A 56,247-nucleotide genomic window follows, 5' to 3' on the forward strand; every position below is an offset into this window, starting at 1 on the left:
GGGCTAACTGGGCTTGTACCCGCTGACCACCACGTTGTAGAAGAACTTCGGCGGCACGACCTTGCGCAGGACGTTCTCGTCGAGCCAGGTCAGGCGCTTCCACGAGCCGAACGCGAAACCGGCCCAGCCCCAACCGAGTTTGCCCGGCGGCACCGCGGCCTCGAAGGTACGGACCGGCCAGCCGAGCATCGCCGCGGCGAACTCCTCGGTCGCGGTCTGCACCGACGACGCTCCCGCCGACCGGGCGATGCCCGCCAACTCGTCGGGATCGAAGGTGTGGATGTCGACGACAGCCTCGAGCGCGGCGGCACGCGAGGACTCGTCGAGCTCCTCCTGCGGGCGGCGCCACGACTGCAGCGGACCGAGCTTGGTGAGGTTCGTCGTCAGGTACCAGGTGGCCCGGCTCATCCACCGGGCGTAGAAGTCACCGATCGTCGACGGCTCACCGGCGAAGACGAACCGCCCGCCCGGCTTGAGCACCCGCAACACCTCGCGCAACGCCTGCTCGACGTCCGGAATGTGGTGCAGCACAGCGTGTCCGACGACGAGGTCGAAGGTGTTGTCGTCGTAGGGGATCTTCTCGGCATCGGCGACCCGGCCGTCGACCTCGAGTCCGAGGTTCTCGGCGTTGCGCAGCGCCACCTTCACCATGCCCGGCGACAGGTCGGTGACCGACCCCTTCTCGGCCACCCCGGACTGCATGAGGTTCAGCAGGAAAAAGCCGGTGCCGCAACCGAGTTCCATCGCCCGCCCATAGGGCAGCCCGCTCGCTGCGCTCCCGGCGGCAGCATCACTCGCCCCGCTCGCTGCGCTCCCGGCGGCAGAATCACTCGCCGGCACCGCGTCGAACCGGCCGCGCGCGTAATCGATACAGCGTTCGTCGAAGCTGATCGACCACTTCTCGTCGTAGGTCTCGGCCTCCCAGTCGTGATAGAGCACCTGCGCGAGCTTGGTGTCGGTCAGCGCCGCCGCGACCTCCTCGGCGCTGGCGTGCGGGTTGGGCGCCGGATCGACCGGCGACCCGGCACCCGTCTCGTTGTCCGTCTCCGGCTCGTTCTCGGTGGTCGTCATGTGTCCCTCTCCCTCTGCGCGGCTCACTTACCCGTGAACCGGGCCTTCCCCGGGCCGTTCTCCACGAACGACTCCATTCCGATCTTGCGGTCCTCGGTGGCGAAGAGCGCCGCGAACAGTTGTTCCTCGATCTTCAGCCCGGTCGCCAGGTCCACTCCCAGCCCCTGGTCGACGGCCTTCTTCCCGGCGGCCAGCGCCACCGATGCCGCGTTGGCGAACTGGCCGGCCCACGCCAGGGCCGCGTTGTAGACCTCATCGGGTGCCACGACCTCGTCGACGAGCCCGATCCGCAGCGCCTCGTCGGCGCCGACGAACCGGCCGGTGAAGATCATGTCCTTGGCCTTCGCCGGTCCGACGAGACGGGCCAAACGCTGCGTACCGCCACCACCGGGGATGACACCCAGCAGGACCTCGGGGACGCCGAGCTTCGCGTTGTCGCCGGCGATACGTCGGTCCGCGCCGAGCGCGACCTCCAAACCGCCGCCGAGCGCGTAACCGGTGATCGCGGCGACCGTGGGCTTGGGGATCTCCGAGATCGACCCCAACGCGCTCTGCAGGCGACCGGCGACCTTGGCCATCTCCGGATAGGTCATGTCGTTCATCTCTTTGATGTCGGCACCGGCGGCGAGCACCTTGGGACCGCCGTAGACGACGACGGCCTTGATGTCGTCACGGTCGGTGGCCTGTGCGGCCGCGGCGGCCAGCTCGGACTGGACCTGTCGGTTCAGCGCATTCATCGGTGGCCGGTTGAGCAGGATGGTGCCCACACCGGGATGGTCGTCGGAGGTCTCCAGAGTCACGAACTCAGCCATGGTCGAAGGCTACCGTCTGACGATCAGGCCGTTCGAGCCGTCCCTGCGCCGCGGCGGCGTCGGTGAGATCGGCCATCGTCACCGCACCACGCGCCGCACCGCCGGCGACGAGTTCGGCGGCGAACGCGGTGAGTACACCGGTCGCCCACGACTGCCGGCGCCCACGAGCGGCCCGGCTGCGCCCGGTACGACGATTCTGCGCAACCACCAGCCATTCGTCCGAGCCCACGTGCGGAACGCGGTCGAGGAGAATCCCGAGGGCGGGGACCCGACCGGCGAGTGCGAGCGCGCCCGTCGCACTCCGGCTGCTCAGTGCGAGGTGACTACGCACTCGGACTCCCCGGTCCGCGAGCAGGACATGGTCGGGGAAATCGGCCCGCAGGTAGCGCCGGCGCCGACCGCTGGGCTCCGTGATCCGACGGGACTGCCGAAGATTGACGATCCGGCATCCCTCGGGCGGGTGATGAACCGGGGTACCGAGCAGCCCGGCGGTCCACTCGACAGCCGCCGCACCGTGGTGTTCCCCGGTACCCAACACGACTCCGAGGTCGACGTCATCGCCCGGCTCCGTGTCGAGCTCGGCGATCAGCAGGGTGCTCAGTCCGGGCACGAGACCCGCACCGGTCACGACCGTACCCACCGACGCCTCCGACATGGTGGTCCCGCCGACGTCCTCGCACACCGCCCGGCGCAGCGCGGCCAGATACGCCGAGGTCGCCGAGATCTCGACGACGGCCGGAGCACCGCAACGCGCCAGCGCCGGCGTCTCCACCCCGGACGCATTGATCACCACGTCGTGCACCGCCGACAGGTGCGCCAACGTCCGGAGCCCCTCCGGCGCAGTCAAATCGAGTCGAGTCAGATCGAGCCCGATCAGATCCTTTCCGGCGCCGCGCCCGGCCCGCGTCACCACATGCCCACGTGAACGCAGCTCCTCGACCACCACCCGACCGACCGCACCGCGGGCACCCATCACCAACGCTCGCATCGCACTCTCCTCAGACCGGCCTTCATCGGACCGACGCTCATCACCCGACCGAACAATGTCCAAACATTCGTTTGGAGATTGCAGCGTAACCCGACAACGCTCAGTTTCCAACCAATCGTTTGGACTTTCGGTATGGTTCGTTCGTGGCCTGGGACACCGAGACGACGCGACGCCGACTACTCGACGCCGGCACCCGGCAGTTCGCCGCACACGGCTTCGCCGGGGCACGCCTCGACGCAATCGGACGCGACGCCGGGGTGAACAAGGAGCGGGTCTACCGCTACTTCGGCGACAAGCGCGGCCTGTTCACCGCGGTGCTGACCCGGGAATTGGCGAGCCTTCTCGAGGGGGTCGATCCCGCTGGCGCCGGCCCCGAGGCGATCGGCCGTTTCGCGGGAGCACTGTTCGACCGGTGCGCCGAGCGCCCGCACCTGCCCCGGCTCCTGGCCTACGAGAGCCTCGAACTCGACGCCGCGGTCGGCATCGACGCTCGAAACCCGATGTGCGCGAAGAACATCGCCGGATTCCGAGCGGTAGTGCCCGGCCTGGACCGCACCGGGGCCGAACAACTGCTCTTCAGCGTCATCTCGCTGGTCGTCGGCTGGTGGACGCTGAGCGCCCTGGTGCAGACACTGCCGGTGCGGCCCGACGACGCCGCGAGCAGACGCGCCGCTGTCGTCGCCCACGCCACCGCGATGGCAGACTGCACATCAGGGCGCGACGTCGGCTGACGCATGGCCCGAGAGGAGCGGCGATGGCCCCGTCGGCAGCGAGCGATGCAGGGGAACCGGTGATGCTCACCGTCGGCGAACGGACCATCCGACTGTCGAGCCCCGACCGCATCTATTTCTCCGAGCGCGGCGAGACCAAACTCGATCTCGCGCACTACTACCTCTCCGTCGGCGACGGCATCGTGCGCGCGCTGCTGGAGCGCCCGTGCATGCTGCACCGCTTTCCCAAAGGCGTGGATGGAAAGAAGGTGCACCAGAAGCGGATTCCGGCCGGAGCTCCCGACTGGGTGGAGACGACCGAGCTGTGGTTCCCCCGGTTCGGACGCACCGCCGACGAATTGTGCGTCACCGAACTGGGCAGCGTGATCTGGGCGGTGCAGATGTCGACGGTCGAGTTCCACCCCTGGAACTCCCGTCGCGCCGACCCCGAATCGCCCGACGAGTGGCGAATCGACCTCGACCCGATGCCCGACTGCGACTTCGCACGAATCCGCCGGGTCGCCGGCGTCGTCCACGAGGTCCTCGACGAACTCGGCATCCGCGGGTTCCCGAAGACCTCCGGCGGGCGCGGGCTGCACATCTACGTCCGGATCGTCCCGGAATGGGGGTTCCCCCAGGTTCGCCGTGCGGCACTGGCATTCGCGAAAGAGGTCGAGCGACGCTGTCCCGCGGACGTGACGACCACCTGGTGGCGCAAGGACCGTGACCCGTCGGCGGTGTTCGTCGATTACAACCAGAATGCCCGCGACCACACGATGGCCGCGGCGTACTCGGTGCGCGGCAACCCGCGGGCGACCGTGTCGGCGCCGGTGACCTGGGCCGAGATCGCCGACGTCGAGCCCGACGATTTCACCATCGCCACGATGCCTGCACGATTCGCCGAACTCGGTGACCTGCACGCCGAGATCGACGACGTCGCCCATCGCCTCGATCACCTCCTCGAGTGGGCCGATCGCGACGACGCCGCGGGCGGCACGACCGACGACACCGACATCGTCGACCTCGACGGGTAGAACTCCGCAAAGGGTGACACCACAGAGAGGACACCACAGACCGCTCAGAGTCCCACGCGCACACCGATTCCGGCGATGAGCGCCTCCAGCGCCCAGTCGAAGGTGTCAACCGGCAGTGTCGCCATCTCCTCGCTGAGCGCATATTGCAGGGGCTGCTCGTCGGGGTCGAGGCGGGCGCGTCGGGCCTCGGCGGTGATGCGATTCTCCCCCGGCACCGGATGCCGGTGCTGCTCTTCGATCACATACCCGGTGACCAACGCGTTGAGCGCGACCAGTGCTCGCTGCGCATCCAGCGGTGTCATGCCTGCGGCGGCCAGCACCCGGACCGGTTCTTCGAGTCGGCGCAGGGCATCGTCGTCGAGCAGCGTGGTTCCCGAGACCAACTTGGCCCCGTCACGGTAGGACAGCAGCGTCGTACGGATGCGATGTCCACTGGTCCGCAACAATTCTCGCCAGTCGGCGGCGGCCTCGTCGGGGATCGGCTCGTCGAGCAGTCGCCGCAGGATGCGCGTGGCCATCTCGTCGGTCAGCTCGGTCATGTCGCGGACGTGGTAGTAGAGCGCACCGGCGCGCACGCCCAATCGGCCGGCCAGCGCCCGTGCCGTGATCCCGTCGAGGCCGGTCTCCGCGAGCTGCTCGAAGGCGGCGTCGACGATCGCATCCCGGCTCAGCGGCGTCCGTGCCACAGATCCCCCTTGACTCTTGAACAATGTTCAATCATCCTAACAGAGGTAAGTTTTGAACAATGTTCAAAGGAGTAATTCATGAAAGCAGCTCTCGTCACCGACCTCACCCGCCCACCGATGTATGCCGACCTCGACGCTCCCGTCGCCACCGACGGGTACGTCGAGGTGCAGATGCTCGCCGCCGGGGTGCATCAGATCGTGCGCTCCATCGCAGGCGGAGCGCACTACTCCTCGGGAGACGAACTCCCCTTCGTCGTCGGCGTCGACGGGGTGGCCGTACTCGACGGGCATCGCGTCTACACCGGCGGATGCCCCGACCCATACGGCACCATCGCCGAACGCACAGTGGTGCCCGCGGGATTCGCGGTGCCGATCCCCGATGCGCTATCGAGCGAGACCGCCGCCGCCGTGGTCAACCCCGCAATGTCGTCATGGATGCCGCTGGTGAAATCCGGTGTCCCTCAAGGAGGCACCGTCGCAGTTCTCGGAGCGACCGGCACCGCCGGTACTCTCGCCGTCCGGATCGCCCTGCACCTGGGCGCCGGTCGCGTCGTCGCGGTCGGCCGCAACGCCGCGGTGCTGGCCCGTCTCGCCGAAGACCCGCGGGTGCAGACGGTGTCGCTACTCGACGACGATCCCCGAGGGCGACTGGCGGCGGCGTTTGCCGAGGGGATCGACGTGATCCTCGATTACCTCTGGGGTCCGGTCGCCGAGATGACCCTGGAAGCCCTACGGGCGCACAGCCTCACCGGACGCCACTCCAGCGTGGACTACGTCCAGATCGGCGCACTGGCCGGCCGGTCGATCACCCTCGACGCCGCCATCCTGCGCGCGCGTCCGATCTCGATCTGGGGCTCGGGTGGTGGATCGATCGACCCGCGTCTGTTATTCGCCGAACTCCCCGCCCTGCTCGATCTCGCCGCCGCCGGTGGGCTCCCGATCGATGTCCGCACCGCGGCGCTCGCCGACGTCGAGCAGGCGTGGAACTCCCCCGAGCCCGGCCGGCTGGTCGTGACGATCGGGACTAGAGGGTGATGTCGGGTGGCAGCTGATCGCCGAGACCGGCGAAATAGTCGTCGGAACGGGTGAAAGCCAAGCCCGACAAGCCCTTTCCAGCGCTCACCACCGGTTCTATCGGCTCGATGGCGCGCTCGGCGTCGAGGAGATCGGCCACGGTCGCGTATCGGGCCACCTCCGTCAACTGCGCCCACGTCGGGGGCAGCAGGAAATGCTTGCCCGCCGACCACGCGTCGATCGCGTCCTGCGCACTCGCCCACCGGGTGACGTCGGCCTCGGTGGTCGAACCGTCCGGTTCCTGGCCGGGCGGGACGGCCGCCAGAAAGAAACGGGTGTCGTAGCGGCGCTTCTCGTTGACCGGGGTGATCCAGTGCGCCAGCGGCCGCAGCAGGTCGGCGCGCAACGTGAGGCCGTGGGCGCGGAGGAAACCGGCGAACGACAGGGATTTGTCGACGAGGGCGGCGCGGTCGTCACGCAACGTCGCGGGGTCGGGGAACTCCTCGCCCGACGAGGCGAGCAGCACGCCGCATTCCTCGAAGGTCTCGCGTACCGCGGCGCAGACCAGAGCCTGCGCGAGTTCGGTTGTGGTGGAGAACTGTTCGGCCCACCACTGCGGCGTGGGTCCGGTCCAGGCGAGGTCGGCGTCGCTGTCGCGGGGGTCGACCCCGCCGCCTGGGAACACCGTCATACCACCGGCGAACGCCATCTGCTTGACGCGGCGCTGCAGGAACACCTCGATCCCGCCACCGCTGTTGTCGCCACCGTCGCTGTTCTTGCCGCCATCGCGCACGAGCACCACGGTCGCCGCGTCACGTAACGGCGCGGCCTGCGGTGCCGACGTCTCTGCCATCGAAGACCTCCAACCCGTCCCGGCCGAGATGTGTGCCGGGACACCCGTCGACACTATCGCCGGGCCGCGGCACAACCGCATCCAGGGGCGGCCGATCCCGATCGACCGCAGCGACTCGTCAGCCGGCGGAACGTCGGTGTCCGCCGGCGCGGCGGGACCGGCGGGCGAAGAACCGGCCGTCGACTTTCGACAAGGTGATCTGCTGGCGGAACGCGGTCGACAGGTTCTTGCTCGTCAACACCTTGTTCAGCAGTCCCTGCTCCACCACGGCCCCCTCCGACAGGAGCATGGCGTGGGTGAATCCGGCGGGGATCTCCTCGACGTGGTGGGTGATGAGCACGATCGCCGGCGAGTCGGGGTCGGCGGCCAGCGCGGAGAGCCGTTCGACGAGCTCTTCACGCCCGCCGAGGTCGAGTCCGGCAGCCGGTTCGTCGAGCAACAGCAGTTCGGGGTCGGTCATCAACGCCCGGGCGATGAGGACCCTCTTGCGTTCACCCTCCGACAGGGTGCCGAAGGCCCGATCTGCGAGGTGTTCGGCACCCATCGACTCCAGCGATTCGAGCGCCTGTGCCCGATCGACGTCGTCGTAGGTCTCCCGCCACCGGCCGATGACCGAATAGCCGGCGGAGATGACGACGTCGCTGACCACCTCGTCGTCGGGGATGCGGTCGGCCAGCGCCGCACTGGCCACGCCGATCCGCGTGGACAGTTCGCGGACCTCGACCTTGCCGAGTTGCTCGGCCAGCACGAAGGCGATACCGGAACTCGGGTGCAGTTCGGCGGCGGCCATGCGCAGCAGGGTGGTCTTGCCGGCGCCGTTGGGACCGAGGACGACCCAGCGCTCATCGAGTTCGACCTGCCAGGTGACCGGACCGACCAGGGACGTGCCGCCGCGAACGACCGCGACGTCACGGAAATCGATCAACAGGTCGGGGTCGGAGGTGGGCTCGTCGGGCACGGGATCGCTGGCGGTCACGGACTCCATCGTGCCCTACTCACCGCGCCCGTGGGCACCATCATCGCGATGCGTGTCCGCCTGGCGCCGGGGTCCGCCGAGGACCTGCCGGGCCGGGCGCGCCGTCACCGGCCGATGTGTGCGCGAGACGACCAAAGTCGGGATCGGGCAAGGGAATAGCCGTCCGCCCGACGACCTTGATCAAGGTATGAGTGTGCCTCTTTCGATCCTCGACCTCGCCCAGGTGGGCACCGGAGAAACCGTGGGCCAATCGTTGGCCGCCTCGACCGACATGGCCATCCGCGCCGAGAAGTGGGGTTACGAACGGATCTGGTACGCCGAACACCACAACATGTCGTCGATCGCATCGTCGGCGCCTGCAGTGCTGATCTCGCATATCGCGGCCCGCACCTCCACGATCCGGCTCGGCTCCGGCGGGGTGATGCTGCCCAATCACGCGCCGTTGACGATCGCCGAGCAGTTCGGCACCCTCGGCGAGCTCTACCCCGGTCGCATCGATCTCGGGCTGGGCCGCGCCCCCGGTGGTGACCAGAACACGTTCGCGGCCCTGCGCCGCGACATGGCCGCCGCCGATCGCTTCCCGAACGACGTTCTCGAACTGCAGGGCTATCTCACCGGGCACTCGCGCGTGCCCGGGGTGAGTGCGACGCCGGGCAACGGTACCGACGTGCCGCTCTACATCCTCGGTTCGTCGCTCTTCGGTGCGCAGCTCGCCGCGGCGCTCGGCCTGCCCTACGGTTTCGCCTCGCATTTCGCGCCCGGCGCCCTCACCCAGGCGGTGCAGATCTATCGGGAGCAGTTCCGGCCGTCGGAGCAGCTCGCCGAGCCGTATGTGATCGCCGGGGCCTGCGTCATCGCCGACGAGGATCCGCAGCGCGCCCGCGACCAGCTCCACCAGGCCAAGCGGCATCGGGTGACCGCGCTCTTCGGCCGGGGCGGACGGAAGTTCACCGACGAGGAAGCCGATGCAATCCTGTCGATGCCGCAGGGACGTCAGATCGACGAGATGCTCACGTATTCCGGCGTCGGCACCCCGGACGAGGTGCGGGAATATCTCGACTGGTTCGCCGGACATGCCGACGCCGACGAGGTGATCGTCGCGTCGATCGCCCCCGACCGGCAGGTGTGGCTGCAGACGCTGGAGCACCTGGCGCCGGCGCGGGTCCCGGCGAGCTGAGCGCCGTCAGGCCAGCCGGAAGTCGGCGAAGTCGAATCCGGGTACGACGACGCAACTGACCAGCGCTGCTTCGTTTCCCACTGCACGCGCCCGCTGCCAGTGCCCCGGCGGCACGAGTGCCTGCGGTCGGTGGCCGGCACCGATGTCGGGTCCGACCACGATCGTCTCGGTGTGCTCGATGCCGGTGGGCCCGACGCCGAGGGGCACAGCACCGTCACCGCCGAGGTCGAGTTCCACCGGTGCACCGCGGTGGAACAGCCACATCTCCGCGCCGCGCACGGTGTGCCAGGCCGATTCTTCACCGGGTAACAGCACGAAATAGATCGCAGTGCCCGCGGCGCGGTCACCGTCGTATCCGGGCAGCGACGCGGCGGGCAGTGAGAGTTCGCTGCGCCACGTCTCGGCGTACCAGCCGCCCTCCGGGTGAGGCGCCAGATTCAGCGGTAGCGCCCACTCCGGTAATGCCGCTTGATCTTTCGTCATTCGATTACCTCCGCGATCACGGTCACCGAGCCCGGTGCGATCTCGGTGAAGCCCGCATCCCGAACGGCCACCGCCTCACCGGCACGTTCTGCGGCGAGCAGCCGTGTCCCGGTGGAGTCGTCGGCGGCGCACACCATCAGCGGACACCCGGCCTCGCGCCAGTCGCGGGCGGTGGCCTCATCGAGGAGCTTCACCGCGAGCATGGCGCCGTGACCCACCTGGGCCGCCGACTTGCCGACCGTCATCTCCAGTCGTGGGTCGAGCCACAGGCATACCCCGCGGCCGCCGGGCGCCGGTGGCAGTTCACCATCGACCTCGGTGCCACCGATCTGCAACCGGGAGATCCGCTTGTCGACGTCGCCGACCCGGCCGGGCACCAGGGCGCGGGCCTGCGCGCCGCCTTCGGTGGCGGTGAGGCCCCAGACCTCTTGCACGGCAACCCACTGCGCACCGCGGGCGCGTCGCGCGATCTTGCGGATACGCGCGTCACACCAGGCGTCCATCGGCGCCGACCACGGACCGTCGCCGCCGGATCGGTCGTCGAGGCACAGCAGCGCCACCGCACGGGCGGCGGCCACCAGCAGCTCGGTGCGGTCGGGGGGATCGGCCTTCTCGATGCGCAGCACCATCTGCATGGCGAGCACGTCGGCGGGATCCGGCGGGTCGTCGTGACCGCCGACATAAGCCGTCAGCCGACGGTGATCGTCCTCGAACGGATCGGGTACGACAGAGCCCGGGTCGGTCGATGTGTCGGTCATTCCAGCGGAACCCGGCGCAGCACCCCGTCGGCGGCGTCGGCGGCCTCGATCTCGTCGCGGGTGACGCCGAGAATGAACAGCACCGCGTCGAGGAACGGGTGGCTGAGCGCGGCGTCGGCGACCTCACGGAGTGCGGGCTTGGCGTTGAACGCGATACCGAGACCGGCCACCGACAGCATGTCGATGTCGTTGGCGCCGTCGCCCACGGCGATGGTCTGTTCCATCGGCACCCCGACCTGATCGGCGAACGACCGCAGCGCCCTGGCCTTGCCCGGCCGGTCGACGATCTCCCCGACGACCCGGCCGGTGAGGGTTCCTTCGACGACCTCGAGGGTGTTGGCCCGCACGAAATCGAGTTCCAGCTCATGTGCGAGGCCGTCGATGACCTGCCGGAACCCGCCGGACACCACACCGCAGTGATAGCCCAGGCGGTGCAGCGTGCGAATCGTGGTGCGCGCTCCCGGCGTCAGCTCCAGCGACGAGGCGACGTCGTCGAGAACGCTCGCGTCGAGACCGGCGAGCGCGGCGACCCGTTGATGCAGGGACTGCGCGAAATCCAGTTCACCGCGCATCGCCGCCTCGGTCACCGCCGCGACCTCGGCCTCCCGACCGGCATGGGCGGCGAGCATCTCGATGACTTCGCCCTGGATGAGCGTCGAGTCCACATCGAAGACGATGAGTCGCTTGGCGCGTCGCGCGAGCCCCCCGCGTTCGACCGCGATGTCGATGCCGTAGCGGGTGGCCACCCGCGCAAGGCCCTTGCGCAGTGCGGCGTCGGCCGCGACGTCGTCGCGTCCACCGACGCTGACCATCAATTCCAGTCCGGTGAGCGGATAGTCGGCCACCCCGCGGATCGAGTCGATGTTGCCGCCCTGCCCGGCGAGTTCGGCTGCCACCGCGGAGAACGCGCGCGCGGTCACCGGGCTGCCGAGCAGCACCACGGCGTGTGTCGAGGGCTGATGGCCACCGGACTGTCCACCGACCTCGACGTGGACATCCATCCCGACCGAGCTCATCGCCTGCTCGACGACGTCCTGCACCTGCTCGGGGTCTGTGTCGCACGCGACGAGCACCCCGAGTGTCAGGCGATCATGGATGACGACCTGCTCGACGTCGAGCAGGGAAACCTGTTGTCCGGCAAGCGCACCCATGAGCACCGAGGTGACACCGGGCTTGTCGGGGCCGGTGACGGTGATCAGGAGGGTCGCCTTCACGACCGCACCCGGAGCGGTGTGAACCGATCCGGGTGCGGAAGTGGTGTGTGAATCCGGGGAGTCGCCCACCGCGCTGCGCCGCGTCAGTCGGCGGAGGACTCGTGGTCGCCGACGGTGAGCGGGTCGCGCCGGGCATGCTCGGCGCTTTCGCTGTCATGCCCGTGACCCGGGCCGACGTGCGCCTCGGCACGCATCCGGTCGATCATGTGCGGATAGTGCAGCTCGAAGGCCGGACGCTCCGAGCGGATGCGGGGCAGCTCGGTGAAGTTGTGGCGCGGCGGCGGGCAGCTCGTCGCCCACTCGAGCGAGTTGCCGAAGCCCCACGGATCGTCGACGGTCACGACCTCGCCGTAGCGGTAGCTCTTGAAGACGTTCCACAGGAACGGCAGCGTCGAGAGGCCGAGGATGAACGCACCGGCCGTGGAGATCTCGTTGAGGGTGGTGAAGCCGTCCGAGGGCAGGTAGTCGGCGTAGCGACGCGGCATGCCCTCGTTACCCAGCCAGTGCTGCACCAGGAACGTGGTGTGGAAGCCGATGAAGGTCAGCCAGAAGTGCCACTTGCCCAGGCGCTCGTCGAGCATGCGTCCGGTCATCTTGGGGAACCAGAAGTAGATGCCGGCGTAGGTCGCGAACACGATGGTGCCGAAGAGCACGTAGTGGAAGTGCGCGACGACGAAGTAGCTGTCGGAGAGGTGGAAGTCCAGCGGCGGGCTGGCGAGCAGCACACCGGTCAGACCACCGAAGAGGAAGGTCACGATGAAGCCGACGGAGAACAGCATCGGCGTCTCGAACGTCATGTGGCCCTTCCACATGGTGCCTATCCAGTTGAAGAACTTCACACCGGTCGGTACCGCGATCAGGAAGGTCATGAAGGAGAAGAACGGCAGCAGGACCGCGCCGGTGACGTACATGTGGTGGGCCCACACCGCGACGGACAGCGCGGCGATCGCCAGCGTCGCGTACACCAGGCCCGAGTAGCCGAACAGCGGCTTGCGGGAGAAGACCGGGAAGATCTCCGACACGATGCCGAAGAACGGCAGCGCGATGACGTACACCTCGGGGTGACCGAAGAACCAGAACAGGTGCTGCCAGAGGATCACACCACCGTTGGCCGGGTCGTAGAGGTGGGCACCGAACTGACGGTCGACCTCCAGGCCGAGCAGGGCCGCGGTCAGCAGCGGGAAGATCAGCAGGATCAGGATGGTGGTGACCAGGATGTTCCAGGTGAAGATCGGCATCCGGAACATCGTCATGCCGGGCGCGCGCAGACACACGACGGTGGTCACCATGTTGACGCCACCGAGGATGGTGCCCAGACCGGAGACGCCGAGGCCCATGATCCACAGGTCGGCGCCGACACCGGGCGAGTGGATCGCGTCGGTGAGCGGTGTGTAGGCGGTCCAGCCGAAGTCGGCCGCACCGCCCGGGGTGATGAAGCCACCGATGGCGATCGTCGAACCGAACACGAACAGCCAGAAGCCGAAGGCGTTGAGTCGCGGGAAGGCGACGTCGGGGGCACCGATCTGCAGCGGCAACACGAAGTTGGCGAACCCGATGACGATCGGGGTCGCATACATCAGCAGCATCACCGTGCCGTGCATGGTGAACAGCTGGTTGAACTGCTCGGTCGACAGGAACTGCATGCCCGGATGCGCCAACTCCGCACGCATCAGCAGGGCCATCAGGCCGCCGATGAGGAAGAAGGCGAAGCAGGCGACGATGTACATCATGCCGATCAACTTGTGATCGGTCGTGGTGATCAGCTTGTAGATGAACGAACCCTTGGGCTGATGGCGCTCCGGGTACGGACGTACTGGTGCCACTTGCGTGGTGGGCTGGTCTACCGCGGTCACAGATCCTCCTCTTGCCCGACCGGTCGGGATGCGATTTCCGCCGGTCGGCACATGAACAAACCGAGCGCTGGTTACCGATCCTAAACCCTTGCACCCACCCCGGCCGAGTGGGTCCTACGATCCGTCGTACTTGATTTTTCGGGAGCACCATCGGCGCAGGTCAGCTGCGACGCCGGAGCCGACGCGCCGGGCTCGCCGGACCGTCCTGCGACGCCATGCGGGACGGCGGCGACGAGCTCGGGTGGGCGAGGTTGTGGCCCTGCTAGGTTGGGCGGGTGCAGGGTGGCGGTGAGGACCGGGTCGTATGCGGATCCGGCGACGGTGTTCGGAGTCGGTCGAGCAGGCGCGGCGTGGTCGCCTCGGCACTGCTGGTGTGCGTCGCAACCGTGGTGCTCGGTGCCTGTTCCGACGATCAGCCGCTGCTGACCACCCCCGACGGCAAGACCATCTCCACCTCCACGACCCGCATCGCCGAGGTCAACGTCGTCTCCGCCGACCGTGACTACTCGCGCACCTGCCTGGCACCGACCACCGCCTCCGACCCGCGCACCGACCCCGCGCGCATCGTCGTCACCGACCCGGCGCTGCTCGATGATCTCTGTGCCCTCGGCATCGGCCCCAAGGTGACCGCCGTGACCGCGGCCCCCGGCACGATCCCCGCGTATCTCGGACCGCAGCTGACCTCGGTTCCGGCAATCGGCACCACCCCCGATCCGTCGGCGGTCCGCACCGCGGCCCCCGACATCGTGCTCACCACCCCGTCGACCGCCGGATCGGCGCAGGCCTTCGCCGGTACCAAGACCGCGGCCATCCCCGACGGCACCTGGCAGGAACGCTTCCAGGCGGTGGCCGACGCCCTCGGCCGCTCCGCCGACGGCACCCGCCTGCTGCAGGAATTCACCGACGAGGCCACCAAGACCGGTAAACGGATGGATGCCGCCCACAACCAGGTGTCGCTCGTCCGGTTCACCAAGGACTCCGAGATCATTGCCGGCACGGGCACTTTCGCCGGCCAGATCCTGACGATGATCGGCGTGCAGCGTCCCGCCCCGCAGCGCGGCGCCGACAGCTTCACCGTCACCGACAAGAACTTCACCGACGCCGACGCCGACCTCATCTACGTCTCCTTCGACGGCGACGGTGGCCTCGATCACGGCAAACAGGTCCTGCTCAGCGATCGCTGGCTCGACATGGGCGCGCCCACCTGGAAACGCGTCCTTTCGGTCAACGACGAGATCTGGTACAGCGGAACAGGTTTGGCGGCGGCATGGCTCGTGCTCAACGACGTGAAGGAATCGTTGAATGGCAATTCCTGAAGAAGCAACTCCTGACCTGGTCACCCTCGCCCGCACCCTGGCCGATCTGCACGTGCCCGGCAGCCCGGTCGTGCTGCCCACGGTCTGGGACGCGTGGTCGGCGGCCCTGGCCGCCGACGCCGGGTTCGCGGCGCTGACCGTCGGCTCCCATCCGGTCGCCGACTCGATCGGTCGCACCGACCACGAGGGCATGACTTTCGACGAACTACTGACCCGGGTCCGCCAGATCACCGACGCGGTGGACCTCCCGGTGTCAGTGGACGTCGAGTCGGGGTACGGCCGGTCGCCGGCGGAACTGATCGACGGACTACTCGACGCCGGAGCGGTGGGTCTGAACATCGAGGACACCGTGCACGCCGAGGGTGGACGTTTGCGCGCCGCAGGGGAGCACGCCGATCTCGTGGGCGCGCTGCGCGCCGCCGCCGACTCCGCGGGTGTCCCGGTCGTCATCAACGCACGCACCGACCTGTTCCTACGTGCCGACGGCGCCGAGACCGACCGCGTGGCTCGCGCGATCGAACGTCTCACGCTCTGTGCGCAGGCCGGGGCGAGCAGCCTCTACCCCGTCGGCCGACACACCGACGCGGTGCAGCGCGAGCTCACCTCGTCGTTGCCGTTGCCGGTCAACGCGATCGCCGTGCCCGCCGAGGATTCGCTCACGCACCTGGCCGAGCTCGGCGTCGGACGGATCAGCTTCGGTCCGTTCTGGCAGGCCGATCTGGCCGCACGATCGAAGGACCTGCTGGCCCGCTGGCAGTGAGCGGCCGGAGGGGATCGGCGCGAACACATGCGCCGACGCCGATGTGTTCGGCCCGTCGTGATCGCAACCCTCGCGCACCGGGCGTGATCGCGCGCACCGTGGACACATGACTGTCACCGACGAGTACCTCGCCAACAACGCCGAGTACGCCAAGACCTTCTCCGGTCCCCTGCCCCTGCCGCCGAGCCGCCACGTCGCGATCGTCGCCTGCATGGACGCCCGCCTCGACGTCTACCGGGCGCTGGGCATCAACGAGGGTGAGGCGCATGTCATCCGCAACGCCGGTGGCGTCGTCACCGACGACGAGATCCGGTCGTTGGCCATCAGCCAGCGACTGCTGGGCACCACCGAGATCATCCTGATCCACCACACCGACTGCGGCATGCTCACGTTCACCGACGACGACTTCAAGCGCGACATCCAGAACGAGATCGGTCAGAAACCGGAGTGGGCGGCCGAATCCTTCCCCGACGTCGAGGAGGATGTGCGGCAATCGTTGACGCGCATCCGCAACAGCCCGTTCGTCACCAAGACCAGTTCGCTGCGCGGATTCGTCTTCGACGTGGCCACCGGCACGCTGAACGAGGTCACCGACTGACGACTCCGGCCTCGTCGCCGAACCCCGCAGTACTCAGGGCCAGCCCGGCGCCGACGGAATCGACCCGTCGGCGACCGCGGCGGCCAATTGTGCGTGATCGCGTTCGGTCTGGTCGGCGTAGGCGTGCGCGAAACGCACCACCGATTCCTCGACCTTGTCGGAGGTGCCGAGGTAGTCGGCGATCGCGCGGGCGTCTCCGCTGCGCGCATGGGCCCGCGCGAGTACGTGGCCGCACGCGGCGGCGAACTGCGTGAGCGCGCGCGACACGGTCGGACCGTCCGGGATGACCTTGCCGTCGCGGAACTGTCGGACGTAGAACTCCCAGTCGCCGATCGTCGTCCAGCCCAGGAACATGTCCGAGGCGCTCTGGATCAGGCGCTGACCGTTGACGACCCGCTGACCGTGATGGTCGTAGGCGCTGGGCGCGACCACCTTCTCGTACACCGACGGCGCGGCCTGTTTGATCTGGAAGAACAGCGGATCGCCGGTCTCGTGCTCCTCGGCGAGGTTCAGGAACACCCGCATCCCGACGCTGCCCACCCCGACGACCTGCTGCACGGCGTCGACGAGGTCGAAGCGGCGCAGCAGTGCCGCGACGTTCTCCGGCACCGACGCGTAGTACGCGACGATCACGTCGTTGAGGACGTCGGTGTAGTCGGCCAACGCGTGCACCCGATAGGGCGGCTCCTCCTTGATCATCCGGCGCCCGTCGACGAGGTGGGTGAGTTTCTTCGAGGCTCCCCGGCTGGTCCTCTTCTGCGCCCGCTTCTCGATCACGCTGTCCAGGCGTGCCCCGTTGGCCGGGGTGGCGATGTAGCCGGTGAGTTCGTCGACCGAGAACTTCTCGGCCCACACATCGAGGATCGGCCACCCCGAGTAGGTGCGCATCCAGGTGCGGTAGCCGCGGAATCCGGCGCGAACGGCCTCGGTGGCGGCCGCGTCGGCGACCTTGTTGTCCCGTGCCAGCACCACCAGACTTGCCAGGAATCGCAGCACATCCCATTCGAACGGACCGGGCAGGGTCTCGTCGAAGTCGCGCAGATCGAAGGCCAGCGTCCGCTCCGGGGTGTTCCACAGCCCGAAGTTCAGGACGTGCGCGTCGCCGCAGAGCTGGACGGTGATGCCGGTGTCCGGCCGGGAACCGAGGTCGGCGGCCATCACCGCTGCGGCGCCGCGATAGTAGGTCCACGGTGACGCCGCCATCCGCCCGTGGCGGATGGGGACGAGCCGCTGATCGCGCGTCTCGTTCTGCGCGAGGATGGTCTGCAGCGCATCGTGCCCGCGCGCCGACGGGTCCCAGTCACCGAGGGTTCGTCGGGGCACGATCTTGCGTGCGGCCTTGCCCACCGAATGTTCCTGACCGGAATAGACGGTGGGGCCGGAGGCGAGCGCCTCACCGTGGGTCTGCGGGGCGTCGTGGGTGCTGGTCATCCCTGAAGTCTCTCGCAGGTCGGCACCGCCGGCAGCCGTTTCGCGGTCGTGTCGGGGCCGCGAACTACCCTGAAGGCCATGGCATCGACCCTCGCGACGCGCTCCGGCGAGCCGTCGGCTCCGGGCGGGTCGGTGGCGGGATTGCATGCGCTGTGGCGCCCGGGTGTGGGGTTGGCGGTCTGGGAGGACGCCACCCGCACGGGTGAGCTCCCCGATCCTCTGCGATCACTGTTGGCGGGCAAGCGTTTCCGCCGCCAGATCGACATCATCGACGACGCCGGCCGCCGCGACTTCGTCGCCACGATGACCCTGGGCACGGCTTCTGCCGTCTCGTTCCTCGATGCCACCCGATCGCTTCCCGTCGCCGGCGACATCGCCTGGTATCGGCATCTCGTCGACGGGGTCCGGCGCTTCGTCGGGGCCGGCGCGGTCGCCCCCACCCTGGCCGACATCGCCGGCGAGACGGTGTTCCGCTGGGCGCCGTTGCCGACCTCGGCGTGGCGTGCCTGGAGTGCGGTGATCACCGGCGGCGCGCCGGGCGCACTCGCCGACAACGGCGGCGCCGCCGCCCTGATGGACTTCGCGGCCGAGGTGGTCGATCACGAATGCCGTTGCCGGATCGATGCTTCCGCGTCACGACTGGGCGCGGCCAATCCCACCACGCCGCTGATCGCCGCGCTCGTGGGCGACGGCGCGGTACCGCCGGCCGCCACCCGCCCGGCGGCGACGTCGGCGTGGGCGGGCTGGGGCACGAGCGCCGCAGCCGACGAGGCCAGCCTGATCTTCCGGCTGCACGAACCCGACGACCCGGACTCGCCGATCGACGACCTCGGCCCCGACGACGACATCGACCGTGTGCGCACCGACCCCGACCGGTTGCGATGGCGCCTTGCGGTGTGCCGACGCTCGATCGACGGTCATGTGGCGCCGGTGTTGCCGGGTCGGCTCGACGCCACCGCCCTCGACGAGGTGACCACCGAGCTGGCCGCCGCGGTCCGGGCATTTCCCGAACTGCACCAAGCGGATCCGGACCGGACGAGTCTGGACTACCTCCTTTCCACCGAGCTCGCCGAACGGCTGTTCATCACCGGCGCCGCCGCGCTGGCCGATGCCGGGTTCCCGGTGTTGTTGCCGCGCACCATCGCCGAGGTTCGGCCGAGTCTGACCATGCGGGCCCGCCCGGTGGTGGGCGGTGGTGCGCCGGCACGCATGGTCGGGTTGCGGGAGATCCGGGAGTTCGAGTGGCGCCTCGCACTCGGCGACGGGCCGGATGCGATCACCCTCGGCGAAGCCGATCTGGACGAGTTATCCAGGCAGAAGAGCGATCTCGTCCGTATCCGCGGCGTGTGGGTGCGCGCCGAGGGCGCCCGGTTGAGCCGGGCGGCCGCCTATGTGAAATCCCAGCGCGCGCTGGCCGGTTCGGGCGACGCACCCGACATGGGCGAGTTGCTCGGGTTGGTCGCCGGCGACACCGACTCCCTGCCGGTACCGGTGAGCGCAGTGCGCGGATTGGACTGGCTCGACGAGATCGCTGAGACCGGAGCCCTGCGCCCACAACCGATCCCGCCGCCCGAACTGTTGGCGGCCTCGCTGCGCCCGTATCAGCAGCGCGGCCTGGAGTGGTTGGCGCATCTGGCACGGCGCGGGATCGGTGGTGTCCTCGCCGACGACATGGGGCTGGGCAAGACGGTGCAGGTGATCGCGCTGCTCGCCCACGAAGCGCATACGGCAGACACCGCCACCCGCTCGCCGACGCTGATCGTGTGCCCGATGTCGGTGGTGGGCAACTGGTCTGCCGAACTCGCGCGGTTCGCGCCGAGCATGCCGGTGGCGGTCCATCACGGTCCCGATCGCGCGAAGGGCGCCGCGTTCGCGGCGGTCCACGGCAGCGCCGAGGTGGTGCTGACGACCTTCGCGATCGCCACCCGTGACCGCGAGTTGCTGGCGACGCACCCCTGGCGGCATCTCGTCGTCGATGAGGCCCAGCATGTCAAGAACGTGAGAACCGCAGCGGCCAAAGCACTCCGGTCGATTCCTGCCGATCACCGGATCGCCCTGACCGGCACCCCCGTCGAGAATCGGCTGGAGGATCTGCGCGCGGTGATCGACCTGGTCAATCCCGGTCTGCTGGGGTCGGCGTCGACCTTCCGTAGTCGCTTCGCCGAGCCGATCGAACGCGACCGTGATCCCGACGCGCTCGCCCGCCTCGCCGCGTTGACCCGCCCGTTCATCCTTCGGCGCGAGAAGACCGACCCGTCGATCATCACCGACCTTCCGGAGAAGACCGAGATCACCGTGCGCGCCAATCTCACCGTCGAGCAGGCCGCGCTGTACCGCGCGGTCATCGACGATCTGATGGCGGCCCTGCGGGACAAACAGCAGCGCGCGTTGCGCCGGCGAACGGTGTTGGCGGCGTTGACGCGCCTCAAGCAGATCTGCAATCATCCCGCGCACTATCTGGCCGACGGCACACCGCTGGTCCGGCGGGGCGTCCACCGGTCGGGGAAACTCGAACTGCTCGACGACATCGCGACGACGCTGGTCGCCGAGGGCGATCAGGCCCTGGTGTTCACCCAGTTCGCCGCGTTCGGCGAATTGCTCTCGGCGTGGCTCACCGAGTTGCTGGGCACCGAGATCCCGCTGCTGCACGGTGGCCTGGCACGCGGCGACCGTGACCGGCTCGTCGACCGATTCCAGCACGGCGACACCGGGATTCGTCCGCCGATCCTGATCGCCACCCTCAAGGCCGGCGGCACCGGCCTGAACCTGACGGCCGCCAATCACGTGGTGCACGTTGACCGTTGGTGGAATCCGGCCGTCGAGGACCAGGCGACCGATCGAGCGTACCGGATCGGGCAGCGGCAACGCGTGCACGTGCGACGCTTCGTGTGCGTCGGCACGCTCGAGGAACGCGTCGACGACCTCATCGCGAAGAAGCGGGAGCTGTCACGGCTGACGGTGTCGGCGGGCGAGGCCTGGATGGGCGACCTCGGCAACGACGAACTCTTCGAACTGTTCCGGTTGCGCGAGGACGCGGTGAGCGAATGAGCGGCGCCCAGATGAGTGCACGCCGATGAGTGCACGTCGCGGTACGGTCCCGGTGCGCGGGTATGCGCTGACTCCGTGGTCGCGTGCGTTGGTCGATGTGACCGAAGGCCGATTCGCCGGCGACGGCACCGATGCGGCAGTAGACAGCCGCAAGATCACCAAGGCGCGCAGGTACTTCCGCGATCGGCACGTGCATCGGTTGACGATCGGCGCGGGTCGGGTCACCTCGTCGGTCGAGGGCAGTCAGCTCGAGCCGTTCGAGGTGACGATCGAGATCCGCACCGTCGACACCGCGACGGTGGCGACGCTGCTGCGCGCCGCCGACGGTGTGACCGAGGTGATGTCGCTCGCGCGTGGTGAGCAGCCGCGTACCGTTGGTGAACTGGTGTTGCCCACCGAGAGCGCCGATATCGTCGGGGTGTGCACGTGCCCCGACGACTCCGGACGCTGCATCCACGTCCTGTCGACGATGTACGAGGTGGCCGTCGAGATCGACCGGAGCCCCACCACTCTGCTGTCGGTGATGGGGACGTCGCTGCCGGAGTTGCTCGACGCGATCGAGGAACTCGGACCCGCCCGAGACTCCTCCCCGCAGGGTGACGGAGATCGGAACGGCGACGAGAATGATTCCGCGCCACCGCGAATCGATTTCTACGGCACCGGCGCGACCGCTCCCCCACTCCCATCGCCGCCGCGGATGAATCCCCTGACCGACCTCGACGGCACCGCGCTGCGCACGGCATTGCGGGCCTCCGGGGTCGCCCCCGGCGACATCGCCGAAGCCGTCGACGAGTTGGGCGATCTCTACGACCGGATCGTCGAACCCTGAGGTCGGTCTCACACCAATCCCGCGAGCTTGTAGGCGACGAGCGACCCGGACACCGCAACGTTCAAGCTCGCCCCGCGTCCCACCATCGGTATCTCGACGACGTCGTCGAGCACGTCGAGGACGGACTCGGGGATACCCGTGCGTTCGTGCCCGAGTACCACCACGGTACGTCGCCGAGCGATCGGTAGGTCGGCCAGACGCGTTGCGCCCTCGGCCAATTCGACGCCGATGAGGTGAGCGCCGGCATCGCGCTCACGCTCGAGCCACCGGACCGGGTTGCCGGTGCGATGGATACATGAGCGACCCGGAACGGTGTTGCCTCGTCGCAGGGCCGGACCCACCCAGTCGTGCGGTGGCACCGCCATACAGGCGCCCACCGCATCACAGGTGCGCAGCAGGGTGCCCAGGTTGGCTCCGTGCTGGGCCCACAGCGGCGCCAGAATGAGGTGGCCCCAACAGGAATGGGAGCGGGCTCGTCGGGAACGTCGGAGTTCGTCCGCCCTGCGGACGCGAACGCCGGCCATCAGCTCAGGTGAGGCGCAGCGCCCCTTTCGGTGATCGACATGGCGACCATGCTAGCCGACCGCGGGCGCCGAGTACGAAGGGACGCTCACTTGACGGCGCGTTGGTCGGCGATCTGCACATGCGGTGCGAGTTGTCGCAGCAGCGGCAGGAGATGCTCGACGGGCGGCTGATAGCTCGCCTCGTAGGTGGGTCGGAGCCGCAGCTCTCGTCCCTTCTGGTCCACCATATTCGTGACGACCACGAGCTTCGGTGTCCGCGACGTACTCTTTCCCATTCCGGAGCTGCCGCTGGTCGTGTGCAGATCGATGACCGCGATGACACCGCTGACCGCTGTCCACGGCACGAACTTGTCGTCGGCGCCGACTCCGTTTCGGTCGAAGTACATCTTCTCCTTACCGCGCCGCGTGGTCACGGCGACCCGTCCGGTCGCAGCCAACTGCCGGGCAAGCTCCTGCTGTGCGGTGGGGTCAACGACGTAATCGCTGACGTTCAGCGTGGTCCAGAATTCGACGTGCGGCGCCAAAGCCCTTACTGCACTGCGGAACTCGTCGAAGTTCTCCGAGTTGAAGTGATGCAGCGTCGTTCCGTACTGCAGGGGTCGCCCGTTCTTGTTCGCCGCGCGCGAGGTGACGACAAGCGACGTCTCCCGTCGCCGTGCCGCGTGCGTCTGATGCGGATCGATCTTTCCGTAGCTGGTTCCGCCGCTGACGAAATCCAGGGCACGGATCTGATCCCAGGGCAGCTGAAAGGCCGGCGCCCAGATCCCGTCCGGCCCTGCGGTGACCTGAGGTCTGCCGATCACCGATCGTGCTCCCCACAGGGTCAGCAGAACCAGACCGCTCCAGCCCACACCAAAGATGCCGAAGAAGATCACGCCGGCCGCAGCATGCGCGGCCGCACAGATCGCGACGGCCACGAATGCCGCCACGCCGATCCCCCACATACCCAAAACGCGGTCCAGCTCTTCGGTGCGGCGCCCACGACGCTCACCGACGCAGGTGCGACCGAGCCCTTGCGGTCATCGATCTTGCGGTAGTCGATCTTGTCGTCACTCATGACAATCCCCCCGGATCATTCGCCTTCGTCGCCCCCGCTGCACCCGGTCGGGCGCGTGCTCCTACCTCAGAAGTCCCAGTCCTCGTCCTCGGTGTTGACCGCCTTGCCGATGACGTACGAGCTACCGGAGCCGGAGAAGAAGTCATGGTTCTCGTCGGCGTTGGGTGAAAGCGCCGACAGGATCGCCGGGTTCACGTCGGTCTCGTCCTTCGGGAACATCGCCTCGTAGCCGAGGTTCATCAACGCCTTGTTCGCGTTGTAGCGCAAGAACTTCTTGACGTCCTCGGTCAGGCCGACCTCGTCGTAGAGCGCCTCGGTGTAATCGGACTCGTTGTCATAGAGCTCGAAGAGCAACTCGAAGGTGTAGTCCTTGAGTTCCTGACGACGCTCGGCGGTCTGCACCTCCAGACCCCGCTGGTACTTGTAGCCGATGTAGTAGCCGTGCACCGCCTCGTCGCGGATGATCAGGCGGATGAGGTCGGCGGTGTTGGTGAGCTTGGCGCGCGAGGACCAGTACATCGGCAGGTAGAAGCCGGAGTAGAAGAGGAATGACTCGAGCAGGGTCGAGGCCACCTTGCGCTTGAGCGGGTCCTCGCCACGGTAGTAATCCATGACGATCTGGGCCTTGCGCTGCAGGTGCTCGTTTTCCTCCGACCAGCGGAACGCCTCGTCGATCTCCTTGGTCGAGCACAGCGTGGAGAAGATCGAGCTGTAGCTCTTGGCGTGCACCGACTCCATGAACGCGATGTTGGTGAGCACCGCCTCTTCGTGCGGGGTGGACGCATCCGGGATGAGCGAGACCGCGCCGACGGTGCCCTGAATGGTGTCGAGCAGCGTCAGACCGGTGAACACCCGCATCGTCAGCTGCTTCTCGTACTCGGTGAGCGTGTTCCACGACGGGATGTCGTTGGACACCGGCACCTTCTCCGGCAACCAGAAGTTGCCGGTGAGGCGATCCCACACCTCGGCGTCCTTCTCGTCGGGGACGCGGTTCCAGTTGATCGCAGAGACGCGGCTCACCAGCTTGATGGGTGCGCCGTCGGCCGGGCTGTGGGTGCCTGCGGTCATGATGATCATCTCCTCATGGATGCGGATGCGGGTTCTACGGTAGCGGTGGCGGTCAGGTGACGTGGATGAGGTCGAGCAGTTCGGCGGCGACGCCGGCGTCCCCAACCGTGTCGACGGCCGACAGTGGTCGGCGATGCCAGAGCGTGAGCAACAAGTCGAAAGCCGAACCACGCAGCGCCACATCGGCTTTCATGTGCTCTCGCGACCACGTCAGCCCGTCCGCGGACAGCTCGACCAGCCATTCGCCGACCGGCTCGTCATGGGTGTGGAGATGCAGTGTCGCTCTATGCAGGTGCTGCGGGACGCCGCCGGACCGGGACAGGAATCGGGGAGCGAAGACATCGAGCCACTCCTCGATCCCGTCGGCGGAGAACTCGGCGTCGACCACCTGCTGCGTGCCCGGTCGAATCGCGGACTCCAGATCCCATCGGTGAACGGTGAGTTCGTGCGCCTGCCTACGCGCCCACCACCCGACGGTGCGCTCGCCGACGAAGGTCGGTGCCGCCGTGTCGGGATCCCGGGTACCGAGAGCCTCGACGAGCCCGCGGAGCCCGGCTCGATACCAGTCGGTCAGCTCGTCGGCCGGAGGAGCCGGGAAGTCGGCGTAGGACCGCACCGAATCGTCGCCGACGATCCGTGCGGTCGCCCACCGGTGCACGGCGCCGACATGGCAGATCAGGTCGGCGGCCGTCCACTCGGGACAACTCGGTACCGGCACACCGAGATCGGCGGTGCTGGTGGCGGCGATCATCGCACCGTGGGTGGTGATCGCCGCCATCCATTGCTCGAAGCCCATCGCAGGAGTCGGACTCATCGTCGCCCGAGGCTCACAACATGCAGCTGACGCAGTTTTCCACTTCGGTCCCCTCGAGGGCCATCTGGCGCAACCGGATGTAGTAGAGGGTCTTGATTCCCTTGCGCCACGCGTAGATCTGCGCCTTGTTGACGTCGCGGGTGGTCGCGGTGTCCTTGAAGAACAGCGTCAGGCTCAACCCCTGGTCGACGTGCTGGGTCGCCGCGGCGTAGGTGTCGATGATCTTCTCGTAGCCGATCTCGTAGGCGTCCTGGTAGTACTCGAGGTTGTCGTTGGACATGTAGGGCGCCGGGTAGTAGACGCGACCGATCTTGCCTTCCTTGCGGATCTCGATCTTGGCCGCCACCGGGTGGATCGAACTCGTCGAGTGATTGATGTAGCTGATCGAGCCGGTCGGCGGGACCGCCTGCAGGTTCTGGTTGTAGATGCCATCACGCTGCACCGCGGCCTTGAGTTCACGCCAGTCCTCGCGGGTCGGGATGGTGATCTCGGCCTGCGCGAACAACTCCGCCACCCGATCGGTCTTCGGCAGCCACTCCTGATCGGTGTACTTGTCGAAGAACTCACCGCTGGCGTACTTCGAGCGCTCGAACCCGGCGAACGCCTTACCCCGTTCGCGCGCAATGGCATTCGATGCGCGCAGCGCATGATAGAGGACGGTGTAGAAGTAGATGTTGGTGAAGTCGATGCCCTCGTCGCTGCCGTAGAAGATGCGCTCACGGGCAAGGTAGCCGTGCAGGTTCATCTGCCCGAGACCGATCGCGTGGGACTCGTTGTTGCCGTGCTCGATCGACGGCACCGAGGTGATCGAGGTCTGGTCGCTGACGGCGGTCAACCCACGGATCGCGGTCTCGATGGTCTGCCCGATGTCGGGCGAGTCCATGGTCTTGGCGATGTTGAGCGACCCGAGGTTGCACGAGATGTCCTTGCCCACCTGCGCATAGGAGAGGTCATCGTTGAACGTCGAGGGCGTCGAGACCTGCAGGATCTCCGAGCACAGGTTGGAGTGGGTGATCTTGCCGTCGATCGGATTGGCCCGGTTCACCGTGTCCTCGAACATGATGTAGGGGTAACCCGACTCGAACTGCAGCTCGGCGAGGGTCTGGAAGAACTCGCGCGCCTTGATCTTGGTCTTGCGAATCCGCTTGTCCTCGACCATTTCGTGGTACTTGTCGGTCACGTTGACGTCGGCGAACGGCACCCCGTAGACACGCTCGACGTCGTACGGGCTGAACAGGTACATGTCGTCGTTGTTCTTGGCGAGCTGGAAGGTGATGTCGGGGATCACCACGCCGAGGCTCAGCGTCTTGATGCGGATCTTCTCATCCGCGTTCTCCCGCTTGGTGTCGAGGAAGCGGTAGATGTCGGGGTGGTGGGCGTGCAGATACACCGCACCGGCCCCCTGACGGGCACCGAGCTGATTGGCGTAGGAGAACGAATCCTCGAGCAGCTTCATGATCGGAATGACACCCGAGGACTGGTTCTCGATCTTCTTGATCGGCGCACCGTGCTCACGGATGTTGGACAGCAGCAACGCCACCCCACCGCCGCGCTTGGACAGCTGCAGAGCCGAATTGATCGACCGCCCAATGGATTCCATGTTGTCTTCGATACGAAGAAGGAAGCAACTGACCGGCTCGCCGCGCTGCTTCTTACCGGAGTTGAGGAAGGTCGGCGTGGCCGGCTGGAAGCGACCCTCCATGATCTCGTCGACGAGATTACGGGCCAGCGCGGTGTCACCGTCGGCCAGCGTCAGCGCGACCATGCAGACGCGATCCTCGAACCGCTCGAGATAACGCTTGCCGTCAAAGGTCTTGAGGGTGTAGCTCGTGTAGTACTTGAACGCTCCGAGGAAGGTCGGGAAGCGGAACTTCTTGCCGTAGGCGTGCCCGAAGAGGAGTTTGACGAACTCCCGGTCGTACCGGGCGAGGACCTCGGGCTCGTAGTAGTTCTCCTCGACGAGATAATCGAGCTTCTCGTCGAGGTCGTGGAAGAAGACGGTGTTCTGGTTGACGTGCTGCAGGAAGTACTGGTGCGCGGCCTCGCGGTCCTTCTCGAACTGGATCCTGCCGTCGCGGTCGTACAGGTTGAGCATCGCGTTGAGGGCGTGGTAGTCGAGCTCTCCCGGGTCGTGACCCGCCGGCGAGGCGTGCACACCCGACTTGCTGGCCGAGGTGGTGGTGTCGGTGGTCACGTCGGAGACGGATGCGGTGGGCGACACGAGAACTCCTGTGCTTTCGGGGTGTGCGGACGGGCGTGAAGGACTGATCAGGATGGGGGTCGGCGTGTGCGGCTTCGACGATGAAACGACTACCGCGTCACTGTAGTGAGAGGGTCGGACAAGTCCGGGCGCTCGAAGGCAGGAGTCGCCGCGAACTCGACGAGACCCTCCCGAACCCGCGAGACGTCGTGGTCGGTGCCCATCAGCTCGAACCGATACAGGTAGGGCACGTGACACTTGCGCGAGATGATGTCCCCGGCGAGGCAGAACTCCTCACCGAAGTTCGTGTTACCCGCGGCGATCACCGCGCGAATCCACGATCGGTTGTCGGGGTTGTTGAGGAACTTGATGACCTGCTTGGGAACGAATCCTCCGCCGATCGCGGTCGATGACCTGCCGCCGCCGTAGGTCGGGCAGATGAGCACGAACGGTTCGTCGACTCGGAACGATTCGATGCTGAGCCGATCGGCGACGGGAATCCGTACCGACCGCAGTCCCAGCTTGCAGACGAAACGGTGGGTGTTCTCCGACACGGAGGAAAAGTAGACGACCAATGGCGCGGTGCCCGTCATCTGTCTCACCCCTACCGAGTCTGATGAACGTTGTATTCGGTCAACGGCTATCCGATCAAGGGCCGTATCTGGTTGAACACCGCGATCACATGCGGAATTTCGTGGTCCGGTTGCCTGCCCCGGTGGATCGCACGGGGCAGGCAACCGCGCACGTGGCTGCACGTCGACCCGCCGGCGGTTCGATCCCGACTTCCCCTCCGGATCGAACGAGCGCGGCGGGCTCAGGCAGCGTTGGCGGCGAGCGCCTTGATGCGGTCGGGACGGAATCCCGACCAGTGGTCATCGCCGACCACGACCACCGGCGCCTGCAGGTAACCCAGGGCCATCACGTAGTCACGGGCCTCGTCGTCGGTGCTGATGTCGACGACCTCATAGGACAGCCCATGCTTGTCGAGCGCCTTGTAGGTGGCATTGCACTGCACACAGGCCGGCTTGGTGTAGACGGTGATGGCCATTGATGAACGCTCCTCGGGTCACGTGATGATCGGCAGATGCTCGTCGGATGGGTGGCGGTCGGTTCGGTTTTCCAGCGTGAAGAACGTGACGCAGGTCACCGCATCTGGCCTTCACCCGCGGCCGCTGACGCCTCTGTGCATCTCGGCCCTGCTGGTGTTGAGAACACTACACCTAGTGCCTGACATTTCAGAGCACCCCAAGAAGTTGTGAATCACATTCATGAAACTCGCAGGTCGCGACGCATGCAGAATCGCGAATCCCGGCGTGTTGCGGTGCCGCCGGGCGTGTCGCGTTTGCGCGCCCCCACGACCACCTGCTCACGGCTCGCAGGTCACCGCGAACCGTGGCGTGGTGGTCAGACGCGGGCGGGCACCTGATCGGCCAGCACGCGCACGGCAGCACCCACACCATCGACGACGTCGGCGGGCAGCGCACCGTCGTCGAGTCCGGCCGTCTGGATTCCGAAGTCCACTTCTTCCACGACGCGCCCACCGGCGATACCGACCGACTTGCGGGTGTCCTCACGCGACCAGGTGCCCGCGTAGCGGCCCAGCGCAGCTCCGATGACGCCGACCGGCTTGTCCTTCAGCGCACCATTGCCGTAGGGCCGCGACAGCCAGTCGATGGCGTTCTTCAGTACGGCCGGAGTGGAGCCGTTGTATTCGGGCGTGGCCAGCAGAACCGCATCGGCCGCACCCACCTGCGCGCGTAGCCGCGCCACCGCGGGATCGACATCGCCGGCCACCGGTCCGTTCGCGGAATCGAGGTCCTCGTTGTAGAACGGCAGTTGCTCGAGGCCGTCGACCAGGGTCACCGACACGCCTTCCGGCGCATTGTCGACAGCGGCCAAGGCCAACCGACGATTGATCGAGTCCTTGCGCAGACTCCCCACCAGCGCCACCACATGAACGGTCGAATCGGACACGACATCTCCTCCTGCACTCGAGTATCAGTTGATAGAATCAACCGGACCACGGTCCGAATATTTCTGCATGACGTCGAGAGTTAGGTACATCACGTGTCCGAGTCAGAGCACAACGCGCTGTCTCTGCGCCTGTCCGGCACCGGCGAACCCGAACGCGCCGACGCCGCGCGCAATCGCCGCCTACTGCTCGCCGCAGCGCAGACGCTCATCGACACCCGCGGTGCCGCGGCGGTGACGATGGATGCCGTCGCGGCAGCCGCAGGCGTCGGCAAGGGAACGGTGTTCCGTCGCTTCGGCAGCCGGACCGGGTTGATGCACGCCCTGCTCGACCACTCCGAATCCGAGCTCCAGCAGGCCTACCTCTCCGGTCCCGAACCCCTCGGCCCCGGGGCACCACCCCTCGACCGCCTGCTCGCCTACGGGCGGGCGCGGCTGAAGATGACCGTGGATCATCTCGACATCCTCCTCGAGGCCGGCGCCGACAGCGGCGAGTTCATGAAGCATCCGGTCTGGCGCGCTTCCACCCAGCACGTGCAGATCCTGCTGCGCCAGTTGGGTTTCGGCGACGACGTCCACACCGTGGCCATCGCGGTGCAGGCACCGCTGGCTGCATCGTCGGTGCAACACCTCACCGACACCGTGGGACTCGACGTCGCCACCATCACCGATCAATGGGAACGCATGGTGCGGACCCTCGCGGCGGGCTGCGCCGCCCGCTGACCACACCGGCGACGGCCACGGTTTCTCCCCCGGAGACCATCGACGGGCAGCATCCTCGACGCGCGCGAGCGCCCCGATCCCCTTAGCCTGTAGTGGTTCTGCGGGAAGGAAGTGTTGTGAAGGCTGTCATCATCGGGGCCGGTATGGGTGGACTGAGTGCGGCGATCGCGCTCAAACAACTCGGCATCGAGGTCGAGGTGTACGAGCAGGTCACCGAGAACAAGCCGGTCGGAGCGGCGATCTCGGTGTGGTCCAACGGTGTCAAATGCCTCAATCATCTCGGACTCGAGCGGGAGGTCGCCGAGCTCGGCGGCATCGTCGAGACGATGAGCTATGTCGAGGCGAAGACCGGCGACACCATGTGCCGCTTCTCGATGCAGCCGCTCATCGACGAGGTGGGCCAGCGGCCCTACCCGGTGGCGCGCGCCGAGCTGCAACTGATGCTGATGAAGGCCTACGGGATCGACGACATACACTTCGGCAAAAAGATGATCTCGGTGAGCGACGGATCAGACAGTGGCGACGGATCAGACAGTGCCACAGTCGAGTTCGCTGACGGCACCACTGTCACCGCGGATCTGGTCATCGGCGCCGACGGCGCCAAATCGCTGACCCGCGAATACGTGCTGGGCGGACCCGTCACCCGCCGCTATGCGGGATACGTGAACTTCAACGGACTCGTGGAGATCGACGAGGCGATCGGGCCCGCCACCGAGTGGACCACCTACGTCGGCGACGGTCGCCGGGTGTCGGTGATGCCGGTGGCCGGTGGCCGGTTCTATTTCTTCTTCGACGTCCCGATGCCCGAGGGTGCGCCGTACGAACGGGGAAGTGCCAGAAAGGTTCTCGCCGCCGAGTTCGCCGACTGGGCGCCCGGCGTACAGACGCTGATCGCCGCCCTCGACCCGGCGACGACCAATCGCGTCGAGATCCTCGACCTCGACCCCTTCCACACCTGGGTCAAGGGCCGGGTCGCGGTGCTCGGCGACGCCGCACACAACACCACCCCCGACATCGGACAGGGCGGTTGCTCGGCGATGGAGGACGCCGTCGCACTGCAGTACGCGTTCCGCGACCATCCCGACGACGTACCCGCAGCGCTCGCCGCCTACCAGGCGGCGCGCACCGAGCGCGCAGGCGAACTCGTGCTGCGGGCACGCAAACGCTGCGACGTCACCCATGCCAAGGACCCGGAGAAGACCGCGCAGTGGTATCGCGAACTGCGAGAAGAGGACGGCACCAACATCATCCGTGGGATCGTCGGCAACATCATGGGCGGTCCGGTGACCCCGGTCTGACGAGTGGGGTGTGCCACGATCCCGATCGGCCCGGTCGGACACCCTGCTCGGGCGGCGCGCCCTAACCGGCCGGCACGGCGACCGGCGCGCCGGCGGGGTCGGCAGCGATGGCATCATGCGCGACGAGCGCATCGTGGCGCGACAGCGTCGGTCCCGGGGTGAGCAGTGAGACCACCGACCACGGTGCGAGCGCAGGAGCGTCACCGAGACCCAGGATCCGGCCGGTGGCCAGATCCGCGACGCCGAATCGAATGCCCGAATCATTCAGGTAGAACAGCGATTCGGACCGGGTGCTGTCCGGCTCGTTGCCGGTGACGCGGAGGTACTCACCCGACCCCGGGCGAAGGAAGACCTCGTCGATGCCGGGGCCGCTGCCATCGGCACTGGTCAACGTGACCGGTCGCTGCGACGACTCGATCGGTAATCCGCGGCCGAGGAGCATCGTCGTGGTTGCACGCGGGTCGTCGGCACCTCGGGCCCACGTCGTACACAGCGTCGGGGCCGCCGGCACGTCCACCAGATGCGGTGGACGAGACGGAAACTCGCCGACCGGCAACGCGGTGGCGGTGTGCGGCACCGCATTGACGACGGCCGGTGCCACCGTCATCACCTCCGCGGCACCACCGTCTTCGGCGAGCCGCAACATCTCGGCGGTGGCCGCTCCGACGGGCTGCACCGCGTCGGCGAGCACCGCGTAATAGTGTGCGGCACCGTCGATCCCGACCGTGCGCACCACCGACCCGATCCGTACACCCGGCGCCGAGATCACCGGCGCCGCCGTGCCGGCAGCGAGGTCGGGGACCCGCAGCGGCGCCACCTCCGGCACCGAGTTGAGCAACCCGGTACTGACCGTGCGCGCCGTGGCCCCCTCGAGTCCGAAGGCCCGCATGACCGCCGGGTCCGCGGTGTCGACCTCGGCGCGCACGGGCACCGGCCGGTCCCCACGCCGGACCGTATACAGCAGGAAGGTCGAACGGCCGTCGGAGGCCAGTACCGCGTCTTCTGGTGCGGCCGTGCGGAATCGGTCACCGAGCGCCGGCCTCTCCCCGATCACCGCCAGCCGCACCGCATGCGGCCCATCCGGCCGGCCCGCGAGTTGTCGGTCGTCGATCCGGTCGCACACGCTCCACGTCGAGGTCCCGGGGTGTGCCGATCCGGGTAACCCGGCAGGCGCTCCCGGGATACCCAGCAGCGCACCGCGCGGATAGTCCGCCAACTTGCGGTCGCTGACCGACGTCGGAGCGGCGGCGTCGCCGACGATCAGGCGCGCCGAGGCGAGATTGAGAACGGGATGCAAGGTCTCGTCGATCACGACGAAGAGGCCGCCGCTGTTCTTGCTCACCAGGATCGCCGACTTGCCCACACTGCCCTGTGGTTTCACCAGACCCCAGATCCCGAAGCCGGCCAACGCCAGCAGCGCCAGCACCGTTCCGAGTACCAGAGCGCGCATCTGCGAGCGCATCGGATCGTGCAGCATCCGGGCGTCGCGGCGGACCAGAGCGTGCTCGAGTCTGCTCAGCAGAAACCGGTAGCCGTTGACCTGAGCCTTCGTGGTGAGTTGCCGCGCCATGCGATTCCCTCCCTTCGCACACGACGGTGTTGATACCCGATTGGACGCACCCCATGTCCATTCGGTTCCCCCTGTGGACTACCGAGTCACCGATCCGTCTTCGCGGCGATTTGCGCGATTTGGGTAGTACCCTAACCGATACACGCGGATCGGCTCGGCCCGATGCGCAGAGGTCGTTTGCGCACACCTCGTCCGGGGCGACGGGTCGTGCACCGATACGTCGGGGGAGACAGGTCGAACAGGGGGCACAGGTGGCATCGAACAGGCCGGGACGGACGGGTTCCGGACAGAATGGGGTGGGCGCGCAGCCGCGAGCGCATCGGCGGGCCGCAGGTCCATCCCCGGTGCGGTGCGTGGTGCTCGTCGAGGTGCTGCTGGCCCTGGGTCTGATGATCTGGGCCGTGAGGGGCGCCCACCTGGGCGGGCCGGCACTGGCGATCGCCGCGGTGGCGGCACTCATGATGATCCCGTGGCGCGAGCACACCTCGCCCCTGCAGCGCATCGGTCGCCGATGCGCCTTCGCCTGGGCGCGTCTGCGTCGGCGCACCGACGACGTCGCCCCCGCACCGTTCGACATTCCGACCCGAACGGTCGTGGGATCACGCGTCGCCGACGTCGACGAGGCGCCGATCGGCGCCCGCTGGGCCGGCGACACCCTGATCACCGCGCTGCGGGTCCACCCCGGCACACCCGTGCTGACCCGGCTCGGCGCGCCGGCCGGCGTCGGTTCGGGGACCGCCGAAGCGCATGTCCCCCTTGACGTTCTCGCCGAGTGCATCGATCCGTTCGACATCCCACTCGCCTCGATCGACGTGGTGAGCCACGGGACCCGACTCCGCGGTCGGGGCCCTGCGGCGTCGACCTATCTGCGGACCCTGGGGCGCCTGTCGGCCACCGCCCACCGGAACGTGTTCGTGATCCTGCGACTCGATCCCCGGGACTGTCCCGACGCCGTCGCCCGGCGTGGCGGTGGCGCCGAAGGTGCACTCCGGGCGGCGACGATCACCACCAAGCGGGTCGCCCGCCGGCTGACCGAACGGGGGCTGGCCGTCACCGCGCTCTCGGCGGCCGAGATGACCGCGGTCACCGACCATCTCACCGCCGGCCACGAGCTCGACGAGCTGACCGAGGAGTGGGACGGGTTGCGCGGCTCCCGACTGACCACGCGGTCGCTCGCCGTCGATCCGGACGAACTCCCGCGGGTGGCTGCCGACATCTGGTCGCAGCCGAGCGCCGCGACGACGCTGACGATGCGTCTCGGACGAGGCACCGATGGTCGTCTGCGGGTCGCCGCACTGGTCCGTCTCGACGGTCGCCCGGCCGACGATGGGCCGAACGGCAGCGGCCCGAACAGCGGTGACCCGGCCGGCACCATGCGGTTGCTCGGCCGCCAGTTCGATGCGTTCACCACCTCACTCCCGGTGGCATCGCCCTCGCGGCTCGCACGCGCGCTACCCGCGGCCGAAGGCGCACGTGCCGCACGACTCGTCGAGCACCTCGCGCTCCCCGCCGGCGGCTGCGGACAACTCCTCGGCGCCGATCGGAGCGGTCACGCGGTCGCGTTGCCGCTCGTCGGTCCGGGCGTCGAGGTGGTCGTCCTCTCGGGCTCGTTTGCGATGATCGCCCAAACCGTCCTGCGCACGGTTGCGATCGGGGCTCCGGTGGTGCTCCACACGGCCTCCGCGCAGCGCTGGCACCACCTCGTCGCCGCCGTCGCCGATCCCCCGATGCTGCATGTCGCACTCGCCGACAACGCGCCCCGCGGGGTCCGGGTGGATCTCTACGACGGGATCGACCCGCCGGCCGGTCCCCCACCGCCGGGCGTCACGCGTTTCGTCGTCGACGACGGCACGCGCCGTCCCGGATCGGCCGCGACGATCTCACTCATCCAGAATCCGCGTGTGCCCCAACAGATTTCGGTGGTCACCGCGACCGCCCGGACGACGGTGACCATGGTCGCGTTACCCGAGGAGTGGGCGATGATCGGAGAGGCCGCGCGCAACGAGCCGGTGCCCGCCGGACGCGGATAACCCCGATCACCCGTGGATCGGCACCAGCGCGCGGAAGAACACCGCACGCGCCGACGCCGCGCGGACCACCACGTCGGGATCGGCGTCGGTCAGCCAGGCCGCCCGGCCCGCGGTCACCGCCAGCGGTGCACCCCCGGCCGGACGGACCTCGATGGTGCCGGACAGCACCGCGAGGATCTGCGGGCCCGGCATGTCGAAACTGATCGATGACGGCTGCGTCATCCCGGTGCCGTCGAGTTCCACACGGGACAGCCGGAATTCGGGTGCCGGGGTGAGATAGATGCGTTCGGCGCCGACGGTGCGGATCGCCGGGATCAGGTCGGGCACGTCGACCGGCGTGAAATCGAGGACCCGCAACAGTTCGGGCACGTCGATGTGTTTGGACGTCAACCCGCCGCGCAACACGTTGTCGGAGTTGGCCATGATCTCCACCCCGGTGCCGTCGAGGTAGGCGTGCAGGTTGCCGGCCGGCAGGTACAGACCCTCACCGGGTTGCAGTCGCACCCGGTTGAGCAGGAGCGAACCCAGCACCCCGGGATCGTTGGGATACATCTCGCCGAGTTCGAGCAGGGTCCGCAGTTCGTCGCCGAACCCGCTCTCACCCGATTCGAGCACGCGCACCGCAGCGGAGAGCACAGCGGGCGTCACCCGTTGGATCGTGGCCTCCGGCAGGGTGAGCCAGGTGGTGAACAACGCGCGCAGACCGTGTGAATCCGGTTGGCCCACCAGCATTCCCAGGAACGGATCGAGTTCGCTGACCTGCAGCTCGCGCAGCAACTCGACGGTGACCGCCGGGTCGCGGAAACCCGCGAGAGCATCGAACTCGGTGAGCGCGACCACCAACTCCGGTTTGTGCCACGGATCGCGGTAATTGCGGTCACGCGCGTCGAGGGCGAGCCCTTGGGCGTTCTCCCGCGCGAAACCCTCACCGGCCTGGTCGGACGAGGGATGCGCCTGCAGCGACAGCGGTTCGTCGGCGGCGAGGACCTTGAGCAAGAACGGCAGCCGACCGGAGAACCGCTCGACGGTCGGCGCACCGAGGGCGGCGGTCCGATCGGACTCGATCACCGAGAGCAGATCGGCGCCGATCGTCGTCCCGTCGTCCTCGACGACGCACGCCGGACCGGCGCTGTGAGCGCCGAACCACAACTCGGCCTCGGGGTGCGGTGACGGTACCGGTTTGCCACGCAGCGAGGCGATCGCGGTACGCGACCCCCACGCATACGGGCGGACGACTCCCTCGATGACCTTCATCCTTGCTCGGCTCCGATCAGTCGCAGGTACACCGCTGCCATTTCGATACGCAACATCAACACCAACAGGGACGTGAGATCGCCGGGGGCGTCGGCCGGTTCGGCGGGGTCACCACCGACCACGGGCGGGACCTGCGCATCGGCGTCGGCTCCGACGAGGACCTCCGTCGACGCCAGGGCGCCGATGCGACGACGCGTGTCCCACTCGCGGGCGGCGGTGGTGGCCACCATCACCCGCGGTGGGCCATCGCCGCGCGGCCCGTCGATCTGCGGGTCGTAGAACAGGGAGTCGGCGGCCGACCCGGCCTCGGCGACCGACCAGATGTCTCGCGAGACACGTGAAATGTCGGCGAGATCGGCTGTCGCGCACCGACTTCCAGAAACCGCGAAGAGCACCGCGGCGGCTCGATCGGCCACCGCGAGTGTCGCGGGTGAGTCACCGGTCCACATCACCGGCCCCTCGCCGAGCCGAGCGGCGAGGATCTTGGCCTGGTTGTGGAAGGTCTCGCGCGCGGGATGATCGGCGGCAGCCTCGGAGTCGAGCGCGTCGGCGAGGTCGGACACCGTGGGTGCGGATCCGGTGAACCGGACCTGGGTGAGCGCGGTGAACACCGCGAGCAACACTGCCACGAAGCCGGGGAAGCGAAACCGGGGATCGACGTCCACCCGAGGCGAAAAGTCGATCCCATTGCCCCCCAATGCATCCCGTAACGGACCTTCGATGGGTGCACTGATCACGACCTCGGCGCGACGGCGCAACGACCGCGCTGCGGCGTCGGCGAGAGTCATGTCACCGCCATCGATACCGGCGAGAACGACGACGTCGAGCGGACCGATCCAACCGGGCAACGCCGAGGTACACACGATGGGGACGTCGACCCGCGTGGCGAGCATCGCACACACCATCGCGGTGGCGCCGGCGGCCGGACCACCCGGGGCGCACACGATGACCACACTGCGGGGACGCAACTCCGAGAGCGGCTCGGCGACACCCTCACGCACGGCCTCGGCGACCGAGCGCACCTGCGCCCCGGCGAGTGCGGCCGCGTGCAGGAGTCCCTCGGTGTCGGCCGCGATCAGGTCGTCGACGTCGTCGAGATCGGGGGCACCGGTTCGCATGACCCCTACAGTAGTCAGCCGTTCGGCACGGCGCCCACACAGCGCGCGACCCGATGACGGGCGGCCGTCGGCGGTTCGGTGCGCCGGAGTGCACGAGCCATCGGTGGGCACTCGAGGCGAGCGGTCAGTCGACGGGGTCGGGCAGGACCCGGAGGTGGCCGCGCCGGCCCGGGCGCGGTTTGGTGGCACCACCACGCGGCCCGGGATCGGCGGGATGTGCGTCGCGGGTGGGCGCGCGGTGGCGCCCCGGACGCATGTCGTCGAACGCATCGATCGGATCGGGATGGGACATGTCCGCGGCAACCCGCCCGGCACGTCCTCCGGAGCTGGCCTCGCGCACGGCCTCGGCAAGGGCGGTCAGCTCGTAGTCCTCGGCCAACGGCGCCGAGAAACCCCGTTCACTGCGCAGCATCTCCCAGCCGCGGGGCACGGTGATCCGGCGCGCATGCTCGTCGCACAGATCCCAGGAATGCGGTTCGGCCGAGCTGGCGAGGGGTCCGATCACGGCCGTCGACTCCGCATAGACAAAGGTCAGGGTAGCCACCGCGGAACGGGTGCAGCCGGGCCTGCAGCACTGGCGGGGAAGCTTCACGTCATTGAGGTTAGCCCGGCCCGGATCGATCCGGTGATCCCGACACGCGTGAACCGTCGACACCGACACCGCGGACGGGCAACCGACACGAGACAGGCACCGGCACGAGACATTCGGCAGGCGCCCTCCTACACTCGCGCCATGCGATTCGATGGTTTTCGGCCACCGCGCGCCGGTCGCACCGGGCCGGCGCGTACCCCTCGGCGTCGTGAGCGCCGCGGGCGTGGATTGCGGACACCGTTGTTGCCGCCGAGCGTGCCCGCCTGGCGCAGCAAATCCGACGAATTCGACGCGGTGGCCATCGAGGCCTTCGCCGAGATCGATGCGCGGTGGCACGACGAGCTCGCCGGACTCGACATCGCCGTCGACGAGATCCCCCGCATGTTGCCGCGGGATCCGGAGACGATCCAATGGCCCGACGAGGTGACCGCCGACGGCGCGATCCCGCTCGCGCGGCTCATCCCGGCCGGTGTCGACGTCCACGGGCAGCCGACCCGCGCGAAGATCATCTTGTTCCGCAGACCACTGGAGAGCCGCGCGCGTCGCGACACCGAACTGATCGAACTGATCCACGAGGTGCTGGTGCAGCAGGTCGCCACCCACCTCGGCGTCGACGAGGACACGATCGACCGGGGACTCGACTGACCCGGCACGGCGGGACGGCGTCGCTGCGTCAAGATCTCACCGTGGCCGGTTTCGGTGGCCGACGCCGATGGTGATCACCGCACGGTGATCACCATGACCGGCGCTCGCCGGGCGCGGCTCAGATGATGCCGCGCTTGAGGCGGCGGCGCTCGCGCTCGGAGAGGCCGCCCCAGATCCCGAACCGCTCGTCATTGGCGAGCGCGTACTCGAGGCACTCCGCCTTGACCTCACATCCGGAGCAGATGCGTTTGGCCTCGCGGGTCGATCCACCCTTCTCCGGGAAGAACGCCTCGGGATCGGTTTGGGCGCACAGCGCCCGGTCCTGCCACTGCTCCTCCACCGCGTCGAACAGATCGTCGAACTCGTTGGGCACCAACGACAAATGCCGTCGCGGGGCGTCGGACTCGGCGTCGAAGACCCCGACCTGCGGTGCGGTCAGGAACGTTTCGTTCACCGGTCCGAGACTGCGATACAACGCGTCGTCCGAGCCGGTGATGTGTGAAGGATCTTGTGGTTCAAGGGGATTGCCGATCGGGTTGTCGAATGCCATCGTCGGCCCCTCCTGCCTGGGAAGTCGTTGTACTGCTGCTGTCTCGCGCCACGGCGTCACTGCCGCGTCACCCCGTCCACCTGTTCGTCGTTCGATCTTCACCAGTGCCCGGCGTTCCGAGTCGCACTCACACCACGCGAGCACCACATCGACCCGAAGCGACATCCGGTCGAACATTCTATCGAAAACACTTAGCTCTCAGTGATTCTCGATCTCGAACCGAAAATGACACTGATGTGATTACACACGCTGGCGGCCACTCAGGTCAAGCCGAGCGAGAAATCTTCTTAATACCACTGGCCGAGGAAAACCGGAGTCGCGACACGTGGGGAAGATGATTCGTCAGGAATCTCACATCGCCTGCGCGGCCGGACGTCCGGGTTGCGACCTCAGCCGCACCCGGACACCGACCCGTACGGTCTACCGGAAGCGCGGGCGCGGCGCCACCCGGGTCGGTGTCGGTCGCGCGCGTCGGTCGTCGGTTCTGGTTCACCCGCTTGTCGTGGGGTCACCAGAGTCGGGCCGCTGCCGTCGGGTCACTACAGTGGAGCGCTGTGAAGGTGACCGTTCTCGTCGGTGGCGTCGGTGGCGCTCGATTCCTGCAGGGTGTCCGCGAATTGTTCGGGCCGACGCCGTTTCCCGCGCCCGCCGAGGACTCGGCGGGCGACGAGTCGGCAACTCCCCCTGGCCCCCATGAGATCACTGCGATCGTCAACGTCGGTGACGATGCGTGGATGCACGGGGTACGGATCTGCCCCGACCTCGACACCTGCATGTACACCCTCGGCGGTGGCATCGACACCGAGCGCGGGTGGGGGCGCAGGGGTGAAACCTGGCACGCCAAGGAGGAACTCGCCGCCTACGGCGCCGATCCGGACTGGTTCGGGCTCGGCGATCGCGACCTCGCCACCCATCTCATCCGCACCCAGATGCTCGACGCGGGCTACCGGCTCTCCGACGTCACCGCCGCACTGTGCAAACGCTGGCAGCCCGGTGTGCGGCTGTTACCGGCCACCGACGACCGCCACGAGACCCACGTCGTGGTGTCCGCTCCGGGCGGCGAGGACGGCGCCCAGGTGGCGATCCACTTCCAGGAGTGGTGGGTTCGGCACCGGGCCAAGATCCCGACATTCGGTTTCGCCCAGGTCGGTTCGGACGACACGCACGCCGCTGCAGGGGTGATCGAGGCGATCGCCGACGCCGACGTCGTCCTGCTGGCCCCCAGCAACCCGGTGGTGAGCATCGGCGCGGTGATCAGCGTGCCGGGCGTACGCAGCGCGTTGCGCACCACCGGGGCACGCGTCGTCGGCGTGAGTCCCGTCATCGACAACCGGCCCCTGCGCGGCATGGCCGACGAGTGTCTGTCGGTGATCGGGGTCGAGACCACCGCCGAGGCGATCGCGGCACACTACGGCGCGCGCAGCGGCAACGGGCTCCTCGACGGGTGGCTCATCGCCGACGGCGACGAGGCCGCGGTCGAGGGCATCTCCATCGGCGCCGCTCCCCTGCTGATGACCGACCCGATCGCCACCGCGCACATGGTGCGCGCGGCGTGTGCTCTGGTCGGCGTCGACACCCCGGAGATCGCCGGACCGGACTCCACCGGAGCTGATCGATGACCACGGGCGACGGCGCATCTCCGATCACCGATCACCGCGCCCCTGGCATCATCGAGGTGCGCCCGGTGATCGGGTTGCCGGAATTCGACACGACCACCGACCTCACCAGCGAGATCCTCACGGCCGCACCGTGGTTGGCGTCCGGCGACGTGCTGGTGGTGACCAGCAAGGTCTTCTCCAAGACCGAGGGCCGCATGGTGCCCGCCCCCACCGACCCCGACGAACGCGACGCCCTGCGCCGACGCCTCGTCGTGCAGGAATCGGTGCGGGTACTCGCGCGCCGCAACCGCACACTGATCACCGAGAACCGACTCGGCCTCGTGCAGGCCGCCTCCGGCATCGACGGGTCGAATGTTCCGGTCGACGCGCTCGCGCTGTTGCCGGAGAACCCTGACCGCAGCGCCGCCGAACTCCGCGCGTCCCTCGCCGCGGCCGCGGGCATCGATGTGGCGGTGATCGTCACCGACACGATGGGCCGCGCGTGGCGGACCGGCCAGATCGACGTGGCGATCGGAGCGGCGGGGATCGCGGTCACCCATCCCTACGAGGGTGGCGTCGACAGCCACGGAAACCCGTTGGTGGTCACCGACATCGCCGTCGCCGACGAGATCGCGGCCGCGGCCGATCTGGTGAAGGGCAAACTCGCGGGCGTACCGGTGGCCGTGGTGCGTGGATTGCAGCCCACCGACGACGGGTCACGGGCGGCCGATCTGATCCGGCCCACCGACGAGGACCTGTTCCACCTCGGTACCGCCGAGGCGATCGAGCAGGGCCGCCGGGAGGCACTGCTGACGCGGCGGTCCGTGCGCGCCTTCGCCGACACCCCGGTCGACCCGGAATCGATCACCGCGGCATGCGCAGACGCGCTCACCGCACCCGCTCCGCACCACACCCACCCGGTGCGATTCGTGTGGGTCCGCGACGCCGCGCGCCGAACGCGACTGCTCGATGCGATGGGCGAGGCCTGGCGCGCCGATCTCGGCGCCGACGAGAAGACCGCCGAGTCGATCGAGAAGCGCGTCGCGCGCGGGCGCATCCTCTACGACGCCCCGGAACTGGTGATCCCGTTTCTGGTCCCCGACGGCGCCCACACCTATCCCGACGAGCGTCGCAACGCCGCCGAGCACACCATGTTCACCGTCGCCGCAGGTGGCGCCGTCACCGCCTTGCTCGTCGCCCTCTCGGTACGCGGACTCGGCTCCTGCTGGGTCGGTTCGACCATCTTCGCCGCGCCCGTGGTGACCTCCCACCTCGAGGTCCCCGCGGACTGGGAACCGTTGGGCGCCATCGCCATCGGCCACCCGGCACAGGAGTCCGGGCTGCGCGGGAGCGCGCCCACCGACGACTGGCTGATCGTCCGGTGAGCGCCGAATCCCTGCACGATTCGGCGGTGGCGACGCTCGAGGACTGGACGGCGCCCTCGCCGGAACAGGACTCACTGCGGCACACCTATCTCGCCTTCCTCGACGCCGCCGCGCAGGCCTGCCTACGCGCTTACCCGCCCGGTCACCTGACCGCGTCGGCGATCGTCTTCGACGCCGGCGCCGACCACGTACTGCTGACCCTGCATCCGCGGGTGGGCAAATGGATTCAACTCGGTGGGCACTGCGAACCCGACGACGCGACCATCGCCGACGCCGCGCTGCGTGAGGCGCGCGAGGAATCCGGCATCGACGGTCTGGAGTTGGCCGGGCTCGCGCAACTGCACACCCATCAGATCACCTGTTCGCTCGGCGTGCCGACGCGACACCTCGACGTGCGGTTCGTCGCGGTGGCCCCACCGACGTCGGACGGCGGCCTGCCGCCGATCACGATCAGCGACGAGTCACTCGATCTGCGGTGGTGGCCGGTCGAGGCGTTGCCCGCCGACACCGAGGGCACCGATATCGTCACCCTCGTCGCCCTCGGACGCAGCATCCTCGCACCCTGAGCGAGACACCGGAACGCTGAGCAGACCGGCGCCCCGGAGCGCTCAGACGCGGATGTTCTTGCCGACGGTCACCACACCACCGGCACTGACCGCGAAGCGCTGACGATCGGCCTCGAGGTCGGTACCGAGTTGTTCACCCTCGCCGACGACGACGTTCTTGTCGAGGATGGCGCGTCGGACCACCGCACCCTTGCCGACCCGCACGCCGGGCATCAGCACACTGCCCTCCACGACGGCACCGTCCTCGATCATCACGTTCGCCGAGAGCACCGAGGTGCTCACCGATCCGGCCGACACGATGCATCCGGCGCCGACCACCGAATCCTGGGCGTGACCGCCCTGCACGAACTTCGCGGGCGGCAGATGCAGTGTCTCACCGCGAATCGGCCAGCGACGGTTGTACAGGTTGAACACCGGGTGCACCGACACGAGGTCCATGTGTGCGTCGTAGAACGCGTCGAGCGTCCCGACATCACGCCAGTACCCCCGGTCGCGTTCGGTGGCACCGGGCACCTCGTTGTCGGCGAAGTCGTAGACGAACGCCCGCTGCTGGTTCACGAAGGCCGGGATGATGTCGCCGCCCATGTCGTGATCGGAATCGGAGTCGGCCGCGTCGGCGCGGATCGCCTCCACGAGCGCCTCGGTGGTGAACACGTAGTTGCCCATCGAGGCGAAGGTGACGTCGGGGTCGTCGGGAGTGCCCGGCGGATCGGCGGGTTTCTCCAGGAACCGGGTGATCAGCCCCGACTCGTCGGCATCGATGCACCCGAACGCACTGGCCTCCGCGCGCGGCACCCGGATACCCGCGACGGTGACGTCGGCGCCGGAGTCGATATGCGCCTCGACCATCTGCGACGGGTCCATCCGATACACGTGGTCGGCACCGAAAACGACGATGTACTCCGGTTGTTCGTCCTCGATGAGGTTCATCGACTGGAAGATCGCATCGGCACTGCCGGTGTACCACCGCGGACCCAGACGCTGCTGCGCGGGCACCGGGGTGATGTACTCCCCGTGGAATCCCGATGACCACCAGGTCTGCGAGATGTGGCGGTCGAGTGAATGCGACTTGTATTGCGTCAGAACGCAGATGCGTTCGTAACCGGCGTTGACCAGATTGGACAGGACGAAGTCGATCAGCCGGTAGGCGCCACCGAATGGGACCGCCGGTTTCGCGCGGTCCATCGTCAGCGGGTACAGGCGTTTACCCTCACCGCCCGCAAGGACGATACCGAGCACGTGCGGCTGTGATCTCACACTCACAACTTAACCGCCAATCTGTGCACGGGCCAGACGAACACACACCTCGATCCATTGATGTTCGCGATGTTCTCGCCTCGACGACATCCGGCTACCGCCGAGTTTGCCCCGCTTTCGTGGCGAACTGCGCGCGCGGGCACTAGCGTCGTCGTCATGAGGGTGGCGATGATGACACGGGAGTATCCACCCGAGGTCTACGGTGGTGCCGGAGTCCACGTGACCGAACTGGTGCGACACCTGCGCGCACTGATCGAGGTCGACGTGCACTGCATGGGACAACCGCGGGACACCGCGACGGTCTACGCGCCCGACCCGGGGCTCGACGGCGCCAATGCGGCGATCACAACGCTGTCTGCCGATCTGCGGATGGCGGTGGGTGCCGCCGGTGCCGACCTGGTGCACTCGCACACCTGGTACACCGGTCTCGCCGGGCATCTGGCGGCCGAGTTGCACGGTGTGCCACATGTATTGACCGCACACTCACTGGAACCGATGCGGCCGTGGAAGGCCGAACAACTCGGTGGCGGCTATCGGGTGTCGAGCTGGGTGGAACGCAACGCCGTCGAGTACGCCGACGCGGTGATCGCGGTCAGCTCCGGGATGGCCAACGACGTATGCGAGACCTATCCGCGCCTCGATCCCGATCGAGTCCACGTGGTACGCAATGGGATCGACACGTCGCAGTGGTTCGCGGTGGACGACCCGTTCGGTCCGGACTCGACGTTGACCACACTCGGCGTCGACCCCGAACGGCCGATCGCGGCTTTCGTCGGCCGGATCACGAGACAGAAGGGCGTCGCCCATCTCGTCGCGGCCGCCCACCATTTCGATCCCGACGTGCAGCTCATCCTGTGCGCAGGAGCACCGGACACCCCGGAGATCGGTGCGGAGGTCGAGTCTGCGGTCGCCTCGCTGTCGGCCGCGCGCCACGGCGTGCATTGGGTCCGGGAAATGCTTCCACTCCCGCGCATCCGGGAAATTCTCACCGCGGCAACGGTATTCGTCTGCCCGTCGGTGTACGAGCCACTGGGCATCGTGAACCTCGAGGCCATGGCCTGCGGAACGGCAGTGGTGGCCTCGGCAGTCGGCGGCATTCCCGAGGTGGTCCGCGACGCCGTCACCGGCGTCCTCGTCCCCTATGACCCCGCCGATCCGGTTGCGTTCGAGCGCGGGCTCGCCGACGGCGTCAATGCGGTGGTGCGTGATCCGGCGACCGCCGAATCGATGGGCAAGGCCGGACGCGAGCGGGCCGCCGCGGAGTTCTCCTGGGATGCGATCGCCGAGCAGACCCTCGGGGTGTATCAGGCAGTCACACGCTGAAATCCGGCCCCGACGGATGGGGCCGGTCACCGCGAATGCGGCACACCGTGACGGTGACCGCGACGGTGATCTGCAGGCTGCCACCGTGAGCGCCGGCCACGGCGTCGGCCACCTCGTCGATGTGCGCACGGTTGTGGTGAAATGCCGAGGGCCCCATGGCGACGAGGTCGGCGATCGTCGGCGCGGTCACCGTGCGTGTCTCCTGCACCACCCGCCGGTCGACGATGTCGAAAGCCGGTGACAACGCGGCATCGATCCGATCGTCCTTGTCCGGTCCCACCGTCAGCATGCCCAGCGGACCCACGAGTTCGGTCAGGTGATCGGGACGGGGGGCCACGATGACCAGATGACCATCCGCGCGTAGGACACGCGCGGTCTCGGCGATGTTGCGCGGGGCGAACACCGACAGCGCCACCGCTGCCGAACCCGACCGCATCGGGATCTGCCGCCACACGTCGGCGACCACACTCGCGGTGGTCGGCTCGCCACGCGCCGCCGCCCGGGCGCACGCCTTGGACAGGTCGATGACCACCCCACGCGCGTTCGGGGCCCGGCGCAGGCACGCACGGAGGTACACACCCGGGCCGCCCCCGAGATCGACGATCAGGGGCGACGGCTCGTCGGCGGGGCACAGATCGGCAGGGCACAGGTCGGCGACCGCGGTGGCGGTGGCCTCGACGACCGGCGACAGGACGCCTGCGTCGTGCACACGGAGTCGAGCGGCAACCATCTCCGGGGTGTCGGCACGGAGCGCACCGGAGCGCCCGTCGAGGAGCGCGACGTAGCCATGGCGGGCGATGTCGAAGGAATGGCGCCGACCGCACCGCAGCGCGGCGTGGTCGGCGGTGAGATCCAGGGCATCCGTGCAGATCGGACACCTCAGGTCGGGAAGTAGCTCGGTCAGCGCCGAGCGGGCCTGCGACCCGGTCAGCCGGTGACCCCGCGGAGTTCTTCGCCGAGAGCCGCGGCCTCGTCCGGGGTCAGCTCGACCACCAGACGTCCACCACCCTCGATCGGAATGCGCACGACGATCCCACGTCCCTCCTTGGCCGCTTCCAGTGGCCCATCTCCAGTTCGTGGCTTCATCGCCGCCATTCTCAAACTCCCTTCAGAGTCTCGCGTCGCCGAGGGCTCCCGGCCGTCGCCGGACGATCGTTCCGACATGACGGCGCAGCCCGGATCGCGGCCATGCGGCCGGTGACGGTGGTTGCCGCCAGAGCAATGATACGTGGCGCGCCGACCTGCAGATGCCCACGCGCCCGCATGTCAGTCACGCGTTTCGGTCACGGACCCGGCAGTGGGGTCGGCAGAAGCCGCCCCGGCGCCCTCCGGGAGGGACTCGAAGGCGGCCCCCTGTGGGTCCTCGACACCCGCGGACGCCGTGCCCGCCTCGTGACGACCGATGCCGGCGGCGACCGGGTGCACCGACGCGGCGTCGCGGTCCTGCAGCTGCTGGATCAGCGCGCGGAGATCGTCGATCTCGTCGGCGAGCCGGGCCAGCGCCCAGTCGACCTCGCTCTGCTTGTACCCGCGGACGGTGAGCGCGAACCGCAGTGCGCGCACGTCGTATCCGTTGATCCCGTTCCGCGGAAGACGGGTCAGCGTCGAGGTCGCGTCGACCGGTGGAAGGTCCTCACCGCGACCGAACACGAACCAGACCACGGCGAAGACGACGGCCACCACGACCGCCATGATCAGCAGGTACAGCAAGAGGGTCTGCATGATCCCATGGTGTCAGAGAGGTGACCGGCCGCGCCGCCGTGGCCTGGTGCCACGTCGCGATCACCACGGCCCGAGGCGAGCGCCCGCCGGGCGAGGCGAGCGGCCTACGAGGCGATCTCCTCGTCGTCGGCGGCGATGTCGACCGCGCGCAGGGTCTTCATCGGCGGACGGTCCTCGAGATAGACGTCGGTGGTGTGCGGGGTGAACGTGCCGTCGGGCTCCGCGGTGAACTGCGTCAACCCGACGCCCGAATCCTCGATGCCGCACCGGCGCATCAGGGTGCCCACGATTTGGCGGCTCATCACGCCGAGCTCGATGAGCGGGCGGTTGCGGTGGGTGCGCACCCCGAGATTCACCTGGCCGATGCCCTCGAGGCCGTACCGGTCGTAGGTGTCGATCAGCAGGCCGATCTCAACGCCGTATCCGGGCGCGAACGGCACCGAGGCGAGCATCTCGCGGGTGCCCGCGTACTCCCCGCCGAGGGGCTGGAGCACCGCGGTGAGTTCGGGTTTCTGCGAGGCGAGCAGTGGCCGTGCGACGAGTTCGGTGACGCGGCCGCCGCCGTTCGCGTCCTGCGTGCCCCCGGTGCGCAGGGGGCGGCGGTAGTAGCCCTTGACCAGCTGGATGTCGGGGTTCACCAGCAGGGGTCCGAGCATCTTCGGCACGAACATCGGATCGGGGTCGATCAGGTCGGAGTCGACGAAGGCGATGATGTCACCGGTCGCGACGGCGATCGAGCGCCACAGCACCTCGCCCTTGCCCTTGACGGGCTCGAGTTCGGGGACCGCGTCCTCGCGGCTGATCACCTCGGCGCCGGCGGCCCGCGCCCGTTCGACGGTTGCGTCGGTGGACCCGGAGTCCAGCACGATCAGCTCGTCGACGAGTGTTCCGAGCAGCGGCCGGATGGTGGCGATGACGTCGGCGACGGTTTCTTCCTCGTTCAGGGCGGGCAGGACCACCGATACCGTGCGTCCGTCCTTGGCGGCGACGAGGTCGTCGATCGTCCAGTCCGGTTGTTCCCAGGTGTGGGTGGTCGACCACGAACCCCGGTCGGCGGTGTCTGCGGGCGCCGGCCACATGGCGGCCTTGTCCCGACCGGTGGATGCCGTCGGTGTCCGACCGGCGACGTGTGGGCGGTTCTGGGTTCGACGTACCTTCTTGGTCATGCGAGTCCCCTGACTGTTCTGGCTGGAGGCCGTGTGCCCGCTATCGCGGCGACCATGTCGACCACGCGGCGGGTGGCGGCGACCTCGTGGACGCGGAAGATCCGGGCGCCGTGTTCAGCGCTCAGAGCGGTCGCCGCGAGTGTGCCCTCCACCCGGTGTTCGAGGTCCACTCCCAGAGTCTCCCCCACAAAATCCTTGTTGCTCAGCGCCATCAGCACCGGCCAACCTGTCTTAACAAGATCTTTTACGTGACGTAACAAGGTCAGCCCGTGGTGGGTGTTCTTGCCGAAATCATGCGTCGGATCGATCACGATCGAGTCACGGGCAACACCCGCGGCCTCGGCCCGACGGGCCGCCGACGTCACCGCTTCGAGCACATCGGCCACGACGTCGGTGACCGCATCGCCGTAGGCGACCCGATGCGGTCGGGTCCGCACCACCGCGCCGCCGGTGTGCGAACACACGATCCCGGCCCGGTGGGCGGCGGCCACCTCGACCAGTCCCGGGTCGGCTCCGGCCCAGGTGTCGTTGATGAGGTCGGCGCCCACCGCACACGCCTGATCGGCGACCTCGCTGCGCCAGGTGTCGACGCTGATGAGCAGATCGGGGTAGCGATCACGAATCCAGGCGATGAACGGCACCACCCGCGCGATCTCCCCCGCGGCGTCGACCTCCTCGCCCGGGCCGGCCTTGACACCGCCGATGTCGACGATGTCGGCGCCCTCGGCCACGACGCGGTCGACCCGTTCCTTGGCCGCGTCGTCGGTGAAACTGGCCCCGCGGTCGTAGAAGGAATCGGGTGTGCGGTTCACGATCGCCATCACCAGCGCCCGATCGGCGGCGACCGGACGGCCGCACAGGGTCTCGCCCCCGTACTTCACACGTCGCGCGTCCATGGCGACCAGACTACGAAAGCACTCAGTTCTTGGGTGCCTTGGCCGCAGCGACGTCGTCGGGATAGGAGTCGTAGTACTCGACGTATCCGTCGGAGCGTCCGGCGAGCACGTAGAGCGGGTCGTCGCCGACCTTCTCGTAACCCTCGTCGCGCAGCTCGACCTTGCGGTTCTTGAACGTGGAGGTGGCCTCGAGCTGACCGACGATCCGGATGAACAGCGGCATCGCATACGACGGCAGGGCCTCGTAGAGGTGCGACGCCATCTCCTTGCCGTCGAAGCTCGCACCCTCGCGCAGCGTCACCGCCGCCATTCCGGCCTTGCCGTCGGTGCCCGGGACCTCGACGCCGAAGACCACCGACTGCGCGATCGACGGGTGGCCGTCGAGCCCGGCCTCGACCTCGGTGGTCGCGACGTTCTCGCCCTTCCAGCGGAACGTGTCGCCGAGTCGGTCGACGAAGGCGATATGGCTGAAGCCCTGGTCACGAACGAGATCACCGGAGTTGAACCAGGCGTCGCCGTCCTTGAAGGCATCGCGGACGATCTTCTTCTCGGTTTCCTCCGGATCGGTGTAGCCGTCGATCGGGACGCGGTCGTTGATGCCGGAGATGAGCAGGCCCGTTCCGCCGCGCTTCACCTTGGTCAGCCGACCGTCGGCGTTGCGTTTGGGCTTGCCGTCCTCGTCGTACTCGACGATCGCGTACGGCAACGGACAGAACCCGGCGGTGCGGCTGGCGCTGAAGGCGTTGACGAACACCAGGTTCAACTCACTGGCCCCGTAGAACTCGACGATCCGGTCGATGCCGAACCGCTCGCGGAACTCGTCCCAGATGTCGGGGCGCATGCCGTTGCCGACCACGAGACGCACGCTGTGGGCGCGGTCGGTCGGCTTCTCCGGCTGCGCCAGCAGATAACGGCACAACTCACCGATGTAGCAGAACGCCGTGGCGCGATTGAGGATGACGTCGTCCCAGAATTTCGACGCCGAGAAGTGTTTGCCGATGGCGATACAGGCGCCCGAGGCGAGCACCGAGGACAATGACACCGACAGTGCGTTGTTGTGATAGAGCGGCAATGGCACATACATGGTGTCGCTGGCGCGCAGGCGCACCGCGAGGCCGCCGATACCCGAGAGACTGGCCAGCCACCGGTTGTGGCTCATCACGCTGGCCTTGGGCAGGCCGGTGGTCCCGGAGGTGAAGATGTAGAACGCCTCGGTGGATGCCGGCAGGGTCGCGGTGACCTGCGGGTCGGCCTCCGACCGTCCCTGCGCCGCGGCATCGAGTGCGGCGAAGTCGAGAACGTGCTCGGGCAGTGCGCTCTCGGGAATCGACTCGAAGGCCTCCGCGCAATCCGGGTCATGGACGAACACCCGGGCCCCGAGGAGCTTCATGCTGTGCTCGAGGACGTTGCCGCGCTGGTTGTAGTTGATCATCCCGGCGATCGCGCCGAGCTTGACCGTCGCGAGCATCACGAACAGATCTGTTGGGCAGTTCTTCGACAGGATCGCCACCACGTCGCCGGTCTGCACACCCTTCTCGGCGAGCACCGCGGCGTAGCGGTTCACCGTCCGGTTGGCCTCACCGTAGGTGGTCGACTTACCGCCGAACCGCACGAACGGCCGGTCCGGGTGGTTGGCGGCGTGCTGCTGGAAGATCAGGCCGATGGTGCGCTTGGCGTCAGCGGGCCGCCTGATCAACCCGGGTGCGTGCTTGATCATCTGGGGCGCCTGCGGCGCCATCTTGAGCACGCCTTTGAACAGATCTGTGATTCCGACGGTGTCCTGGGACGACATCGACTTACTCGCTCTCCGGTTGGACGACGATGGCGCGCGCTGTCCGCCGCGAACACACGACGCCAGCTCGTGTGCACACCTTACCGGGCAGTAGCATGACGCAGCGCACCCTCTACCGAATCGGTGACGACGAGCCGGTCCAGCGAACTCTGTGCGACGAATCCCGGCGCCACCAGACCCTGTAACCACGACAACAGCGGCGTGTAGAAACCCACCGGGTCGAGCAGCACCACGGGTTTGGTGTGCATGCCGAGGAATCCACCGGTCCACGTCTCGAACAACTCCTCGAGCGTGCCGATACCACCGGGCAACGTGATGAAACCGTCGGCCCGATCGTCCATCAGCTTCTTGCGTTCCCGCATGGTGTCGGTGATGACGAGTTCATCGGCGTCGAGGTCGGCGACCTCACGCTGCATCAGGGTCCGCGGGATGATCCCGACCGTCGTACCGCCGGCCGCGCGCGTGGCGTCGGCGACCGCACCCATCATCGACACATTGCCGCCGCCGGAGACCAGCGTGTGTCCGCCCGCCCCGATCGCGGTGCCGAGTTCGGCCGCGAGATCCAGATACTCCTGCCCCACATTGCGTCCCGACGCGCAGTACACGCAGATCGCGCTCATCAGTCCCCCACTCTCTCGCTGTCTGTCCGCGGACCTCATGGTCGGCGAATGGAGTGTTCGTGTCGCCCGGCCGGTGCGTTCCGTGCGTGGCCGGGGCCGTGCCGGTCGGGGCAGCCGGTCAGTCGGCCTCGCCACGCGCGGCGAGGCGCTGCGCCGCCGCCCGGATGACCTCGACCGCCTCGTCGGGTTCATCGACGACGGTCACCAGATCGAGATCCTCGGGCGAGACCATCCCCTTGGCGACGAGGACCTCGCGCATCCAGGCGAGCAGCCCGGCCCAGTGCTCGCGGCCGACGAGCACGATCGGGAACCGGACCACCTTCTTGGTCTGCACCAGGGTCAGCGCCTCGAAGAGCTCGTCGAGCGTGCCGAGACCGCCGGGCAGACAGACGAAGGCCTGGGCGTACTTCACGAACATCGTCTTGCGGACGAAAAAGTAGCGGAAGTTCATGCCCAGGTCGACCCAGGGGTTCAGATGCTGCTCGAACGGCAGCTCGATGTTGAGTCCGATCGACGTCGCCGACGACTCGTGGGCTCCCTTGTTCGCGGCCTCCATGACGCCCGGCCCACCGCCGGTGATCACGGCGTAGCCGGCCGCGCCGAGGGCTCGGCCCACGCGCACCGCGAGCTCGTAGTCGGGTGAGCCGGGTCGTAGTCGCGCGGACCCGAATACCGTGACCGCCTCGGCGACGTCGGAGAGGGCATCGAAACCCGCCACGAATTCCGACTGGATACGCAACACGCGCCACGAGTCGCGCATGGTGCGCTCGGCCCGGCGCTCGGCGTCGCGCGGATCGACCCACTCGAGCAGCCGACGGTCGGTGGTGCGCTCGTCGCCGTCGGTGCGGCGCACGCGCATGGGGCCGATGTAGCGGGTGCCCTGCTGATCCTCGATGTCGACGTCGGTGACCGGATCACGCTCGGCGGGCTCGCTGCCAGAAGTCGTCTCGCTACCAGAAGTCGTCTCGCTGCCAGAAGTCGTCATGGGCGTAACGCTAGCGCGCCCGGCCGATGTCCCCGCCGCACCGACGGGAACCCGGTGCGCGTCAGTTCAGCTCAGGTAGGTCCGCAACAACTCGGTGACCTCGCGGATCTGGGCGACCGGGACGCGTTCGTCGACCCGGTGGGCCAGGCTCGGGTCCCCCGGTCCGAGGTTCACCGCGGGAATACCCAGAGCCGAGAATCGTGACACGTCGGTCCAGCCGTACTTGGCGCGGAATCGCCCCTGCGCGGCGTCGACGAGTGCCGCAGCAGCCGGATGCGACAGGCCGGGCAACGCGCCTGCGGCGGAATCAGTGAGTTCGAGCGTCACCGCACCGGAGGCGAGCGGCCCGGCGAACACCTCGCGAACGTGGTCGAGTGCGCTCTCGATGCTGTGGTCGGGCGCGAAACGGAAGTTGACGTCGACGTGGGCGGCGTCGGGTACGACGTTGCCGGCCACCCCGCCGCCTATCCCGACGGCCGAGAGCCCCTCGCGGTACTCGCATCCGTCGATGTCGACGCGGCGCGGCGAGTACCCGGCGAGGGTGGTGAGCACCTCCCCCAGCTTGTGAATCGCGTTGTCGCCCATCCACGCTCGCGCCGAATGTGCCCGCGTCCCGGTCGCTGTCAGGCGTACCCGCAGAGTGCCTTGGCATCCTGCCTCGATCTGCCCGGCCGTGGGTTCCCCGAGGATCGCCACGTCGCCGGAAAGCCACTGCGGCAGTTCACGTTCGATGACCCCCAGCCCGTTGTACTCGGCGGCGATCTCCTCGCAGTCGTAGAAGATGAGCGTGAGGTCGTGGCGCGGATCGGCCAGCGTCGCCGCGAGATGCAGGAACACCGCGTCACCGGATTTCATGTCCACGGTTCCGCACCCGTGCAGGACCTCGCCCTCGGCGGTGTCGTCGGTGCGCCGGCTCGGCAGATTTCCCGCGACCGGCACCGTGTCGAGGTGCCCGGCGAGGATGACCCGGCTGTCGAGCCCCCGGTCGGTGCGCGCGAGCACCCGGTTGCCGTGACGGACGATCTCGAAGCCGGTGGTCTGCTCCCGGAGCGCGGATTCGACGGCGTCGGCGATGGCCGTTTCGTCCCGGGATTCACTGTGGATGTCGACCAGCGCCGCGGTCAGGTCGATCGGATCGCCATGGAGGTCGAGAGCATTCACGCCCCCACCGTAACGAAGCCGATGGCGCGGCGCCGAAAAGGGTTACACCCGCGTGGTTTACATCGCACGGGTTGCACGACAGGGGTCATGAAGGTCGAAGCTCGGCGGCGCCGAATGACACGTCGAACTGCACACACCACAGCACCACCGCCGGGAACCGGGCGAGGTCGGTGGTCGCGGGCACCGCATACACCTGGTCGCCACGGTTGCCCTTGATCGGGCCGAGGTCGACGCGCGGGGCGCCACCTGCGGTACGCCAGCCGGCGAAGCCGCCGATCACCTCCCCGGCCGAGAGCCACACATGCACATCGGGGCCGGTGGTCGTGTCGAGGTTCTCGATGGCGAGAATCCTTGAGCCATCCGGCTTCTCGATGATCGACACGGTGCCGGTGGTGTCGTGTTCGTGGCTGATGAAGGTCCCGGACGAGAGCACCACGGGCGTGGCCGGTGGCGCGCCCGACGCCGGCGTACCGCTCGCGGCGACCGGGATCTCGTCGGCGATCTCGGTGTCGACGAAGACCAACCACGGCTTGAAGATCACGCCGCCGATCACCACCACGACGATCACCACCACTGCCAGCCCGGCGAGCACCCACGGCCATCGCCGGCGTCGGGCCCGCCCGCCCTGGTGCGGAGTCCGGAGTCCACGTTCGGCCATGATGCGACAATACGGACATCGCACGGTCGCGACCAGCGCGTTCGGCCGTTCGGATGATGGCTCGATCGTGTCCGGAGATGATCGGCGAAACGCCTACTCGGCTGTCGTGACCGTCGTAGCGTGGAGGTGTAGCGGAGTGTTCGAACCGAGGAGATGATCGCCATGTCCGCTCGTTCTCATGATTCCCATCGTTTTCACGATTCCCACGGTCAGCATCCTTTGGGAGTGTTGGCGTTCTTCCTGCTCATCGTCGGTTTCGCGAGCCTCGCCGTGCTGCTCGTGTCGGTGGTGGTCGGCAACACCGCGCTGGCCGTCACCGCCGCCGTCGTCGGGCTGGTGGCCTTCGGTGTGGCCGCCACGACCATGACCATGCTGGGCCGGAAGTTGCATCACAGCGCACTGATCCCCGACTACACCGACACCGAGACGGAGCACTACCTGCGCGACTATCGACACGGTGCTTGATCTGGCGGCTCCGCCGCGGCTTGATCTGGCGGCTCCGCCGCGGCTTGACTTGGCGGCGTGATCCGGCTGCCGACCGCACGGCGCCCCACCGGTAAGCTCGGGTGCCGTGACGAACAATGGTGCACACGCAGTCGGAATCGCCACGGTGACCAACGGGGGTTCCGCTGATCCCGGCGTCATCCTCGACGTCTGGTTCCCCGAGCCGCAACTCGGTACGAGTGAGCAGAGCGGCACGACGATCCTGGACGACACCGCGACCCCCGGCGATCTTCGTGACCTGGTCGGTATCGACGCGGTCCGCCGGGTCAAGACCGTAGCCGTATCGACCACGATCGCCGATCTCTCGGCGCCACCGGTCGACGCCTACGACGTCTACCTGCGTCTACACCTGCTCTCGCATCGTCTCGTCGCGCCGCACGGCACCAACCTCGACGGCATCTTCGGCCTTCTCGCCAACGTGGTGTGGACCAATCACGGCCCCTGCCCGGTCGAGGGATTCGAGAAGATCCGCGCCGGACTGCGCGCCCGCGGCAACGTGACCGTGTACAGCATCGACAAGTTCCCCCGCATGGTCGATTACGTCGCGCCCGGCGGTGTGCGCATCGGCGACGCCGACCGCGTCCGGCTCGGCGCACACCTCGCGCCCGGCACGACGGTCATGCACGAGGGATTCGTGAACTTCAACGCCGGCACTCTCGGCGAATCGATGGTCGAGGGCCGTATCTCCGCAGGTGTCGTCGTCGGTGACGGCTCCGACATCGGCGGCGGCGCATCCACGATGGGCACGCTGTCCGGCGGCGGCAAGGAGCGCATCGTCCTCGGCAAGCGCTGCCTGCTCGGCGCGAACTCCGGCTGCGGCATCCCCCTCGGCGACGACTGCGTCATCGAGGCCGGCCTCTACGTCACCGCGGGCACCAAGGTCACCGGGCCCGACGGCACCACCGTCAAGGCCCGCGACCTCGCAGGCCAGTCCAATCTGCTGTTCCGTCGCAACAGCCTCAACGGCGCCGTCGAGGTGGTGCCCTGGAAGGGCGACGGCATCGCCCTCAACGAGGCCCTGCACAAGAACTGACACACACCACAGCGCGCCGGGGACCTGTCCGAAACGTTCAAGACACCCGGGGTGCGGTGACCATACGGTGATCGCATGACCGACACCGCACGCATTACAGGACCGATCCTCGATGCCCTGTCCATCGTCGTCGCCGACATGGCGGCCACCGTCGATTTCTATACGCTTCTGGGTCTGCAATTCGAGCCCGGCGCCGCCGATGCCCCCCACGCGGAGAGTGCGGTGGGCCCGATGAGGATTCTCTTCGACACCCGCGCCGTCGTCGGCTCGTTCATGCCCGGGTGGACCGAGCCCACGGGTGGCCATCGGATCGCGCTCGCGTTCGCCTGCGCGACCCCGACCGATGTCGATGCCGAGCACGCAACGCTCGTCGCCGCCGGGCACCGGTCGATACTCGAACCGTTCGACGCCGTCTGGCATCAGCGGTATGCGGTCATCGCCGACCCCGACGGCAACCCCGTCGACCTCTACAGTCCGCTGGTCTGAGCGCCGCCGGTCCACGCCGTCGGCGGCGCGCCGGTGAGTTCGGCGAAGTCGCGGCACATGTGCGCGTGGT

57 protein-coding genes (1 of these 57 only partly in view) are annotated in these 56,247 nt (G+C 68.1%); 20 read left to right on the top strand and 37 right to left on the bottom strand.

The window, feature by feature from the left end:
* Positions 1-3: 3 nt before the first annotated feature.
* From GOPIP_RS00795 to GOPIP_RS00805, 3 genes are read right to left on the bottom strand one after another with little or no spacing between them, the layout of a single operon-like run.
* Complete coding sequence (locus tag GOPIP_RS00795) at positions 4-1,071, bottom strand: class I SAM-dependent methyltransferase (protein ID WP_006367580.1); 1,068 nt, start codon at positions 1,069-1,071, stop codon at positions 4-6.
* Positions 1,072-1,094: 23 nt separating this feature from the next.
* Complete coding sequence (locus tag GOPIP_RS00800; protein ID WP_006367581.1) at positions 1,095-1,883, bottom strand: enoyl-CoA hydratase/isomerase family protein; 789 nt, start codon at positions 1,881-1,883, stop codon at positions 1,095-1,097.
* Positions 1,876-2,871: an NAD-dependent epimerase/dehydratase family protein gene (locus GOPIP_RS00805; RefSeq protein WP_006367582.1), complete on the bottom strand. Its 996-nt coding sequence runs from the start codon at positions 2,869-2,871 to the stop codon at positions 1,876-1,878. Before GOPIP_RS00805 ends, GOPIP_RS00800 begins: the two co-directional genes overlap by 8 nt.
* Positions 2,872-3,014: 143 nt before the next feature.
* Here GOPIP_RS00805 and GOPIP_RS00810 point away from each other — a divergent pair, with 143 nt between their 5' ends.
* Both GOPIP_RS00810 and ligD read left to right on the top strand, forming a co-directional pair.
* Positions 3,015-3,602, top strand: a complete 588-nt coding sequence (locus tag GOPIP_RS00810) for a TetR/AcrR family transcriptional regulator (protein WP_006367583.1) — start codon at positions 3,015-3,017, stop codon at positions 3,600-3,602.
* A 23-nt stretch (positions 3,603-3,625) separates the two neighbouring features.
* Positions 3,626-4,615, top strand: coding sequence for a non-homologous end-joining DNA ligase (gene ligD, locus GOPIP_RS00815; protein ID WP_006367584.1), 990 nt, complete (start codon positions 3,626-3,628; stop codon positions 4,613-4,615).
* 44 nt (positions 4,616-4,659) lie between these two features.
* Here the strand turns inward: ligD and GOPIP_RS00820 are convergent, their stop codons facing one another.
* On the bottom strand, positions 4,660-5,301 hold the full coding sequence (locus tag GOPIP_RS00820) for a TetR/AcrR family transcriptional regulator C-terminal domain-containing protein (protein WP_020170746.1): 642 nt from the start codon (positions 5,299-5,301) through the stop codon (positions 4,660-4,662).
* A gap of 78 nt (positions 5,302-5,379) precedes the next feature.
* On the opposite strand from GOPIP_RS00820, the gene GOPIP_RS00825 reads away from it, so the two are divergent.
* Complete coding sequence (locus GOPIP_RS00825; RefSeq protein WP_006367586.1) at positions 5,380-6,336, top strand: quinone oxidoreductase family protein; 957 nt, start codon at positions 5,380-5,382, stop codon at positions 6,334-6,336.
* On the opposite strand, the gene GOPIP_RS00830 is transcribed toward GOPIP_RS00825, so the two are convergent.
* On the bottom strand, positions 6,326-7,168 hold the full coding sequence (locus tag GOPIP_RS00830) for an NUDIX hydrolase (protein WP_006367587.1): 843 nt from the start codon (positions 7,166-7,168) through the stop codon (positions 6,326-6,328). The two genes, GOPIP_RS00825 and GOPIP_RS00830, sit on opposite strands and share 11 nt — an antisense overlap.
* 118 nt (positions 7,169-7,286) lie before the next feature.
* Positions 7,287-8,153, bottom strand: coding sequence for an ABC transporter ATP-binding protein (locus GOPIP_RS00835; RefSeq protein ID WP_006367588.1), 867 nt, complete (start codon positions 8,151-8,153; stop codon positions 7,287-7,289).
* A gap of 178 nt (positions 8,154-8,331) precedes the next feature.
* On the opposite strand from GOPIP_RS00835, the gene GOPIP_RS00840 reads away from it, so the two are divergent.
* Entirely contained in the window at positions 8,332-9,321 is a 990-nt protein-coding gene (locus GOPIP_RS00840; protein ID WP_006367589.1) for an LLM class flavin-dependent oxidoreductase, read from the top strand.
* A gap of 6 nt (positions 9,322-9,327) precedes the next feature.
* On the opposite strand, the gene GOPIP_RS00845 is transcribed toward GOPIP_RS00840, so the two are convergent.
* From GOPIP_RS00845 to ctaD, 4 genes are all read right to left on the bottom strand, one after another.
* The gene (locus tag GOPIP_RS00845; protein WP_006367590.1) at positions 9,328-9,804 is read right to left on the bottom strand and encodes a cupin domain-containing protein; all 477 of its coding nucleotides are present in this window, start codon (positions 9,802-9,804) and stop codon (positions 9,328-9,330) included.
* Positions 9,801-10,562 (bottom strand): peptidyl-tRNA hydrolase, encoded by a 762-nt coding sequence (locus GOPIP_RS00850; protein WP_006367591.1) that lies wholly within the window; start codon positions 10,560-10,562, stop codon positions 9,801-9,803. The genes GOPIP_RS00845 and GOPIP_RS00850 overlap by 4 nt, the downstream gene beginning before the upstream one ends.
* Positions 10,559-11,776: a phosphoserine phosphatase SerB gene (gene serB / locus GOPIP_RS00855; RefSeq protein ID WP_170320158.1), complete on the bottom strand. Its 1,218-nt coding sequence runs from the start codon at positions 11,774-11,776 to the stop codon at positions 10,559-10,561. Before serB ends, GOPIP_RS00850 begins: the two co-directional genes overlap by 4 nt.
* 83 nt (positions 11,777-11,859) lie before the next feature.
* Positions 11,860-13,629 carry an aa3-type cytochrome oxidase subunit I gene (gene ctaD / locus GOPIP_RS00860; protein WP_006367593.1) on the bottom strand — a complete coding sequence of 590 codons (1,770 nt, stop codon included), beginning with the start codon at positions 13,627-13,629 and terminating at the stop codon, positions 11,860-11,862.
* A gap of 275 nt (positions 13,630-13,904) precedes the next feature.
* On the opposite strand from ctaD, the gene GOPIP_RS00865 reads away from it, so the two are divergent.
* The 3 genes from GOPIP_RS00865 (at position 13,905) to GOPIP_RS00875 (ending at position 16,303) form a co-directional block, all read left to right on the top strand.
* Positions 13,905-14,945: an ABC transporter substrate-binding protein gene (locus GOPIP_RS00865; RefSeq protein ID WP_020170739.1), complete on the top strand. Its 1,041-nt coding sequence runs from the start codon at positions 13,905-13,907 to the stop codon at positions 14,943-14,945.
* Positions 14,932-15,705 carry an isocitrate lyase/PEP mutase family protein gene (locus GOPIP_RS00870; RefSeq protein ID WP_006367595.1) on the top strand — a complete coding sequence of 258 codons (774 nt, stop codon included), beginning with the start codon at positions 14,932-14,934 and terminating at the stop codon, positions 15,703-15,705. Before GOPIP_RS00865 ends, GOPIP_RS00870 begins: the two co-directional genes overlap by 14 nt.
* A gap of 106 nt (positions 15,706-15,811) precedes the next feature.
* Positions 15,812-16,303, top strand: coding sequence for a beta-class carbonic anhydrase (locus GOPIP_RS00875; protein ID WP_006367596.1), 492 nt, complete (start codon positions 15,812-15,814; stop codon positions 16,301-16,303).
* Between the two features lie 33 nt (positions 16,304-16,336).
* Here the strand turns inward: GOPIP_RS00875 and GOPIP_RS00880 are convergent, their stop codons facing one another.
* Entirely contained in the window at positions 16,337-17,734 is a 1,398-nt protein-coding gene (locus GOPIP_RS00880; RefSeq protein WP_006367597.1) for a DUF2252 domain-containing protein, read from the bottom strand.
* Between the two features lie 78 nt (positions 17,735-17,812).
* Between GOPIP_RS00880 and GOPIP_RS00885 the strand changes: the two genes are divergently transcribed.
* Positions 17,813-20,782, top strand: a complete 2,970-nt coding sequence (locus GOPIP_RS00885) for a DEAD/DEAH box helicase (protein WP_006367598.1) — start codon at positions 17,813-17,815, stop codon at positions 20,780-20,782.
* Positions 20,783-20,807: 25 nt separating this feature from the next.
* The gene (locus GOPIP_RS00890; RefSeq protein ID WP_006367599.1) at positions 20,808-21,611 is read left to right on the top strand and encodes a hypothetical protein; all 804 of its coding nucleotides are present in this window, start codon (positions 20,808-20,810) and stop codon (positions 21,609-21,611) included.
* 8 nt (positions 21,612-21,619) lie between these two features.
* Here GOPIP_RS00890 and GOPIP_RS00895 read toward each other — a convergent pair whose 3' ends face one another.
* The 9 genes from GOPIP_RS00895 to GOPIP_RS00930 all read right to left on the bottom strand — a co-directional run bounded on the left by GOPIP_RS00895 (position 21,620) and on the right by GOPIP_RS00930 (position 29,248).
* The gene (locus tag GOPIP_RS00895) at positions 21,620-22,135 is read right to left on the bottom strand and encodes a TrmH family RNA methyltransferase (RefSeq protein WP_006367600.1); all 516 of its coding nucleotides are present in this window, start codon (positions 22,133-22,135) and stop codon (positions 21,620-21,622) included.
* An 86-nt stretch (positions 22,136-22,221) separates the two neighbouring features.
* Positions 22,222-23,064, bottom strand: coding sequence for a hypothetical protein (locus GOPIP_RS00900; RefSeq protein ID WP_244421096.1), 843 nt, complete (start codon positions 23,062-23,064; stop codon positions 22,222-22,224).
* Positions 23,007-23,192, bottom strand: coding sequence for a hypothetical protein (locus GOPIP_RS29305; RefSeq protein WP_006367602.1), 186 nt, complete (start codon positions 23,190-23,192; stop codon positions 23,007-23,009). Before GOPIP_RS29305 ends, GOPIP_RS00900 begins: the two co-directional genes overlap by 58 nt.
* A gap of 66 nt (positions 23,193-23,258) precedes the next feature.
* Positions 23,259-24,260 (bottom strand): class 1b ribonucleoside-diphosphate reductase subunit beta, encoded by a 1,002-nt coding sequence (gene nrdF / locus GOPIP_RS00905; RefSeq protein ID WP_006367603.1) that lies wholly within the window; start codon positions 24,258-24,260, stop codon positions 23,259-23,261.
* Positions 24,261-24,312: 52 nt separating this feature from the next.
* Positions 24,313-25,074: a maleylpyruvate isomerase family mycothiol-dependent enzyme gene (locus tag GOPIP_RS00910; protein ID WP_240523961.1), complete on the bottom strand. Its 762-nt coding sequence runs from the start codon at positions 25,072-25,074 to the stop codon at positions 24,313-24,315.
* A gap of 13 nt (positions 25,075-25,087) precedes the next feature.
* Positions 25,088-27,295, bottom strand: a complete 2,208-nt coding sequence (nrdE, locus tag GOPIP_RS00915) for a class 1b ribonucleoside-diphosphate reductase subunit alpha (protein ID WP_006367605.1) — start codon at positions 27,293-27,295, stop codon at positions 25,088-25,090.
* Between the two features lie 89 nt (positions 27,296-27,384).
* Positions 27,385-27,867, bottom strand: coding sequence for a class Ib ribonucleoside-diphosphate reductase assembly flavoprotein NrdI (gene nrdI / locus GOPIP_RS00920; RefSeq protein ID WP_006367606.1), 483 nt, complete (start codon positions 27,865-27,867; stop codon positions 27,385-27,387).
* A 221-nt stretch (positions 27,868-28,088) separates the two neighbouring features.
* Positions 28,089-28,322 (bottom strand): redoxin NrdH, encoded by a 234-nt coding sequence (locus GOPIP_RS00925; protein WP_006367608.1) that lies wholly within the window; start codon positions 28,320-28,322, stop codon positions 28,089-28,091.
* 356 nt (positions 28,323-28,678) lie between these two features.
* Positions 28,679-29,248 carry an NAD(P)H-dependent oxidoreductase gene (locus GOPIP_RS00930; RefSeq protein WP_006367609.1) on the bottom strand — a complete coding sequence of 190 codons (570 nt, stop codon included), beginning with the start codon at positions 29,246-29,248 and terminating at the stop codon, positions 28,679-28,681.
* A gap of 93 nt (positions 29,249-29,341) precedes the next feature.
* Between GOPIP_RS00930 and GOPIP_RS00935 the strand changes: the two genes are divergently transcribed.
* Both GOPIP_RS00935 and hpxO read left to right on the top strand, forming a co-directional pair.
* The gene (locus tag GOPIP_RS00935) at positions 29,342-29,968 is read left to right on the top strand and encodes a TetR/AcrR family transcriptional regulator (RefSeq protein WP_006367610.1); all 627 of its coding nucleotides are present in this window, start codon (positions 29,342-29,344) and stop codon (positions 29,966-29,968) included.
* 116 nt (positions 29,969-30,084) lie between these two features.
* Positions 30,085-31,266, top strand: coding sequence for an FAD-dependent urate hydroxylase HpxO (gene hpxO, locus GOPIP_RS00940; protein ID WP_006367611.1), 1,182 nt, complete (start codon positions 30,085-30,087; stop codon positions 31,264-31,266).
* Between the two features lie 61 nt (positions 31,267-31,327).
* On the opposite strand, the gene eccB is transcribed toward hpxO, so the two are convergent.
* The gene (gene eccB / locus GOPIP_RS00945) at positions 31,328-32,836 is read right to left on the bottom strand and encodes a type VII secretion protein EccB (RefSeq protein WP_006367612.1); all 1,509 of its coding nucleotides are present in this window, start codon (positions 32,834-32,836) and stop codon (positions 31,328-31,330) included.
* 353 nt (positions 32,837-33,189) lie between these two features.
* Between eccB and eccE the strand changes: the two genes are divergently transcribed.
* Positions 33,190-34,866 (top strand): type VII secretion protein EccE, encoded by a 1,677-nt coding sequence (gene eccE / locus GOPIP_RS00950; RefSeq protein WP_035726807.1) that lies wholly within the window; start codon positions 33,190-33,192, stop codon positions 34,864-34,866.
* 6 nt (positions 34,867-34,872) lie between these two features.
* Here eccE and manA read toward each other — a convergent pair whose 3' ends face one another.
* The 3 genes from manA to GOPIP_RS00965 all read right to left on the bottom strand — a co-directional run bounded on the left by manA (position 34,873) and on the right by GOPIP_RS00965 (position 37,830).
* Positions 34,873-36,120, bottom strand: coding sequence for a mannose-6-phosphate isomerase, class I (manA, locus tag GOPIP_RS00955; RefSeq protein ID WP_006367614.1), 1,248 nt, complete (start codon positions 36,118-36,120; stop codon positions 34,873-34,875).
* The gene (locus GOPIP_RS00960) at positions 36,117-37,238 is read right to left on the bottom strand and encodes a hypothetical protein (protein ID WP_014360597.1); all 1,122 of its coding nucleotides are present in this window, start codon (positions 37,236-37,238) and stop codon (positions 36,117-36,119) included. Before GOPIP_RS00960 ends, manA begins: the two co-directional genes overlap by 4 nt.
* A 124-nt stretch (positions 37,239-37,362) precedes the next feature.
* Entirely contained in the window at positions 37,363-37,830 is a 468-nt protein-coding gene (locus tag GOPIP_RS00965) for a DUF3499 domain-containing protein (RefSeq protein WP_081482465.1), read from the bottom strand.
* Positions 37,831-37,971: 141 nt separating this feature from the next.
* Here GOPIP_RS00965 and GOPIP_RS00970 point away from each other — a divergent pair, with 141 nt between their 5' ends.
* Positions 37,972-38,475, top strand: a complete 504-nt coding sequence (locus GOPIP_RS00970) for a metallopeptidase family protein (protein ID WP_050955222.1) — start codon at positions 37,972-37,974, stop codon at positions 38,473-38,475.
* A 118-nt stretch (positions 38,476-38,593) separates the two neighbouring features.
* On the opposite strand, the gene GOPIP_RS28960 is transcribed toward GOPIP_RS00970, so the two are convergent.
* Positions 38,594-38,857, bottom strand: a complete 264-nt coding sequence (locus GOPIP_RS28960) for a WhiB family transcriptional regulator (RefSeq protein ID WP_170320161.1) — start codon at positions 38,855-38,857, stop codon at positions 38,594-38,596.
* A gap of 722 nt (positions 38,858-39,579) precedes the next feature.
* Between GOPIP_RS28960 and cofD the strand changes: the two genes are divergently transcribed.
* The 3 genes from cofD to GOPIP_RS00990 are packed head-to-tail and all read left to right on the top strand — an operon-like array spanning position 39,580 to position 42,574.
* The gene (gene cofD, locus GOPIP_RS00980; RefSeq protein ID WP_170320159.1) at positions 39,580-40,644 is read left to right on the top strand and encodes a 2-phospho-L-lactate transferase; all 1,065 of its coding nucleotides are present in this window, start codon (positions 39,580-39,582) and stop codon (positions 40,642-40,644) included.
* Positions 40,641-42,008 (top strand): coenzyme F420-0:L-glutamate ligase, encoded by a 1,368-nt coding sequence (locus GOPIP_RS00985; protein ID WP_006367620.1) that lies wholly within the window; start codon positions 40,641-40,643, stop codon positions 42,006-42,008. The genes cofD and GOPIP_RS00985 overlap by 4 nt, the downstream gene beginning before the upstream one ends.
* Positions 42,005-42,574 (top strand): NUDIX hydrolase, encoded by a 570-nt coding sequence (locus tag GOPIP_RS00990; protein ID WP_006367621.1) that lies wholly within the window; start codon positions 42,005-42,007, stop codon positions 42,572-42,574. Before GOPIP_RS00985 ends, GOPIP_RS00990 begins: the two co-directional genes overlap by 4 nt.
* Positions 42,575-42,616: 42 nt before the next feature.
* Here GOPIP_RS00990 and glgC read toward each other — a convergent pair whose 3' ends face one another.
* The gene (gene glgC, locus GOPIP_RS00995; RefSeq protein ID WP_026919995.1) at positions 42,617-43,831 is read right to left on the bottom strand and encodes a glucose-1-phosphate adenylyltransferase; all 1,215 of its coding nucleotides are present in this window, start codon (positions 43,829-43,831) and stop codon (positions 42,617-42,619) included.
* Positions 43,832-43,987: 156 nt separating this feature from the next.
* On the opposite strand from glgC, the gene glgA reads away from it, so the two are divergent.
* Positions 43,988-45,154, top strand: coding sequence for a glycogen synthase (glgA, locus tag GOPIP_RS01000; RefSeq protein ID WP_205741419.1), 1,167 nt, complete (start codon positions 43,988-43,990; stop codon positions 45,152-45,154).
* Here the strand turns inward: glgA and GOPIP_RS01005 are convergent.
* The 10 genes from GOPIP_RS01005 to GOPIP_RS01050 all read right to left on the bottom strand — a co-directional run bounded on the left by GOPIP_RS01005 (position 45,144) and on the right by GOPIP_RS01050 (position 54,088).
* Positions 45,144-46,025: a putative RNA methyltransferase gene (locus GOPIP_RS01005; protein ID WP_370530219.1), complete on the bottom strand. Its 882-nt coding sequence runs from the start codon at positions 46,023-46,025 to the stop codon at positions 45,144-45,146. The two genes, glgA and GOPIP_RS01005, sit on opposite strands and share 11 nt — an antisense overlap.
* Positions 46,026-46,081: 56 nt before the next feature.
* Positions 46,082-46,249 carry a DUF3117 domain-containing protein gene (locus GOPIP_RS28110; RefSeq protein ID WP_006367626.1) on the bottom strand — a complete coding sequence of 56 codons (168 nt, stop codon included), beginning with the start codon at positions 46,247-46,249 and terminating at the stop codon, positions 46,082-46,084.
* Positions 46,250-46,420: 171 nt separating this feature from the next.
* On the bottom strand, positions 46,421-46,876 hold the full coding sequence (locus GOPIP_RS01015; RefSeq protein ID WP_006367627.1) for a DivIVA domain-containing protein: 456 nt from the start codon (positions 46,874-46,876) through the stop codon (positions 46,421-46,423).
* 104 nt (positions 46,877-46,980) lie between these two features.
* Complete coding sequence (locus GOPIP_RS01020; protein WP_006367628.1) at positions 46,981-48,042, bottom strand: glucosyl-3-phosphoglycerate synthase; 1,062 nt, start codon at positions 48,040-48,042, stop codon at positions 46,981-46,983.
* On the bottom strand, positions 48,039-48,938 hold the full coding sequence (folP, locus tag GOPIP_RS01025) for a dihydropteroate synthase (RefSeq protein ID WP_006367629.1): 900 nt from the start codon (positions 48,936-48,938) through the stop codon (positions 48,039-48,041). Before folP ends, GOPIP_RS01020 begins: the two co-directional genes overlap by 4 nt.
* A 22-nt stretch (positions 48,939-48,960) precedes the next feature.
* On the bottom strand, positions 48,961-50,730 hold the full coding sequence (locus GOPIP_RS01030; protein ID WP_006367630.1) for a long-chain-acyl-CoA synthetase: 1,770 nt from the start codon (positions 50,728-50,730) through the stop codon (positions 48,961-48,963).
* An 80-nt stretch (positions 50,731-50,810) separates the two neighbouring features.
* Positions 50,811-51,350: an LOG family protein gene (locus GOPIP_RS01035; protein ID WP_006367631.1), complete on the bottom strand. Its 540-nt coding sequence runs from the start codon at positions 51,348-51,350 to the stop codon at positions 50,811-50,813.
* Positions 51,351-51,468: 118 nt separating this feature from the next.
* Complete coding sequence (locus GOPIP_RS01040) at positions 51,469-52,335, bottom strand: LOG family protein (protein WP_006367632.1); 867 nt, start codon at positions 52,333-52,335, stop codon at positions 51,469-51,471.
* Positions 52,336-52,401: 66 nt separating this feature from the next.
* Positions 52,402-53,496, bottom strand: a complete 1,095-nt coding sequence (dapE, locus tag GOPIP_RS01045; protein ID WP_006367633.1) for a succinyl-diaminopimelate desuccinylase — start codon at positions 53,494-53,496, stop codon at positions 52,402-52,404.
* A gap of 85 nt (positions 53,497-53,581) precedes the next feature.
* Positions 53,582-54,088, bottom strand: coding sequence for a DM13 domain-containing protein (locus GOPIP_RS01050; protein WP_006367634.1), 507 nt, complete (start codon positions 54,086-54,088; stop codon positions 53,582-53,584).
* A gap of 228 nt (positions 54,089-54,316) precedes the next feature.
* On the opposite strand from GOPIP_RS01050, the gene GOPIP_RS01055 reads away from it, so the two are divergent.
* The 3 genes from GOPIP_RS01055 to GOPIP_RS01065 all read left to right on the top strand — a co-directional run bounded on the left by GOPIP_RS01055 (position 54,317) and on the right by GOPIP_RS01065 (position 56,177).
* Complete coding sequence (locus tag GOPIP_RS01055; protein WP_026919991.1) at positions 54,317-54,619, top strand: hypothetical protein; 303 nt, start codon at positions 54,317-54,319, stop codon at positions 54,617-54,619.
* A gap of 106 nt (positions 54,620-54,725) precedes the next feature.
* The gene (dapD, locus tag GOPIP_RS01060; RefSeq protein WP_006367636.1) at positions 54,726-55,691 is read left to right on the top strand and encodes a 2,3,4,5-tetrahydropyridine-2,6-dicarboxylate N-succinyltransferase; all 966 of its coding nucleotides are present in this window, start codon (positions 54,726-54,728) and stop codon (positions 55,689-55,691) included.
* Between the two features lie 75 nt (positions 55,692-55,766).
* Entirely contained in the window at positions 55,767-56,177 is a 411-nt protein-coding gene (locus GOPIP_RS01065) for a VOC family protein (RefSeq protein ID WP_006367637.1), read from the top strand.
* Here GOPIP_RS01065 and GOPIP_RS01070 read toward each other — a convergent pair.
* Positions 56,159-56,247 carry the end of a helix-turn-helix domain-containing protein gene (locus tag GOPIP_RS01070; protein ID WP_210739580.1) on the bottom strand. Its footprint extends 658 nt past the window's final position, so only the last 89 of its 747 coding nucleotides appear in the window; the start codon falls outside the window, past its right edge — the gene reads right to left on this strand; it ends in the stop codon at positions 56,159-56,161. The genes GOPIP_RS01065 and GOPIP_RS01070 overlap by 19 nt on opposite strands.

Origin of the sequence: Gordonia polyisoprenivorans NBRC 16320 = JCM 10675, assembly GCF_000241325.1 — a bacterium.
GTDB classification, from domain to species: Bacteria; Actinomycetota; Actinomycetes; order Mycobacteriales; family Mycobacteriaceae; genus Gordonia; species Gordonia polyisoprenivorans.

What these genes read in the sequence shown, in the direction of transcription:
- GOPIP_RS00795 (WP_006367580.1), bottom strand. Translation starts at nt 1,071, where the DNA reads ATGACGACCACCGAGAACGAGCCGGAGACGGACAACGAGACGGGTGCC.
- GOPIP_RS00800 (WP_006367581.1), bottom strand. Translation starts at nt 1,883, where the DNA reads ATGGCTGAGTTCGTGACTCTGGAGACCTCCGACGACCATCCCGGTGTG.
- GOPIP_RS00805 (WP_006367582.1), bottom strand. Translation starts at nt 2,871, where the DNA reads ATGCGAGCGTTGGTGATGGGTGCCCGCGGTGCGGTCGGTCGGGTGGTG.
- ligD (WP_006367584.1), top strand. Translation starts at nt 3,626, where the DNA reads ATGGCCCCGTCGGCAGCGAGCGATGCAGGGGAACCGGTGATGCTCACC.
- GOPIP_RS00825 (WP_006367586.1), top strand. Translation starts at nt 5,380, where the DNA reads ATGAAAGCAGCTCTCGTCACCGACCTCACCCGCCCACCGATGTATGCC.
- GOPIP_RS00830 (WP_006367587.1), bottom strand. Translation starts at nt 7,168, where the DNA reads ATGGCAGAGACGTCGGCACCGCAGGCCGCGCCGTTACGTGACGCGGCG.
- GOPIP_RS00835 (WP_006367588.1), bottom strand. Translation starts at nt 8,153, where the DNA reads ATGGAGTCCGTGACCGCCAGCGATCCCGTGCCCGACGAGCCCACCTCC.
- GOPIP_RS00840 (WP_006367589.1), top strand. Translation starts at nt 8,332, where the DNA reads ATGAGTGTGCCTCTTTCGATCCTCGACCTCGCCCAGGTGGGCACCGGA.
- GOPIP_RS00845 (WP_006367590.1), bottom strand. Translation starts at nt 9,804, where the DNA reads ATGACGAAAGATCAAGCGGCATTACCGGAGTGGGCGCTACCGCTGAAT.
- GOPIP_RS00850 (WP_006367591.1), bottom strand. Translation starts at nt 10,562, where the DNA reads ATGACCGACACATCGACCGACCCGGGCTCTGTCGTACCCGATCCGTTC.
- GOPIP_RS00870 (WP_006367595.1), top strand. Translation starts at nt 14,932, where the DNA reads ATGGCAATTCCTGAAGAAGCAACTCCTGACCTGGTCACCCTCGCCCGC.
- GOPIP_RS00875 (WP_006367596.1), top strand. Translation starts at nt 15,812, where the DNA reads ATGACTGTCACCGACGAGTACCTCGCCAACAACGCCGAGTACGCCAAG.
- GOPIP_RS00880 (WP_006367597.1), bottom strand. Translation starts at nt 17,734, where the DNA reads ATGACCAGCACCCACGACGCCCCGCAGACCCACGGTGAGGCGCTCGCC.
- GOPIP_RS00885 (WP_006367598.1), top strand. Translation starts at nt 17,813, where the DNA reads ATGGCATCGACCCTCGCGACGCGCTCCGGCGAGCCGTCGGCTCCGGGC.
- GOPIP_RS00890 (WP_006367599.1), top strand. Translation starts at nt 20,808, where the DNA reads ATGAGTGCACGTCGCGGTACGGTCCCGGTGCGCGGGTATGCGCTGACT.
- GOPIP_RS00895 (WP_006367600.1), bottom strand. Translation starts at nt 22,135, where the DNA reads ATGGCCGGCGTTCGCGTCCGCAGGGCGGACGAACTCCGACGTTCCCGA.
- GOPIP_RS29305 (WP_006367602.1), bottom strand. Translation starts at nt 23,192, where the DNA reads ATGAGTGACGACAAGATCGACTACCGCAAGATCGATGACCGCAAGGGC.
- nrdF (WP_006367603.1), bottom strand. Translation starts at nt 24,260, where the DNA reads ATGACCGCAGGCACCCACAGCCCGGCCGACGGCGCACCCATCAAGCTG.
- GOPIP_RS00910 (WP_240523961.1), bottom strand. Translation starts at nt 25,074, where the DNA reads ATGAGTCCGACTCCTGCGATGGGCTTCGAGCAATGGATGGCGGCGATC.
- nrdI (WP_006367606.1), bottom strand. Translation starts at nt 27,867, where the DNA reads ATGACGGGCACCGCGCCATTGGTCGTCTACTTTTCCTCCGTGTCGGAG.
- GOPIP_RS00925 (WP_006367608.1), bottom strand. Translation starts at nt 28,322, where the DNA reads ATGGCCATCACCGTCTACACCAAGCCGGCCTGTGTGCAGTGCAATGCC.
- eccB (WP_006367612.1), bottom strand. Translation starts at nt 32,836, where the DNA reads ATGGCGCGGCAACTCACCACGAAGGCTCAGGTCAACGGCTACCGGTTT.
- manA (WP_006367614.1), bottom strand. Translation starts at nt 36,120, where the DNA reads ATGAAGGTCATCGAGGGAGTCGTCCGCCCGTATGCGTGGGGGTCGCGT.
- GOPIP_RS00960 (WP_014360597.1), bottom strand. Translation starts at nt 37,238, where the DNA reads ATGCGAACCGGTGCCCCCGATCTCGACGACGTCGACGACCTGATCGCG.
- GOPIP_RS00970 (WP_050955222.1), top strand. Translation starts at nt 37,972, where the DNA reads ATGCGATTCGATGGTTTTCGGCCACCGCGCGCCGGTCGCACCGGGCCG.
- GOPIP_RS00985 (WP_006367620.1), top strand. Translation starts at nt 40,641, where the DNA reads ATGACCACGGGCGACGGCGCATCTCCGATCACCGATCACCGCGCCCCT.
- glgA (WP_205741419.1), top strand. Translation starts at nt 43,988, where the DNA reads ATGAGGGTGGCGATGATGACACGGGAGTATCCACCCGAGGTCTACGGT.
- GOPIP_RS28110 (WP_006367626.1), bottom strand. Translation starts at nt 46,249, where the DNA reads ATGGCGGCGATGAAGCCACGAACTGGAGATGGGCCACTGGAAGCGGCC.
- GOPIP_RS01015 (WP_006367627.1), bottom strand. Translation starts at nt 46,876, where the DNA reads ATGCAGACCCTCTTGCTGTACCTGCTGATCATGGCGGTCGTGGTGGCC.
- GOPIP_RS01020 (WP_006367628.1), bottom strand. Translation starts at nt 48,042, where the DNA reads ATGACCAAGAAGGTACGTCGAACCCAGAACCGCCCACACGTCGCCGGT.
- folP (WP_006367629.1), bottom strand. Translation starts at nt 48,938, where the DNA reads ATGGACGCGCGACGTGTGAAGTACGGGGGCGAGACCCTGTGCGGCCGT.
- GOPIP_RS01030 (WP_006367630.1), bottom strand. Translation starts at nt 50,730, where the DNA reads ATGTCGTCCCAGGACACCGTCGGAATCACAGATCTGTTCAAAGGCGTG.
- GOPIP_RS01035 (WP_006367631.1), bottom strand. Translation starts at nt 51,350, where the DNA reads ATGAGCGCGATCTGCGTGTACTGCGCGTCGGGACGCAATGTGGGGCAG.
- GOPIP_RS01040 (WP_006367632.1), bottom strand. Translation starts at nt 52,335, where the DNA reads ATGACGACTTCTGGCAGCGAGACGACTTCTGGTAGCGAGACGACTTCT.
- GOPIP_RS01055 (WP_026919991.1), top strand. Translation starts at nt 54,317, where the DNA reads ATGTCCGCTCGTTCTCATGATTCCCATCGTTTTCACGATTCCCACGGT.
- GOPIP_RS01065 (WP_006367637.1), top strand. Translation starts at nt 55,767, where the DNA reads ATGACCGACACCGCACGCATTACAGGACCGATCCTCGATGCCCTGTCC.